The organism is uncultured Chitinophaga sp. (assembly GCF_937898475.1).
Lineage (GTDB): Bacteria > Bacteroidota > Bacteroidia > Chitinophagales > Chitinophagaceae > Chitinophaga.
This window is the reverse complement of the sequence record NZ_CALEJS010000042.1, coordinates 57,672-115,342: the sequence shown is the minus strand read 5'-3', so window position 1 is coordinate 115,342 and position 57,671 is coordinate 57,672. Positions and strand designations below refer to the sequence as shown.

46 protein-coding genes (2 of these 46 cut by a window edge) are annotated in these 57,671 nt (G+C 50.1%); 14 read left to right on the top strand and 32 right to left on the bottom strand.

Annotation, left to right across the window (positions count from 1 at the left end; translation table 11 throughout):
• Positions 1 to 697, top strand: partial view of a TonB-dependent receptor gene (locus Q0577_RS26075; protein WP_298741616.1) — the end only. 1,364 nt of this gene lie to the left of the window's left edge; the window shows 697 of its 2,061 coding nt (coding positions 1,365-2,061); the start codon falls outside the window, past its left edge; it ends in the stop codon at positions 695 to 697.
• 68 nt (positions 698 to 765) lie between these two features.
• Here Q0577_RS26075 and galK read toward each other — a convergent pair whose 3' ends face one another.
• Positions 766 to 1,956, bottom strand: coding sequence for a galactokinase (galK, locus tag Q0577_RS26070; RefSeq protein WP_298741614.1), 1,191 nt, complete (start codon positions 1,954 to 1,956; stop codon positions 766 to 768).
• Positions 1,957 to 2,096: 140 nt separating this feature from the next.
• A complete protein-coding gene (locus Q0577_RS26065; RefSeq protein WP_298741612.1) occupies positions 2,097 to 3,149 on the bottom strand; it encodes a LacI family DNA-binding transcriptional regulator in 1,053 nt (350 codons plus the stop codon).
• Between the two features lie 62 nt (positions 3,150 to 3,211).
• On the opposite strand from Q0577_RS26065, the gene Q0577_RS26060 reads away from it, so the two are divergent.
• From Q0577_RS26060 to Q0577_RS26050, 3 genes are all read left to right on the top strand, one after another.
• Positions 3,212 to 4,339 carry a DUF5009 domain-containing protein gene (locus Q0577_RS26060; RefSeq protein WP_298741610.1) on the top strand — a complete coding sequence of 376 codons (1,128 nt, stop codon included), beginning with the start codon at positions 3,212 to 3,214 and terminating at the stop codon, positions 4,337 to 4,339.
• Positions 4,340 to 4,592: 253 nt separating this feature from the next.
• Positions 4,593 to 5,378 carry an SDR family oxidoreductase gene (locus Q0577_RS26055; protein ID WP_298741608.1) on the top strand — a complete coding sequence of 262 codons (786 nt, stop codon included), beginning with the start codon at positions 4,593 to 4,595 and terminating at the stop codon, positions 5,376 to 5,378.
• 45 nt (positions 5,379 to 5,423) lie between these two features.
• A complete protein-coding gene (locus tag Q0577_RS26050) occupies positions 5,424 to 5,936 on the top strand; it encodes a hypothetical protein (RefSeq protein ID WP_298741606.1) in 513 nt (170 codons plus the stop codon).
• Between the two features lie 60 nt (positions 5,937 to 5,996).
• Here Q0577_RS26050 and Q0577_RS26045 read toward each other — a convergent pair whose 3' ends face one another.
• From Q0577_RS26045 to Q0577_RS26025, 5 genes are all read right to left on the bottom strand, one after another.
• A complete protein-coding gene (locus tag Q0577_RS26045; RefSeq protein ID WP_298741604.1) occupies positions 5,997 to 7,442 on the bottom strand; it encodes a SusD/RagB family nutrient-binding outer membrane lipoprotein in 1,446 nt (481 codons plus the stop codon).
• 24 nt (positions 7,443 to 7,466) lie between these two features.
• Positions 7,467 to 10,664, bottom strand: coding sequence for a SusC/RagA family TonB-linked outer membrane protein (locus Q0577_RS26040; RefSeq protein ID WP_298741602.1), 3,198 nt, complete (start codon positions 10,662 to 10,664; stop codon positions 7,467 to 7,469).
• Positions 10,665 to 11,433: 769 nt separating this feature from the next.
• On the bottom strand, positions 11,434 to 12,264 hold the full coding sequence (locus Q0577_RS26035; RefSeq protein ID WP_298741600.1) for an N-acetylmuramoyl-L-alanine amidase: 831 nt from the start codon (positions 12,262 to 12,264) through the stop codon (positions 11,434 to 11,436).
• A 52-nt stretch (positions 12,265 to 12,316) separates the two neighbouring features.
• The gene (locus Q0577_RS26030) at positions 12,317 to 14,098 is read right to left on the bottom strand and encodes an ABC transporter ATP-binding protein (RefSeq protein ID WP_298741599.1); all 1,782 of its coding nucleotides are present in this window, start codon (positions 14,096 to 14,098) and stop codon (positions 12,317 to 12,319) included.
• A 150-nt stretch (positions 14,099 to 14,248) separates the two neighbouring features.
• Complete coding sequence (locus Q0577_RS26025) at positions 14,249 to 16,540, bottom strand: GH92 family glycosyl hydrolase (protein WP_298741596.1); 2,292 nt, start codon at positions 16,538 to 16,540, stop codon at positions 14,249 to 14,251.
• Positions 16,541 to 16,696: 156 nt separating this feature from the next.
• Between Q0577_RS26025 and Q0577_RS26020 the strand changes: the two genes are divergently transcribed.
• From Q0577_RS26020 to Q0577_RS26005, 4 genes are all read left to right on the top strand, one after another.
• Positions 16,697 to 17,074, top strand: a complete 378-nt coding sequence (locus tag Q0577_RS26020; protein WP_298741594.1) for a hypothetical protein — start codon at positions 16,697 to 16,699, stop codon at positions 17,072 to 17,074.
• A gap of 9 nt (positions 17,075 to 17,083) precedes the next feature.
• The gene (locus tag Q0577_RS26015; RefSeq protein WP_298741592.1) at positions 17,084 to 17,656 is read left to right on the top strand and encodes a hypothetical protein; all 573 of its coding nucleotides are present in this window, start codon (positions 17,084 to 17,086) and stop codon (positions 17,654 to 17,656) included.
• A gap of 233 nt (positions 17,657 to 17,889) precedes the next feature.
• Positions 17,890 to 19,443: a S41 family peptidase gene (locus Q0577_RS26010; RefSeq protein WP_298741590.1), complete on the top strand. Its 1,554-nt coding sequence runs from the start codon at positions 17,890 to 17,892 to the stop codon at positions 19,441 to 19,443.
• A gap of 177 nt (positions 19,444 to 19,620) precedes the next feature.
• Positions 19,621 to 20,577 (top strand): 3',5'-cyclic-nucleotide phosphodiesterase, encoded by a 957-nt coding sequence (locus tag Q0577_RS26005; protein WP_298741588.1) that lies wholly within the window; start codon positions 19,621 to 19,623, stop codon positions 20,575 to 20,577.
• Here Q0577_RS26005 and Q0577_RS26000 read toward each other — a convergent pair.
• On the bottom strand, positions 20,574 to 21,470 hold the full coding sequence (locus Q0577_RS26000; RefSeq protein WP_298741586.1) for an aldo/keto reductase: 897 nt from the start codon (positions 21,468 to 21,470) through the stop codon (positions 20,574 to 20,576). The genes Q0577_RS26005 and Q0577_RS26000 overlap by 4 nt on opposite strands.
• Before the next feature lie 147 nt (positions 21,471 to 21,617).
• Between Q0577_RS26000 and Q0577_RS25995 the strand changes: the two genes are divergently transcribed.
• Positions 21,618 to 22,079: a VOC family protein gene (locus tag Q0577_RS25995; RefSeq protein WP_298741584.1), complete on the top strand. Its 462-nt coding sequence runs from the start codon at positions 21,618 to 21,620 to the stop codon at positions 22,077 to 22,079.
• A gap of 2 nt (positions 22,080 to 22,081) precedes the next feature.
• Here Q0577_RS25995 and Q0577_RS25990 read toward each other — a convergent pair whose 3' ends face one another.
• Both Q0577_RS25990 and Q0577_RS25985 read right to left on the bottom strand, forming a co-directional pair.
• Positions 22,082 to 23,413 carry an alpha-L-fucosidase gene (locus tag Q0577_RS25990; protein ID WP_298741582.1) on the bottom strand — a complete coding sequence of 444 codons (1,332 nt, stop codon included), beginning with the start codon at positions 23,411 to 23,413 and terminating at the stop codon, positions 22,082 to 22,084.
• Between the two features lie 70 nt (positions 23,414 to 23,483).
• Complete coding sequence (locus Q0577_RS25985; protein ID WP_298741580.1) at positions 23,484 to 24,785, bottom strand: endonuclease Q family protein; 1,302 nt, start codon at positions 24,783 to 24,785, stop codon at positions 23,484 to 23,486.
• A gap of 485 nt (positions 24,786 to 25,270) precedes the next feature.
• Between Q0577_RS25985 and Q0577_RS25980 the strand changes: the two genes are divergently transcribed.
• Positions 25,271 to 26,479, top strand: a complete 1,209-nt coding sequence (locus tag Q0577_RS25980; protein WP_298741579.1) for a serine hydrolase — start codon at positions 25,271 to 25,273, stop codon at positions 26,477 to 26,479.
• A gap of 6 nt (positions 26,480 to 26,485) precedes the next feature.
• On the opposite strand, the gene Q0577_RS25975 is transcribed toward Q0577_RS25980, so the two are convergent.
• The 13 genes from Q0577_RS25975 to allB form a co-directional block, all read right to left on the bottom strand.
• Positions 26,486 to 27,775, bottom strand: a complete 1,290-nt coding sequence (locus Q0577_RS25975; RefSeq protein WP_298741577.1) for a hypothetical protein — start codon at positions 27,773 to 27,775, stop codon at positions 26,486 to 26,488.
• 157 nt (positions 27,776 to 27,932) lie between these two features.
• On the bottom strand, positions 27,933 to 28,907 hold the full coding sequence (locus Q0577_RS25970) for a DUF1735 domain-containing protein (RefSeq protein WP_298741575.1): 975 nt from the start codon (positions 28,905 to 28,907) through the stop codon (positions 27,933 to 27,935).
• Positions 28,908 to 28,930: 23 nt separating this feature from the next.
• On the bottom strand, positions 28,931 to 30,529 hold the full coding sequence (locus tag Q0577_RS25965) for a SusD/RagB family nutrient-binding outer membrane lipoprotein (protein ID WP_298741573.1): 1,599 nt from the start codon (positions 30,527 to 30,529) through the stop codon (positions 28,931 to 28,933).
• 23 nt (positions 30,530 to 30,552) lie between these two features.
• Positions 30,553 to 34,005, bottom strand: a complete 3,453-nt coding sequence (locus Q0577_RS25960; protein ID WP_298741572.1) for a SusC/RagA family TonB-linked outer membrane protein — start codon at positions 34,003 to 34,005, stop codon at positions 30,553 to 30,555.
• Between the two features lie 222 nt (positions 34,006 to 34,227).
• Positions 34,228 to 35,415 carry a FecR family protein gene (locus Q0577_RS25955; protein ID WP_298741571.1) on the bottom strand — a complete coding sequence of 396 codons (1,188 nt, stop codon included), beginning with the start codon at positions 35,413 to 35,415 and terminating at the stop codon, positions 34,228 to 34,230.
• 84 nt (positions 35,416 to 35,499) lie between these two features.
• Positions 35,500 to 36,183, bottom strand: coding sequence for an RNA polymerase sigma factor (locus Q0577_RS25950; protein WP_298741569.1), 684 nt, complete (start codon positions 36,181 to 36,183; stop codon positions 35,500 to 35,502).
• Positions 36,184 to 36,480: 297 nt separating this feature from the next.
• Positions 36,481 to 39,504 (bottom strand): DUF2723 domain-containing protein, encoded by a 3,024-nt coding sequence (locus Q0577_RS25945; RefSeq protein WP_298741567.1) that lies wholly within the window; start codon positions 39,502 to 39,504, stop codon positions 36,481 to 36,483.
• A gap of 240 nt (positions 39,505 to 39,744) precedes the next feature.
• Positions 39,745 to 41,178, bottom strand: coding sequence for an aldolase/citrate lyase family protein (locus Q0577_RS25940; RefSeq protein WP_298741565.1), 1,434 nt, complete (start codon positions 41,176 to 41,178; stop codon positions 39,745 to 39,747).
• A 12-nt stretch (positions 41,179 to 41,190) separates the two neighbouring features.
• Positions 41,191 to 41,529 (bottom strand): hydroxyisourate hydrolase, encoded by a 339-nt coding sequence (gene uraH / locus Q0577_RS25935; protein WP_298741563.1) that lies wholly within the window; start codon positions 41,527 to 41,529, stop codon positions 41,191 to 41,193.
• Positions 41,526 to 42,032 carry a 2-oxo-4-hydroxy-4-carboxy-5-ureidoimidazoline decarboxylase gene (gene uraD / locus Q0577_RS25930; RefSeq protein WP_298741561.1) on the bottom strand — a complete coding sequence of 169 codons (507 nt, stop codon included), beginning with the start codon at positions 42,030 to 42,032 and terminating at the stop codon, positions 41,526 to 41,528. Before uraD ends, uraH begins: the two co-directional genes overlap by 4 nt.
• On the bottom strand, positions 42,032 to 42,778 hold the full coding sequence (gene allE / locus Q0577_RS25925) for a (S)-ureidoglycine aminohydrolase (RefSeq protein ID WP_298741559.1): 747 nt from the start codon (positions 42,776 to 42,778) through the stop codon (positions 42,032 to 42,034). Before allE ends, uraD begins: the two co-directional genes overlap by 1 nt.
• A 1-nt stretch (position 42,779) precedes the next feature.
• Positions 42,780 to 44,030: an allantoate amidohydrolase gene (locus Q0577_RS25920; protein ID WP_298741557.1), complete on the bottom strand. Its 1,251-nt coding sequence runs from the start codon at positions 44,028 to 44,030 to the stop codon at positions 42,780 to 42,782.
• Positions 44,027 to 45,373 (bottom strand): allantoinase AllB, encoded by a 1,347-nt coding sequence (gene allB, locus Q0577_RS25915; protein ID WP_298741555.1) that lies wholly within the window; start codon positions 45,371 to 45,373, stop codon positions 44,027 to 44,029. Before allB ends, Q0577_RS25920 begins: the two co-directional genes overlap by 4 nt.
• A 77-nt stretch (positions 45,374 to 45,450) precedes the next feature.
• Between allB and pucL the strand changes: the two genes are divergently transcribed.
• Positions 45,451 to 46,296, top strand: a complete 846-nt coding sequence (gene pucL, locus Q0577_RS25910) for a factor-independent urate hydroxylase (protein WP_298741553.1) — start codon at positions 45,451 to 45,453, stop codon at positions 46,294 to 46,296.
• Between the two features lie 22 nt (positions 46,297 to 46,318).
• Here the strand turns inward: pucL and Q0577_RS25905 are convergent, their stop codons facing one another.
• Genes Q0577_RS25905 through Q0577_RS25895 form a run of 3 tightly spaced genes read right to left on the bottom strand, consistent with a single transcriptional unit; the run spans position 46,319 to position 50,980 of the window.
• Positions 46,319 to 47,287, bottom strand: a complete 969-nt coding sequence (locus Q0577_RS25905) for an XdhC/CoxI family protein (protein ID WP_298741551.1) — start codon at positions 47,285 to 47,287, stop codon at positions 46,319 to 46,321.
• On the bottom strand, positions 47,250 to 49,559 hold the full coding sequence (locus Q0577_RS25900; protein ID WP_298741549.1) for a molybdopterin cofactor-binding domain-containing protein: 2,310 nt from the start codon (positions 49,557 to 49,559) through the stop codon (positions 47,250 to 47,252). Before Q0577_RS25900 ends, Q0577_RS25905 begins: the two co-directional genes overlap by 38 nt.
• Positions 49,556 to 50,980: an FAD binding domain-containing protein gene (locus Q0577_RS25895; protein WP_298741547.1), complete on the bottom strand. Its 1,425-nt coding sequence runs from the start codon at positions 50,978 to 50,980 to the stop codon at positions 49,556 to 49,558. The genes Q0577_RS25900 and Q0577_RS25895 overlap by 4 nt, the downstream gene beginning before the upstream one ends.
• A gap of 165 nt (positions 50,981 to 51,145) precedes the next feature.
• Between Q0577_RS25895 and Q0577_RS25890 the strand changes: the two genes are divergently transcribed.
• Both Q0577_RS25890 and Q0577_RS25885 read left to right on the top strand, forming a co-directional pair.
• A complete protein-coding gene (locus Q0577_RS25890) occupies positions 51,146 to 52,018 on the top strand; it encodes a lysophospholipid acyltransferase family protein (protein WP_298741544.1) in 873 nt (290 codons plus the stop codon).
• Between the two features lie 19 nt (positions 52,019 to 52,037).
• Complete coding sequence (locus Q0577_RS25885; RefSeq protein WP_298741542.1) at positions 52,038 to 53,006, top strand: fatty acid desaturase; 969 nt, start codon at positions 52,038 to 52,040, stop codon at positions 53,004 to 53,006.
• 20 nt (positions 53,007 to 53,026) lie between these two features.
• On the opposite strand, the gene Q0577_RS25880 is transcribed toward Q0577_RS25885, so the two are convergent.
• From Q0577_RS25880 to Q0577_RS25855, 6 genes are all read right to left on the bottom strand, one after another.
• Positions 53,027 to 53,653 carry a response regulator transcription factor gene (locus Q0577_RS25880; RefSeq protein ID WP_298741540.1) on the bottom strand — a complete coding sequence of 209 codons (627 nt, stop codon included), beginning with the start codon at positions 53,651 to 53,653 and terminating at the stop codon, positions 53,027 to 53,029.
• Positions 53,654 to 53,755: 102 nt separating this feature from the next.
• Complete coding sequence (locus Q0577_RS25875) at positions 53,756 to 54,970, bottom strand: lanthionine synthetase C family protein (protein ID WP_298741539.1); 1,215 nt, start codon at positions 54,968 to 54,970, stop codon at positions 53,756 to 53,758.
• Positions 54,971 to 55,103: 133 nt separating this feature from the next.
• Positions 55,104 to 55,301, bottom strand: coding sequence for a class I lanthipeptide (locus Q0577_RS25870; RefSeq protein ID WP_298741537.1), 198 nt, complete (start codon positions 55,299 to 55,301; stop codon positions 55,104 to 55,106).
• Between the two features lie 83 nt (positions 55,302 to 55,384).
• The gene (locus Q0577_RS25865; protein ID WP_298741535.1) at positions 55,385 to 55,549 is read right to left on the bottom strand and encodes a hypothetical protein; all 165 of its coding nucleotides are present in this window, start codon (positions 55,547 to 55,549) and stop codon (positions 55,385 to 55,387) included.
• Between the two features lie 33 nt (positions 55,550 to 55,582).
• Entirely contained in the window at positions 55,583 to 55,759 is a 177-nt protein-coding gene (locus tag Q0577_RS25860; protein WP_298741533.1) for a hypothetical protein, read from the bottom strand.
• 19 nt (positions 55,760 to 55,778) lie between these two features.
• Positions 55,779 to 55,922, bottom strand: a complete 144-nt coding sequence (locus tag Q0577_RS25855; RefSeq protein WP_298741531.1) for a hypothetical protein — start codon at positions 55,920 to 55,922, stop codon at positions 55,779 to 55,781.
• A gap of 306 nt (positions 55,923 to 56,228) precedes the next feature.
• On the opposite strand from Q0577_RS25855, the gene Q0577_RS25850 reads away from it, so the two are divergent.
• A protein-coding gene (locus Q0577_RS25850; protein ID WP_298741529.1) for a lantibiotic dehydratase crosses the window boundary here: on the top strand, positions 56,229 to 57,671 show its beginning. It continues 1,722 nt past the right edge of the window; the window shows 1,443 of its 3,165 coding nt (coding positions 1-1,443); its start codon is at positions 56,229 to 56,231; its stop codon lies beyond the right edge, outside the window.

Below are 57,671 nucleotides of genomic sequence, written 5' to 3'. Positions count from 1 at the left end.
TGCCATTGCAGAAGTACGCGCCTCTGATAATATTATCAACACCAGCCTGCAGGCAGAGAACGGGTGGAACCATGAGGCGGGGCTGCGCTTCAACGGGCGCCGCAACCGCTACTGGATAGATGCAGCGGTTTACTACTATCGCCTGCAAAACGCTATTGTAAGGAACCTGCATGATGATGGCACTGAATTTTTCAGGAACGCCGGCGGCACCAACCAGACAGGCGTAGAGGTGCAGGGTATGTTGTGGATCTTATCTCCGCGCAGGAAGGGTATTATACAGGGAATACAATGGCAGGCAGGATATACGTACAGCCATTTCCGTTTCAGTGATTATGTGAGCGCAGGCCAGGATTACTCTAACAATAAACTGACAGGCGTGCCCAAACAGGTGATCATTAACAGCCTGCTGCTACAGCTGCCCGCGGGTATATACGTGTTTGGCCAGCATAATTTTACAGACCGCCTCCCTTTGAACGATGCCAATACCGCTTTCGCCCGTTCCTATCACCTGGTACAATGTAAAGCCGGCTGGCAGCTCCCGCTGAACAGCAAATACCGCATGGCTGTTTTTGCCGGGGCAGATAACCTGCTGAACCAGTCCTACAGCCTCGGCAACGATCTCAATGCGGTGGGCAACCGCTACTACAACCCGGCTCCAGGTAGAAATTATTTCGGAGGAGTAACGTTAATGCTGTAGCGGCTGGCTGCTGGCTGTTAGCTATTAACAATCAACAATAGCAATCGTTAAAAGCCAGCAGCCAACAGCTATATCAATCTGCATCCATCTTCAATACTGGTAACATAGGCCTTTAGTGGCACATTGAACTGCTGCTGGTAACCGTAAGCGGCTTTCTCAATAAAATTATTCACGGCATCCTTTTGTACTACGTTAATGGTGCAGCCGCCAAAACCGCCGCCCATCATACGTGCGCCCAACACGCCGGATGCGCCGGATGCCATTTCTGCCAACCAGTTCAGTTCCTTACAGCTCACATCATACAGTTTGTCCAGTCCCTCATGGGTGGCAAACATGCGCTGTCCGAAAGCTGCCAGGTCATCGCGCAACAGATCCTTACAGGCATCCTGCAAACGTGCAATCTCTTCCACAACGTAGCGGCAACGGTTATACGTAACATCATGCTCCGGTTTAACATAAGCGTCCAGCATATCCATACTTACCTGGCGCAGGCTGCTTACTTCCGGGTGATGCTGGCGAACCAGCGCCACGCCGCGTTCGCACTCCGCCCGCCGTGTATTGTATTCAGATGACGCCAGGGAATGTTTTACCTGTGTATCCAGCAGCACCAGGCTGATATCGTCAAAACGGAAGGGAATATATTCATGCTCCAGTGAACTGCAATCCAGTTTTATCAGGTGCTGCCGCTTTCCGAAGATGCTCGCAAACTGGTCCATAATACCGCAGCGAACACCTACAAAATTGTTCTCAGCGGCCTGCGCAATACGCGCCATATCCATCATGGCGATGTTCAGCTCAAACAGGTTATTCAGGGCAAATAACACCGCACACTCCAGTGCCGCGGAAGATGAAAGGCCGGCTCCCTGCGGGATATTACCGCCAAATGCGCATTCAAAGCCGCCTATCTGGTAGCCTCTTTGTATCAGTTGCTGCACTACCCCCAACAGGTAATCAGGCCAGTGCCTGGGAGAGGGCTGCAGGTTATCCAGGCTGCCGCTGTAATGATCGTCCAGGTCCAGTGCATGGAACTGCAGCTGGCGGTCTGCCCGTTTGGTAATGCCCAGGTAAATGGCCTTGTCTATAGCCGCCGGCAGTACAAATCCGTTGTTGTAATCCGTATGCTCCCCTATCAGGTTAATGCGGCCGGCGGCACGCACTAGTAAAGGTTCCGTGCTGAAATTTTCCTTGCAGAAGGCCTGTAGGGCGGCTGCCGGGTCGGCTTGCTGCCGGAAGCTGGTATGCGTTTGTTGCAGTTCCATGTGGAATTTCTTTGTAATTTCTTCGTAATCGATTACGTCAATGTATTAAAGGGTTTGCGTTATTTATCCTGAACATTAAAAGTAATCGTTTACTTTCTAATATCCAAATGGTATTGGCATCCGGCATACTTGCTCTGCTCTCAACCTTCAGCGTTCTGTCTTCTCTGGCTGGACTGTCTGAAAACGGGCACCGGTTCGAGTATGATCCGGGACTTGGTATGGCTTTTTACCTCCCCTCCTCCTTCTTCTATCATTTCCAGGAGCAGTTTAAAGGCTTCCTTGCCCATTTGAACGGTTTGCTGGTCAATACTGCTCAGGCTGGGGCTAATGTGTTCCCCAAAGCCTTCATTGGCAAAACCAACTACACCAAAGCTGGCGGGTATGGCAATGTGGCGGTCTTTCAGTTCTTTGAGCGCCCCCAGCGCCGAGAAATCTTCCACCGCAAAGGCGGCGTCCGGAGGCTGCGGCAGTTGCAGGAAATGCCGGATGGCCTGGCGGCCCGCCTCTATGGATACATCCCCGTAGTAGATCAGGGATTCATCCAGGGGGATATGATTGGCTGCCAGGGCGGCTTTATAGCCCTCCAGGCGGTCGCGGAATATCTTTAAATGCTGCTGCCCGGCTATGTGGGCAATACGCCGGTAGCCCTGCCGTAGTAAATGATCGGTGGCATACATGGCGCCCTTGTAGTCATCTACCACTACCGAGGGAATATTCAGGCTGTCAGTAGCACGATCAAAGAACACCAAAGGCAAACCTCTTTCCCGGATCTCCAGGTAGTGACTGAAATCAGTGGTCTCCTTGGCAATAGAGGCCAAAATGCCGTCTACCCGGGTGCCGAGGAAAGTGGCAATCCCTTTCCGCTCAAATTCCGTCTGTTCGTTAGACTGGTAGATCAGCACATTGTACCCGTGCTTATTGGCCATGTTCTCTATGCCATGCACAACAGAGCCGAAGAAATTGATCTCCGCACTGGGTATGATTACCCCAATGATATTGGTACGGCCCGACCGCAACGAATAAGCGATCCGGTCGCGGTGATAGTTCATACGCTCCGCCGTATCCTGCACCAGCTTCCGGGTACTGTCGCTGGTACCTTTGCGGTTGTTCAATGCCCTGGACACTGTGGCACCCGTAAGATTCAGCTCCCTGGCTATATCGGCTATCGTTACTTTCCGGCTCACTTTATTCATTTGCTGCTAATGTAGGAAAAACAGCGTTTTTTACGTATTATTCGAAATTAATTCCTTCACGTATGTCGACAGCACCACAACGCTTTTTACCCCTGGATGTGTTCAGGGGCATGACCGTATGCTTCATGATCATCGTAAATACACCGGGCACAGGCGTGGCTTTCGGGCCGCTGAACCATGCTCACTGGCACGGCTGTACGCCCACAGACCTGGTGTTCCCCTCATTTCTTTTTGCTGTTGGCAATGCCATGAGTTTCAGCATGCGCAAATATGACCAGTTGGGCAGCGGAGCGGTGCTTTCCAAGATCTTCCGCCGTACTTTCCTGATCTTCCTGCTGGGATTCCTCATGTACTGGCTGCCCTTTGTCCGGCACACTGCTGCCGGCGGCTATGAGTTCATCCCACTGGGAGATACCCGTATACTGGGCGTGCTGCAACGCATTGCGCTCTGCTATGGACTGGCTTCGCTGATGATCTACTTCCTGCCTAAAAAAGGCGTATGGGCGGTATCCGCTATCCTGTTACTGGCTTACTGGGCCATACTCGGGGCCTTCGGCGATGCCGGGGATCCGTATAGCCTTCACGGTAATGCCGTACTGAAATTTGACCGTATCATACTGGGCGATAGCCACCTGTACAAGGGAGAAGGCTTTCCCTTTGACCCGGAAGGGCTGTTAAGCACCCTGCCCGCTATTGTGAATGTTGTTGCAGGCTATTACACCGGCCTTTTTGTTCAACAGCAGGGCAAAACACAGCAGGGCCTTAACCGCCTGATCCTCGCAGGCGCGGTACTGATCATCGCCGCACAGCTGTGGAACCTGGCCCTGCCTATCAACAAAAAAATATGGACCAGCTCTTATGTGCTCTACACTGTAGGCATCGATCTGCTGCTGCTCTCCCTCCTGATCTTTATCATCGACTTCAAACACCTTACCGGCTGGACCGGCTTCTTTACCGTATTTGGTAAGAATCCGCTGTTCCTCTATCTGCTGTCTGAAGTACTCGTTATCTTCCTGTACTTCTTCCAGACCAGCTCCGGTAAATCCGTATACGTATGGATCAACGACACCCTCTTCCAACCCACCGCCCCCGGCAAAGTAGGCTCCCTGCTCTTCGCCGTTGTCTATATGCTTCTCTGCTGGAGCGTTGGCTGGGTGCTTGACAGAAGGCGCATTTACGTGCGCGTCTGAGTGACAATTAAGAATTAAGAATTAACAATTACACGGGTAGTGTTTAAATGGGAAAGATAGGTTTTGATGAGGTGAAACGATCGGTTAGTTCACAATTATGAATTAGTAGTGAATAAGCCGGGTAGATCTCACCAGGCTAAAGACTAATCATCCCCACCTGGACGCTGCCCCGGTAATTTTTAATTATTAATTATTAATTATTAATTGATAAGTCATTAATATTGTGGGCATTATTAATTAAATTGCGGAAACCATGGAACTTTCATTAAAAGGGAAGACTGCCCTTATTTGCGGTAGTTCCCAGGGAATAGGGTTGGCTATTGCCAAAGAACTGGCGGAGGCGGGTGCTGAATGCATCCTGATGGCCAAAACAGAGGCCCGCCTGCAGAAGGCAAAGGAAGCGCTGGCTACCGGCCCTCAGCAACAGCATCATTATGTAGTGGCAGACTTTCGCGATCCTTCCTGGGTAGAGCAGGTGATCAATTCTCTTACTGAAAGCCGGACTATTCACATACTGGTGAACAATACCGGCGGACCCGCACCCGGCCCCATCCTCGATGCAAAAGCACATTCTTTTTCTGAAGCTTTCAACCAGCACCTGGTGTGCAACCACCTGTTGTCGCAGGCTGTTATCCCGGGGATGACCGCCGCGGGTTATGGACGTATCATCAATGTCATTTCCACCTCTGTAAAGGCCCCTATTAAAAACCTGGGCGTTTCCAATACCACCCGGTGGGCCGTGGCAGCCTGGGCAAAAACACTGGCCGGAGAACTCGCACCTTACGGTATCACGGTGAACAATATACTGCCCGGCTCCGTTGCTACCTCACGCCTCAAATCTGTTATCAGCGCCACTGCGGAAGCCCGCAATATCCCCGCATCAGCAGTAGAACAGGAAATGCTGGCCGAAATACCCATGAAACGTTTCGGACAGCCACAGGAAGTGGCCGCACTGGCAGCATTCCTGGCCTCACCCGCCGCCAGCTATATTACCGGCGCCAATATCACCGTAGACGGTGGTAAAACACCCGTAGGCTGATCTTCATTAAGGCATCAATATTGCATACAACAATAAAAACGAACTATGACCGTCCCGAATATCAAATGGGGCCTTAGCCTGTGCAGCCTGTTGTTAGTGGCTGCCTGCAGACAATCACCATCGCCCGCTGAAACATCCGGCCAGGCAGACAGGGATTCCGTTGCAGGCGCCAGGGCCATTACCGCAGCACCAGACCTGGGCCCTCCACCGGCCGTACCGGATACCCAGTTCGTGATCGTGGATTCCATGGTGAACATCAGGATGAATAACGAAACCGTACCCCGTCGCCCGGGTGCTTTAGACAGCACACTCGCCAGCTCCTGGATGCAGTTCTATCATAACGGGAAGAAACTGCCCTCCTTCCTGCGATTTAAATACCAGGGCACGGTGATGATGGGCGCCCGTGGCAATATCATGGACCAGGTAGTACACGTGCAGGACTCCATGAGGAATCACATTGCACGGGATAAGTACCAGCAAAACTTTAAACAGCTGGACGCCGGCAAACAAAAGGAACTGGCAAAGGACTTTCCCATCCTCTTCCAGACAAAACTTTAATAAATAAAAAAAGCCGCGGATGATCATCTGCGGCTTTTTTATTTATTACTATCTTCCTGCTTACTCCTGGTCAAACCACAAGCGGGTGGTCAGCAGATCAGGCCCCTGGTTGTCCACTGCCTTGCGGTAGTTAACCCTGTTCACCGCCTGCTCTGTAGAAGGGTAGGTGAAACGCAGCGGCATCAAACCATTCAAAGCGCCCGTATAAGCGGGCGTTAAACGGGGATAATCCAGCCGGCGCCATTCTGCAAAGGCTTCCAGGCTGTTGCCAAAGAGGGCCAGCCATTTCTGATCGCCGATAGACTGTTTGTAGTTAGCCGCGTTATAGGCCACACTTCCCTGCGCCAGGTAAGTGCTGATATCTGCGTCGCTCACACCATATTGCTTTAAGGAAGCGCTGATCGCCTGCGTGTAGTAGTCGGCCGCTACACCGTTGAGTAATCCTCTCTGCGCAGCTTCTGCCTTGATGAACAGCAGCTCTGCATAGGTAAACAATACAGCCGGTGCAGTAGTAGCGGTAAACACGGTACCTGCGTCGGAAGTTTTGTCAAAACCGAGCCTGGCGGCAGAATCTACAGACAATCCATTGGTCACCCCAACAATCTGGTGTACACTGGTATCTTTAGGATTAGCGGCATAGATGGTGAGCCGCGGATCGTTCAGGGCCTTCAGCTTATCAACGATGGCTTTACTGATACGGTAATCATTACGGGTTTCGCGGTTACGCCCTACCGGGTTCTGGTTGGGAGATGCCAGGTAGTTCAGCTGCACATTCTCTGCGTTAGATGCTATCAGCTGTGCATCATCTGCACCTATTTCGTCAAATACTGCCTTAGCATCAGCTGGCAGCTTGTCTGCAATACGAAGGGCAATACGCAGGCGCAGTGAGTTGGCAAATTTCTTCCAGCGCTGCATGTTACCATTAAACAGCAGGTCGCCCTGGATGGGGTTACCCGCTACATCTATCTGTGCTACGGCAGCTTTCAGCTCAGCCAGTATACCGGTGTAGATGTCTTTCTGTTCATCATACTCCGGCGTAAGGTATTGCTGTATATTGGCTGCCTGCCTGTAAGGCGCGTTACCAAAAAGATCTGTCACCACCTGGAACAGCCAGGAGCGCATGATCACAGACACTGCTTTATAGTTAGGATTATGCAGGGTATCGCCCAGCTGACCCAGGGTAGTAAAATCCTGTATGCCCTGTGCATAGAAGTTACTCCACACCGTCTGGATATTGGCGGCAGAAGGAATGTACCTGTCCGGATCTGTGTACTGTATCTTGGCCCAGTACTGAATGTACAGCAGGGTGCCTTCCATGGTAGCTTCCGGCCCCCAGTAGGTGTCCACGCTGGATTTAATGCCGTTGCTGAGCAGGTAATCCGGCTGCGGATCCGTTACCTCGTTCGGGTTGGTATTGATCTCCTCCAGCTGCTTCTTGCAGGATGCCAGTAAAACAAGTACCGGCAGCGCCCACAGTAAGGTATATACGATCTTAAACTTTTTCATGTTTTTTCAGTTTCGCGTTCACAATTAGAATGATGCCCTGAGGTTGATACCAAAGCTGCGGGCAGTAGGTATCTGGAGAGTTTCCAGCCCCTGGCCGTTGCCTGTATTGAAAGCCGTTTCCGGATCAATATTGGGCACCTTTTTATCAATGTACCACAGGTTGCGGCCCGTAAGCGTTATGTTCAGGTTCTGGAAGCCCCAGTGGCGGATCAGTTCATTGGGGAAGGTGTATCCTATCCTTACTTCGCGCAGCTTGATGAAAGAGGCATCATACACGCTGCTTTCATTCAGGCTGCTGTTGTATACTGCTTTGTAGTAGTTCTGCGCAGGAAGTATACGTGTATTCTTTTTACCGTCTGCCGTTACACCGTCAAAGATGATCCCGTCATGGTAGACGGTCTCGCCTCCCGGGGTACCTGCATTGTGCGCTGGCAGTTGTACCGGCGCCTGTTTCCTGTCGTTACCGGGATAGTAATACGCCAGGCCTCCGTGCTCTTCATCGCGGCCGGGCAGGCTGGCGGCCAGTACGCCGGTATAGATACCGGTGTAGTTGGTGCCTGACCACAGCTGGCCACCCTGCTTGGTATCAATCAGGAAGCTTACGCTGAAACCTTTAAAGGAAAGAGTATTGTTAATGCTGCCGATCCATTTGGGGGTATAATAACCCAGGATCTTTTTATCAGGATCAATGGCCGGTGTACCATCGGCATTCACCACTATCTCTCCGGCCTCATTCCGCTGGAAAGCCTTGCCATACAGGGCGCCGTAACGTTGCCCCTTACTCGCCAACACCTGCATGTTGCCGCTGCTGCCCAGCACATAATCATTCAGGAAACCGTCTTTATCCAGCTCAACTACCTTACTGATGTTGCGGGAGTAGTTGATGTTCACGTCCCAGCGGAAACCGGAGGCGGTGCTCACCGGGCTTCCGCCCAGGGTCACTTCCACGCCGTGGTTGTTGATCTTACCTGCGTTCAGCAGTTTTTTCGTATAGCCGGTAGTGGGACTCACATCGGCCAGTAATATCTGGTTTTTACTGCTGGAGCTGTAGTAGGTTACATCCAGCCGTGCGCGGTCTTTGAACAGGCCTACTTCCGTTCCTACCTCTGTAGCGGTAGTGATCTCCGGTTTCAGGTCTTTGTTCAGGAATTTGTCTGATACCGTCAGCAAAGGTTTGTCCCCAAAAGGCTGGTTGAAGGGATAGGTGTTGATGATCTGGTAGGGATCTGCATCTTTACCTACCTGCGCCCATCCGCCGCGTATCTTCCACAGGCTCAGCACATCGCTCTGCAGGTGCAGCGCTTCGCTGAGTACCAGGCTGGCGTTCACGGAAGGATAGAAATAAGAGTTGTTATTTGCAGGCAGTGTAGACGACCAGTCGTTACGCGCCGTGAAGTTCAGGAAGGCGTAATCGCGGAAACCCAGCTGCGCGGAAGAGAACAGGCTGTATACCCTGAGCCGGGAGAAATAGCTGGTAGAGATCAGCGGATCACGGGAGTTGTTGAGGGTATATACCCCCTTTACCGCCAGTTTGGGCGCCTGCTGATAGTTGTTCTCATACTGGTTGGTACGCACGTTGCCGCCTACCAGTACATCCAGGCTGAAATCCTGGTTCAGGCGTTTGTTGGCATTCAGGGTAAACTCCGCATTGGTTTCTGTTACACCGTAGTTGTCTTCGGTATAAGAGCCAAAGGGCGTACCATTGGTGCCGTAAGCTACTTTATATTTACGGCGGTCGTTATAGTAGTCGGTACCTACACGAAGGTTAGCCGTGAGCCAGTCCAGCACCTGGTAAGACAGGCGGGCGTTTCCAAAGAAACGGTTACGCTGCTGGGCTACGGTGTTCTCATACTGTATCCAGTAGGGGTTGCTGTAGTAGCTGTGGTTCCAGTTATAATCATTGCCCTCTGCGTCTTTATAGTTGCGCAGCAGGCGGGTATCTACCTGGCGGCCAAACCAGATGAACTGCAGGGTAACACTGTTGCCGCGGCGGCCATCCACACCGGGCAGGTTATCGGCCCCGCCTCTTACATAAGTACCATAGGTGCTCAATGTAAGTTTGGGCGTAATACGATAGGTGCTGTTAATGGTGAAGGTGTTGCGGGTAATGCCGGTGTTGGGCAGCAGGCCGGTTTGCCTGGTATTATTGTAAGAGAAACGGTAATCCAGCTTTTCATTGCTACCGGAAAGAGACAGGCCATTGTTGAGCGTATAGCCGGTTTCGTAGAAGTCGCGCACATTATCCGGGTGGGCTACCCAGGGCGCCGGCTGACCATTGGAGAAGAACTGGCGGATAGGGCGGCCATCCATTTTCGGGCCCCAGCTTTCATCCACACCATCGTTCAGGCCACCGCCTTTACCGTCCACATAGTCAAACTGTCCGCCGGAACCTTGTCCGTATACATCCTGGTACTCCGGCAGTACCAGCAGCTTTTGCAAACTGGCGCTGGAATTAACCGTGATGCCCAGTCCTTTCGTACCGCGGCCTGTTTTGGTTTTCAGCACCAGCACCCCGTTGGCAGCGCGGGAACCATAGAGAGCGGCCGCATTGGGGCCTTTCAGCACGCTGAGCGATTCAATATCATCCGGGTTCAGGTCTGAAATGGCGTTTGGAAAGTCGCGTGCATTGGCTACGCCTATACCCAGCTGGCTGTTATCCACCGGTATACCATCCAGCACGAACAGCGGCTGGTTGTTACCCGCTATGGAGGTTTCGCCCCTGATCACGATACGGGAAGAGCCCATATCACCCTGGCTGTTGGTGATGTTCACACCGGCAATTTTACCGGAGAGCGCGTTCACCAGGTTGGTTTCCCGGGCTTCGGTAATGTCCCTTGACTTTAATTCCTGTACGGAATAACCGAGGGATCTTTTTTCCCTGGAAATGCCCAGCGCCGTTACCACTACTTCCTTCAGGCTGCTTTCGGTGCTTTCCAGCGCAATGTTGATGGAGCGGGTGGCGCCAACGGCAATGTCTACTCCTTTATATCCGATGTAGGAAAAATGCAGTGTATCTCCCTCTGCTGCGCTGATGGCGTATTTACCATCGGCATCTGTCTGGGTGCCCCTGTTGGTGCCTTTCACCGTAACAACGGCGCCGGGCACGCGCTGGGCGTCTGCCTTAAAAGTAACCACCCCCGTGATCTTCGTATCCTGGGCATAGCCTGGTTGCAGCCAAAGCTGCAGCGCCAGCAGGAATACGGTTGCGTGTAAAAATCTCATGATCTTACCTGGTTTTAGATTTTTTTGACAAAAGAAGGTCAGCTGCGGTATGGATCACCGCAAAATGAGGCGCTTGCCGCCAATAAATTGATAGCTTAAAAAAAAGTACGGATGCTGTTAACATATGCCCTGACGGGGCATACACATTACGTCTTTACGTGAAAGAAAATACCTGTTATTATGGCCGGTGCTACAGTAACGCGATGCATTATGCAAGGTGTTGACATAGCCTGTATCTGTTTTCATCTTTACAGCATGGATTAAGATTCCGCGGCAAAAGTATAAATTTTAACATTATTCTACAAATTATATGGACTAAATAGGTTAGCGATCTCTTCATGATAAGTTCAACTTCATCCCGCTTTCATGCCTGCCGGGGGTATAGCTAATTGACTATCAACGCATTCTTTAGTAACTCCTACCCTCTTTCCACCTGCCATCCGTACCACATCTTCGTGGATTCCTCGTGAACTTCTCAACCCAACCGGGCTGAAACACTGTACAGTCTTATGTTTGACAGTAGATATCTCCTTATTGAGTCCTTATTGAGTCCTTACTCATCCCTTATTCATTCCTTGTTTATTCCTTTCTTATTAGAAAGGAAATATCCAGGAGAGTGATAGGTATATGAAAGATCTGTCCATGGTATTGCCGGAAATTACCTTTTCAGATCAAACGCAGTACCGGTAAGGCATAACGCAGATCGCCCCCGGTGATGACCAAGTCATTACCCGGGGGCGGTATTCCTGCCAATAATAAATTATGGGGACTACAGGCTTTGTTCCATCACGCTGTAGAGGATCTTTTTGGCGCCTTCATTCAGTTCGGTACCGGTGGCAGAGTCTGCCGGGATGAAATGCCGCTTGAAGGCGGCAATGGCGGCGCTGCTGTCTTTCACGTTGTAGCCGATGATGCGCAGGGCCTGAAGATAATTGAAATTTTCGGGAACGGTTACCAGGGAGGTATCCCCATACCAGAGGCCAAAGCCTTTTTCGGCCAGCTGCTGCCAGGGAAACCAGGCGCTGGGGTCTACCTTACGGCCGGGGGCAATATCCCCGTGGCCTATAAAGTTAGGGGTGGGAATGTTATAGCGGTGCTTCAGGGTATCCAGTAGGATGAGCAGGCTGCGTACCTGCAGGGAATCAAATGGTTCTGTGCCGTTATTATCCAGCTCTATACCGATGGAAGAGGAATTGATATCGGTAAGATTACCCCAGCGGGCCACCCCGCCATGCCAGGCGCGCAGGTAGTCGTTCAGCATCTGGTGCACCACCCCGTCGCGGCAGATCACGTAGTGGGCGCTTACCTGGGTGCGGGTAACGGTGAAGGTTTGCAGGGTCTGATCACAGCTGTTCTGCGCCGTGTGATGGATCACCACCAGGTTGGGTTTGCGCATGTTGAAATTAGTGGTGCCGGCCCACCACGTAATATCCTTCACGGAGTCTATATGTACCGGGGTTAGCGGCATACGCAGCGTAGACGCATAGCCTTTGGCCTGCTGCTTATACACCTTATTGGTGCTTTTATATGGCGAATAGGAGCAGCAATACAGCGTGATGATCATCGCCACCGCCACCATCGGCGCAAGAACTTTATTCATTTTCAAATGATTAGGTCGATTAATGGGAACCAACTTTATGCCAAAAACTATCTTACCGGTAATGCCTGCCCAAAGTGTCCTTCTGGTGTTTCCACAGCTCCTGGAATACCGGGCTGTTATTACGCAGGTGCTCAAAAGTGCCTTCGTCTACAATATGGCCCTGCCGCAGTATATATACGTAGTCAAACTGTCCGAGGAGGTGCAGGCGGTGCATAGACGAGATCAGGGCCTTGTCTGCAAAGGCTTTGAACAGCTTATCGTAGATCATGGCTTCTGTTTTGGGGTCTACGCTGCTGGTGGGCTCATCCAGCAGTACCAGGTCGCTTTCGCGGGCGGCGAGGATACCCCGGGCCAGGGCCAGGCGCTGTTTTTGTCCGCCGGAAAGGTTCACCCCTTTCTCCCGGATGTCTGATGCCAGTCCCTGGGGCAGCTGTTGGATCACTTCTGTAAAATGGGCGCTTTCGCATACGCTCATAATGTCTTCCTCGCTGAAGGGCAGTCCCAGGGTAACGTTATAGGCAATGGTATTTTCGAATATCTCCGGTTCCTGGGGGAACAGCGTAACCGTTTCGTTGATGGTAGACAGTTGGTACTTCTTGCCGTCTACGTACAGTTCCATACCCGGCTCGGGGTTATAGAGGCCTCTCAGCAGGGAAAGCAGGGTACTTTTTCCGCTGCCGCTTTCTCCGATGAGCGCAATCCTTTTACCGCGGCCTATTTCGATATTCAGGCGGTGCAGGCTCTGAGGGGCGTGATCGGCATCATAGGCGTCGCGGTGGGAGAAGCTGAGGCCTTTAATGCTGATGGTACGCCAGTCTGCCGGCAGATCGGTAGGCGCATCCGCGCGGTGCTGCTGCTTAAAGGCTTCGGCGATGCCTGCGGCTGTTTGTACGGAAGTATTATGCTGGATGATCTCTGTATACTGCCAGGCGAAATTATAAAATACGCTGGTGAACTGGTTCACATATCCCACCAGGGTAACCAGTCCGGCTACCTGGAATACCTGTCCGGGCGTCCAGTTCTGCAGCACATAGCCTACCGCCAGTACGCAGTAGATAAGGGTGACCAGCATATCTGCCACAAACCATTTCCATTCGTTAATGCGCACATTCCTGCGGAAGGGCGGCAGTATCTGCATCACCTTGCCCATCAGGCCTGTTTCCATGCTCTTTTCCAGGCGCAGGGTGATTACCGTCATGATATTGGAAAGACTGTCAAACAGGGTGGAGGATACTACGTGTTCGCGTTCATTCACCTCGTCCAGGGTTTTGATGAAGGGTTTGTCAAATTTGAAGATCACCCAGATGGTGAGGGCGCCCAGCGCCACGCCAATCATGCCGAAAAGCGGCGAAAAATAGACCATGGCGATGATGGAGAAGATCAGCTTATTGACAGACTGCAGGTACATAAAGCCCTGGTCAAAAAAGAGTTTCAGCGCTTCGTAGGCCTTGCGGATACGGTTGATGGTTGCCCCGCTGTGGTGGTCCTGCTGCCATTTCACGGGCAGGTGTAATGCCTGGTGGTAACGTTCCTGCAGAAAGTTGCGGCTCAGGTTAAAGGCCAGCTCTCTTTCCATTACGCGGGCAGGGCCGTGGAGCGCCCACTCCAGTATTTTCAGGCAGAAATAACAGGCGCCGTATATCAGGGCATAGCGGAGTACTTCACCTGTATCCTGCTGCACCTTCCCTACAAACCACCCGAACAATACGGGATACACGGCGGCAAGTATGGCAGCGCAAAAGAACAGGGAGTACACCAGCACATATTTTTTCCTTTCATGCCGGGCATAATGCCAGGCCGTGCGCAGGAGAGAAATGTAAGGGTTGGCCGACATGGGGAGTGTTTAAAAGTTTGAGGTTTGAAGTCTGAAGTTTGAAGTTGGTTAAAAGTCAGATGTTTAAGATAGTGTAGCACACCCATGTAAACTTCTAACCTGCAACGAACTTCAAACTTCAGACTTCAAACCTCAAACTACAAATTTTATCTATTTCTTCTCGTCACGTGAGAAGGAGTAGGGTGCAGCATCAGCAGCAGTTCCCCTTGTTTTGGAAGGTGTAGCGCTCATGTCAAAACTGATGGTGCCGCCCTGCTGCAGCTGTTTGTGATCAAACCAGTTTTTGGTATATACCTGGCCGTTTACTTTGATGGCCTGTACGTAACGGTTGTCAGCATTATTGGCAGGTGCTGCGATCACCAGCTTTTTGCCGTCTTCCATGGTAACGGTGGCTTTTTTGAACAGCGGCGCACCGATCACGTATTGCTGGGTACCGGGACAAACCGGGTAAAAGCCCAGCGCGGTGAATACGTACCAGGCAGAGGTCTGGCCGTTATCTTCATCACCACAGTAGCCATCGGGAGCGGGGGTGTACAGCCTGTTCATCACTTCGCGCAGCCAGTACTGGGCTTTCCAGGGCTGACCCGCATAGTTGTACAGGTAGATCATGTGCTGGATGGGCTGGTTGCCGTGCGCATACTGCCCCATGTTCATGATCTGCATTTCGCGGATCTCGTGGATGGTCTGGCCATAGTAGCTGTCGTCATACACGGGCGCCATATGGAATACGGAGTCCAGCATTTTGGCGAAGATGTCTTTACCACCCATGAGGTCTGCCAGGCCCTGTACGTCGTGGAATACAGACCAGCTGTAATGCCAGCTGTTACCTTCGGTGAACGCATCTCCCCATTTAAAGGGATTGAAGGGCGCCTGGAAACGGCCGTCTTTGTTCTTTCCGCGCATCAGCTTAGTTTCCGGATCAAACACATTGCGGTAATTCTGGCTGCGTTTGGCAAAACGGGCAATTTCATCTGCCGGGCGTTTCAGCGCTTTGGCCAGCTGGTAAATGGTGAAATCATCATATGCATATTCCAGGGTACGGGCGGTGTTTTCGTTGATGTCTACATCATAGGGCACATATCCCAGCTCGTTGTAGTATTTAGCGCCTTTACGGCCAACGGAGGTCAGCGGGCCTTCGTTCTCTGAGTTCTTGAGCAGCGCTTCGTAAGCGGTGTTCACATCGAAATTGCGGATACCTTTCAGGTAAGCGTCGGCGATGATGGAAGCAGAGTTGGAGCCGATCATACAGTCGCGGTGCCCCGGACTAGCCCACTCGGGCAGCCAGCCGCTTTCTTTATAGGCGTTCACCAGTCCTTCCATGATATGCCCGTCCATAGTGGGATAGAGCAGGGTAAAGAAGGGGAAGGCAGAACGGAAAGTATCCCAGAAGCCATTGTCGGTGAACATGTAGCCCGGCAATACCTGCCCGTTATAGGGGCTGTAGTGCATTACCTGGCCTTTGGCGTCAATCTCGTAGAACTTGCGGGGGAAGAGCATGGCCCTGTACAAACAGGAATAGAAAGTACGGGTCTGATCTACCGTACCGCCTTCTACGTTTATACGGCCCAGTTCTTTGTTCCAGGCGGCTTTGGCCTTTTGCTGAACCTCGGCAAAGGAGCTGTTGCCGATTTCCTGCTGCAGGTTCAGCTCTGCCTGTTCGGGGCTGATGAAGGAGGAGGCTACCTTTACGTTCACCTGCTCGCCCCTTTTGGTGGCAAAGCCGATCACGGCGCCTACATGGTCATCTTTTGCCTCCAGGCGGCCGGGGGCCAGTGCTTTGTTGGCGAAGGTGGCCTGGTAAGTAAACGGCTTATCAAATACCAGTACGAAATAGTTTTTAAAGTTGGCTGGTACACCGCCGCTGTTCTTGGTGGTATAGCCGATGATTTTGCCTTCCTGCGGCAGTACTTTCACATAGGAGCCTTTGTTGAGGGCATCTACCACCACAAAAGCGCTGTCTGTAGCGGGGAAGGTAAAACGCAGGCGGGCCGCTCTTTCTGTGGGCGTGATCTCTGTAGTAACATCATGATCTGCCAGGTAAACGCTGTAATAGTAAGGCTTTGCCACTTCAGATTTGTGAGAGAACCAGCTGGCCCGCTCATCTTCATCAAAACGCACCTTACCGGTTACCGGCATTACGGCAAACTGGCCGTAATCATTGATCCAGGGGCTGGGTTGGTGGGTTTGTTTAAAGCCCCTCAGCTTTTCTGAATGATAGGTGTACGCCCAGCCATCTCCCATTTTGCCGGTTTGCGGCATCCAGAAGTTCATGCCCCAGGGGCAGGCGATGGCGGGATAGGTGTTACCATTGGACAGGCTGAATTTTGAGTCTGTTCCCATCAGGGGATTCACCCAATCTGCCGGATCTGTGACCTTGTCCACTGTTTGCGCCTGTGCCAGGCCTGATGCCAGCACCAGTGCAGTTGCAATTATTTTCCTCATAGTACGATAACGTGATTTTAATCCCGATAAGGGTGTAAAAATAATCGTTCAAGGGAATGTTGCCCCATATTTTTATAAGCGGCAGGTCGGTTTAACTGTTTTACATTTAAATATTTTTTGCTATATTTGGTTTATAACCCCGTAATCACTATTACCATGAACACGAATACCCCGAAGGTCCTCCTCCTCATCATCATCGGTGTGCTGGTTGTTAACCTGGCTTTCAACCTTTTTGGCTCCGGTAAAACCTTGCGGGAGGCGGTTAAGAACCTCGAAAATGCGCGTAAGGGTATTGACACCGCCCTGCTGCAACTGGGCAATGCCCAAACACGGCTGGACTCTATCCAGGCCAATCTTGACCGTCAGCGGGAAGTGATAAAAGGCATTTATGTGCGCACGGAGCTGATGGACCTGGAGAAAAAGGTAAAAGACGCCAGGAACAAGGCGCAGGCAGACAGTATCAAAGAAAGGATCGCCAACCTGAAGGATTTTCAGCCCGCTGACTCTACCATCATTCCAATTGTCAATCTTTAAACGCTTCCTATGCTACAACATCTTAAATTATACGGCCTGCTGCTGTTGGCCATCATCCCTGCACTCCGTGCGCAGTCGCAGGGCAGGTTAAAAACATTTGAGCAATGCGCCGTAAAAAGTGGTTTCCGGTTAACGATGGGAGACACCATCCTGGTGAACTGTGACAGCGCCATGCTGATGAACAGCCTCACCTTCCAGATGTATGAAACCGCCTACCAGGCCTATCGTAAACAGAACCCGCGCACGGCGGAGATCATCAAATTATATGAAGCGCTGGTGATCCGCCAGGACAGCACCATCCTGGAAAACCAGCGGGATTATAATGCCCTGAAACTGAAATTTGATACGCTGTTCAATGCCTCACTCTCGCAGATCAACCAGACCAGCAAAGATGTGGGCGCGGTAAAGCAGGACCTCAGCAACGTAAATACCACCCTGAATAATACACAGGTGCTTATTACCGACGCGATTGACAAAGTGAACACCGCCAGGAGAAAAAGTTTCCTGGACAAGTTGTACTGGGGTGTTGGGGGCTTAGGCATAGGAGTGGCGGTTACGGCCATATTGATGGGCATCAATTAATGTTTGAACGTTTCAGGCAACTGACCAGGATCAGCTTCCGTATTGAAAAGAAAGTCGTAAATTATGGCGGGGTGGATGATGCTTTCAGCGGGCGTTTTACACTTTCCGTCGACTTGTTCGCAGAAATGCACCTTTTTTCCGTTTATATATAGAGCCGCAACATTACTATTGCAGGATCATCATCTTTCAGAAAGCCAACGAACATCCTGAATAACAGCAAAATGGCATGTGCAATGAAAAAATATCGACTATCGCCCGGAGTACCTATGCTAATGGTGAGCCTGCTATGCAGTATTATTTTCTTCTCCTGCAGGAAGGACAGCACCGCACCAAAAAATGACGACAATAATAATACCGGGGGCGGCACTGCCTCCTCCACCACAGACGAAGACTCGCTCAAATACCTGATGTACCGCATTATGCAGGTAACCTATGCAGATGGCGGACGCAACGCCAGCAACGGGCTGCCTACTTATTACTGGTACAACCAGGTGCCCGGCCTGGATCCTTTCAGCACCAATTACAGCACGGCAGAGCAGCTGCTCTCTACCATGATCAGCTACCCGCAGGTGAACGGCCAGAAAATAGACCGATACAGCTTCCTGGACCGCACCGGCTCCCTGGCCAACAAGCTGCAGAACGGCGTGATCGAAAAAACGCAGGCCGAAAGCGGCAGTTTCGGGATGGAAGTGACCTTTGCGCTGGATAACAATAATAAAAGCCACCTGCTGGTGCTGTATGCCGATAAGAACTCGCCCGCAGGCTTACAGGGCGTACAGCGGGGCTGGGAGATCACTGCCATCAACGGGGACAATAACCTGTCTTACGACGGCAGTAACGGCGCCAATACCACCAAAGTGAGCAACGCCGTGTACAACTCGTCTTCCTCCACCTTTACCTTTAAAACACCTGCCAACACTACGCCTACCATCACGCTCAATACCGCGTCCTACAATGTGAACCCGGTATTGTATGATACCATTTACACGGTAAACGGTAAGCAGGTGGGATACTTTGTATTCTACACCTTCTCCAGCGTAACCAGCAGCACCGGCGGCGCCACCGCCACCAAACAGGTGCTGGACCAGGTGTTCAGCAAATTCAGGGCTGCGGGCATCCGCGAGCTGATCGTAGACCTGCGCTATAATACCGGCGGCGCTGTATCCACCTCGCAATACCTGGCGAATGCCATTGCGCCCGCCAGCGCGCAGAGCAAGGTAATGTACTATTACACCTACAACGATAAACTGACCCAGCACCTGGCTGCTACGGGGCTGCCTGCTGCCATCAATTTTGGCAGTACCGGGGGGCTTAACCTGGATCATGTATTCTTTATCACCGGTGCGCAGACAGCTTCAGCCAGCGAGCTGACGCTCAATAACCTGAAGCCCTATATGAATGTGAAGCTGGTGGGCGACACTACCTACGGCAAACCGGTTGGTTTCTTCAGCTATACCATCTCTGATCACGATGCTGCAGGAAATGAAAAATACCTGGCAGATCTCTTTGCCATCAACTTCGAAACAAAGAACGCGCAACAGTCAGGCGGCTATTACAGCGGCATCAAACCCGATCAGGCCGCAACCGACTATGTGAATGTTCCCTGGGGCAACAGTGAAGACGACAACCTGAGCAAAATATTCAGCTATATCAGAACGGGCAATTTCCGCCAGGCCAGTACGGAACGTATAGTAGCAGATCCGAATGCCCGTATCAACATCAAGCGGTCTGTCATCTCCGGACAGTTCAACGGCATGGTGGATTTTGACATCAAAAACAACAGATGACCGGTAAATAGTAAAATTCCAAATTCCAAATCCAAAATTCCAGGTTCCAACATTTGAATTCCAGTTCAGACTTTAGGTTTTCAGACACCAAAAGACTTTGCCAGGAAGGAGCTGTTTGAATCCGGGTTTTGGAATTTGGAATTTGGTATTTGAAATTTTGTCCCCGATTTTTACTGCATGAATCTTTATCAGAGAAGCATTTGCCTGGTGATGCTCCTGAGCTGCATGCTCACCTGCGTACAGGCGCAAACCGGTTTCCGGGTAGTGCCCCTGGGCGTAAAGGGCGGGATGGATGAGCGCAATCTGTCTGCCTACATGGTGGCCCCCCAAGGCAGTAGTGACTACATCTGCCTGGATGCGGGCACGCTGTACGCCGGTATCCGGCAGGCCATTCATACAGGCAGTTTTAATGTTCCGGAAGCCACGGTGCTGCGGCAATATATTAAAGGCTATTTTATATCGCACCCCCACCTGGACCACCTGGCGGGGATGATCATCAACTCGCCGGAAGACAGTGCCAAGGATATTTACGGGCTGCCGCACTGCCTGGATATCATCAAAGAAAAATACTTCAGCTGGAAAAGCTGGGCCAATTTTGCCGATGAGGGAGAAGCGCCTTTGCTGAAAAAATATCATTACCATCCACTTACGCCGGGCGCGCCTGCTGCCATTGCCCAAACAGATATGAGCGTGCAAGCTTTCCCGTTAAGCCATTCAGCGCCTTACCAGAGCACTGCGTTTTTAGTGCGGTACCAGGACGCTTACCTGTTGTACCTGGGAGATACGGGAGCCGATACCATAGAACACTCCGACAAACTGCGGCAGTTATGGCAGACGGTAGCGCCATTGGTAAGATCGCGTCAGCTGAAAGCTATTTTTATAGAAGTGTCCTTCCCGGATGAACAGCCACAGCAGCAGCTGTTCGGTCACCTCACCCCTGCCCTGCTGATGCAGGAAATGCAAACCCTGGGATCTTTCAGTGGTACGGCGGCATTAAAGGGATTGCCGGTGGTGATCACACATATCAAACCCGCCGGCGATAATGAAGCCGCTATACGCCGTCAGCTGACGCAGCAGAACAATCTGCAGCTGAAACTGATCATACCCGAACAGGGAAAGGCGCTCCGCTTTTAACGATGTTCCTGGTAACGGTTAGGCGCCAGGGCCTGGCGTAATTGTTCCATTTCATTCATTGAAAGCGAAGGTGACTTTACGGCATCCACCGCATCTGCCAACTGCTTTGACGTACGGATACCCACTACTGCAGAAGTGGTGGCGGGATGCTGCAATACAAAGCGCAATGCTGTTTGGGCGGGGCCGCGTTGGGCATTGCTCAGGGCCTTCACTGCAGCGGCGGCCTGCTGCACCTGTTCAGCGCTGTAGTTCAGGAAAGGCGCTGCGGGCTTATCCACCAGCAGGCCTTTGGCTACGCTGCCGCGGGCCAGCACGCAGATATGATGCTGTTGCAGGAGTTCCAGGCATTCTTCTTCGGGGCGGCGATCCAGCAGGCTGTACTGCATCATCACACTCACTATACGGGAGCGTTTCACATACTCGCGGATCACATTTGGGCGGATAGACGAGATGCCGTAGCAGCGGATCTTGCCCTGCTGTTGCAGCAGCTCAAACGCTTCAATGGTTTCGTCTATCGGGTCTTGCAGCGTACCGCCGTGCAGCTGGTACAGATCGATATAATCCGTCTGCAGGCGCTGCAGGCTGCCTTCTACCGCCGAGAGGATGTATTCCTTGCGGGGATTCCAATCCCAGCCGCTGCCATCGGCACGCCACTGGTTGCCTACCTTGGTGGCGATGATCACGTCTTTACGTTTGCCCTTCAGCGCTTTGCCTACCGACTGTTCGTTGCGGCCCTGGTCGTAAAGATCTGCCGTATCAAAATAATTGATACCTGCATCTATGGCCTTTTCGATCAGTGCTGCATTTTCTGCATCACTGCCCTGTAATGACATGGTACCAAAACTTACCTCGCTGATATTTAAACCGGAAGTACCTAAAGCATTATAGTTCATAACAAAAAAGTTTGAGCGTTTGAAAGTTTGAGCGTTTGAAAGTTTGAGTGTGACGCAATCAGGCCGGACCCATTCAAACTCTAAAACTTTCAAACCGTTACTACAAATTTACTTGCGGCAAGAATAATTCCGGTGTATTTTGGGATAATGAAAAAGCTGATCATCGCCGGACTGCTTACTGCCGCCGGTTTAACGGTACAAACCATGCGTGCGGAAGCGCAGCATAAGAGCGTTATCCTGAACCACGTTGCCATTTCAGTATACGACCTGCAGAAGGCCACGGCCTTTTACCGCGACATTGTAGGATTAGATACGATGCCCGAACCCTTTCATGACGGCAAGCACACCTGGTTTAAAGTAGGTGAGCATGCCCAGCTGCACCTGATAGCCGGCGCCAAAGAAATCACCCAACATGACATGGCCTCACACCTGTGCTTCAGTGTAGCTTCTGTAGACGAGTTTGTGAAGCTGCTGAACAAACATAAGATCCCCTTCATTAACTGGACAGGAGAAAAGCAGAAATTCAATGTACGCGTAGATGGCGTAAAACAGCTGTATATCCAGGACCCTGACAATTACTGGGTAGAGATCAATGACGACAAATACTAAGCCTATTTGGCGCCTTCCAGCTCTGCCCGTGTAGAGCGGTCCTGGTAGGGACGATATTGCGCGTTCTCTATTTTCAGCACTACGGGGTTGGGCCATTGGTTATTGGTGTAAAAGCGCTGTCCGTTTACGGCGCTGATCACCAGTCCCATGGGTGTGCTTTTCACATATACATGTGCGTCAAAATCCTTTTTGTATTCCACCAGCTCGCTGCCGAAGCCCAGTACTGATACTTTGGTCTGCTCGCTGCCCTGCAGGTTTCTGATCACGAGCTCCCTGCGTTCGCCGTATTTCCATTCAGCGCCGGCGGGAACAAAGGCATATATTGCCTTTCCATCTTTTGACCGGGTGAACCAGATCTTTCCTTCGCGGATGATCTTCCACGGGCGAATGCCCGCAACCGCTTCTTCATTGGCCAGGTTCCAGAGGGCCAGCTCACGCAACAGGGCATCCTGTTCTACCTGGATCTCCCCATCAGGCTTGGGGCCTACATTCAGCAGCAAATTGCCGCCTTTGGCCCTGGTTTCAATCAGCATATCGATGATGGCGGTGCCTGATTTCTGGGGATCGTTGGTGGGTTTATACTGCCAGTCTGTACCCATTGTAAAGCAGGCTTCCCAGGGGCCGGGCACCGGTTGATCCGGCAGTTCCTGTTCGGGCGTTCTCATTTGTCCGCGGGTAACCACAATATCCGGCTGTAGCTGCCAGGCATATTCTTTCAGGCCTTCAGCAGGGCCGTCAAAAAAGATCAGATCTATTTTACCGTATTGGGTGAGCAGCTCTTTTACCTGGGCTTTATCGTAAGCCATCAGTCCCGGGTTATTAGCAGGAAAATGCTGCGGTACCTGCATTCTGCCAATAGGGATCTTATGCTGGTAGAAATAATAAAAATCTTCCGGTGAAAAATACAATCCTATAGCAATGCCCTGTTTGCGGAAGGCCGCGATAATCTCTTTCAGCGCATCCCGTTTAAACGGCGTACGCATAATATTGAAGTCCGTGGTTTTGGTATCCCACATACAAAAGCCTGCGTGATGCTTGGTGGTGAACACCACATACTTCATACCCGCCAGTTTGGCCAGTACGGCCCATTCTTCCGGATCAAACTTCTTAGGGTTGAATGTTTGCGGCAGGGTTTGGGTAAACTTTTGCAGGTAGGCATCTGAAGCGCCGGCCATAGAATGGCTGATCACAGCGCCAACCTGTACATCCACGCTCCAGTGAATGAACATACCGAGCCCCATATCCATAAACCATTGCTCCCTTTCGGGTTTGTTGGCTGATTGCTGGGAGAAGAGGGAAGCGCTGCAGAGTAAGAGCGCACCTAGGCAAAACATATACCTGCGCATAAGCACCAAACTTGTTTATCCTTACAAGATACGGATCCTTGCCTATTGGGAGGTACTATTAAAAAAGTGAGGAGTGGTTCAGCTCTTCGTCGCTGAATATTTTTATAACGCCGTATAGTCCGTCGTAGCCTGGTACCGGTTTTACTTCGTGCTCACGCATGCGGCGAACAGCTTCGGCCAATACGGGGCTGATCTGCCGGTGTATATCGGTTACCGGAGCCAGTTTCAGCAAATTAAACTCGTTGCCGAAAGTGGAGATAGCCTGGAGAAAATCTTTCATTACCGCTTTTGTAGCGGGGCCGCATTTCCTTATTTCTGCCAGTATTTCGGGCAGGGGAATGATGTAATCATAGTCCGGCGCCTGTTGCGGGGGCTGCGGTGCTTTACGGTCTGCCAGTTTCTGTATGCGGTGCAGTACGCCTACCGTTATGGGGCCACCACATTCAGGACAGCGGCCATTGTGCGACAGTGTTGCTTCAGGAAGCAAACATACGTCACAGTTACGATGACCATCGTGGTGGTACTTACCTTCTTCGGGGAAGAACTCATAGGTACCAACAAATCCCCGTTTTGTTTTCATGGCGTTGAAAAGTGCGTCGTAACTGCGTTCCGTATTAAACAGCGTAGCCTCCCGGCCCAGCTTGGGGGCAGAATGCGCATCTGAATTGGAGATAAGGGTAAAGCGGTCTAAGGCGCTCCACTGCCAGTTCATAGCCGGGTCGGAGGAAAGGCCGGTCTCAATAGCGAAGATGTGCCCGGAGAGATCGCGGAAGCATTCGTCTACACTGTCGTAGCCGCCTTTGGAGCCGAGGGTGGAGAACCAGGGCGTCCATACGTGAGCGGGTACAAGGTGGGACCGGTCTGAAGATTCCAGGACTATCTCCAGCAGATCGCGGGAAGGCAGGCCGAGAATGGGGCGGCCGTCAGACGCCAGGTTGCCGATGGCAGCAAGGCGGGTATTGATGCGGGCTGCGGTATCAAAATCCGGCGCATATACCAGGTTATGGTTTTTCCGCACTTTGTCGCCGTGTTTATAGATGGAGCTGATCTCTGTAGAGAGCAGAAAGCGAACGTCAATGTCCTGAACTTTCATGCCCGGCAGCGCTGGATCAGCAGGCGGATTTTTGAGGCGGAAGAGGCCGCTGCCGTCGGGTTCCAGTTTTTCCTGCAGTTCCTTGAACCATAAGGGGTGGGTAAAATCGCCGGTGCCGACTACGTGGATGCCTTTGGCACGCGCCCACTGGTATAAAGACTCCAGGTTGAGGTCTTTACTGGTAGCGCGGGAGTAGTGGGAATGGACGTGCAGGTCGGCGATGTAGAACATGGGGGCGAAGGTAGGCACATATTGTATAAAACACAAAGCCGGCGATTTTCGCGTGGCGCTGTGTTTTAATTACATTATCAGTCAAGAAGATTGCCCAAGCGGGGAACTGAACTCTCCTCCAATAAAAACATAAACTCTCTTTTTTCCCTGCGTCTCTGAACTTCAGATAATTGCTGGTACCCTGTTTCATCATCAAAGATTTGCCCCATAAATCTCCGGCAATTTCAAGCGCAAAAATCTCCAAGCTGACAATATCCAAAATTGAAAATGAATACCTGCACGGGTAGGAGTGAGCATAAAATAGCCGAAAAATATAAGGGGCAGACCAGCCGCACTACAATCCGGATGATCAAGCGGATACTTGAAAATCGACTGTATTGAAAATTCCAAATTCCCAAATCCCAAATCCCAAATTCCAAGTCTAAAACTTGAGTGGTAGTCTGCTTATAGTTCGATTTCGGATTTTGGTATTTGGTATTTGGAATCTGGTATTTGGTATTTGGATTTTGTAACTTAACCTGATGAAAAGACCCTTTTCCCTGCTCCTTCTCTTATGCAGTGTGATCACTGCTTCCGCTCAATCCAAATCATCCGGCAGGAATACCTATTTTCCACCGCGTGGTGATTGGGAGCACCGTGCGCCAGCTTTATTAGGACTGAAAGCGGATAAATTGCAGGCTGCTATCCGGTTTGCGCAGGATCATGAAGCCAGGTATCCCCGCGACCTGGAACTTACGCAGGCTATCCAGTTTGGTAAAGAGCCCTTCAGCGCGGGCATCGGCCCCTTCTCAGAACGAGGCGAGCCCACCGGCGTGATCGTCTATCACGGATACATTGTAGCAGAATGGGGAACGCCACTGCGGGTGGACATCACCAACAGCGTTACCAAAAGCTTTCTTTCTTCCGTAGTAGGCCTGGCGGTAGACCGGGGCCTGATCCGCAGTGTATATGATACCGTTGCTCCATATATTCCTCCCATTGAAGTGTATGATCCCATCTCGCCCAAGGGCCATCCCCTGTTATACCCATTTGCCAGCGCACATAACCGTACCATCACCTGGGATGATATGCTGCGCCAGACCAGCGACTGGGAAGGCACGTTATGGGATAAACCGGATTGGGCGGACCGTCCGGAAGGCACTGATCCGGAAGTATGGCAGCACCGCAAAAGGAATACGCCCGGCACGGTGTATAAATACAATGATGTACGGGTAAATGCGCTGGCGCTGGCGGCCACCTGTGTATGGAGACAGCCTTTACCACAGGTGCTGAAAACAAATATTATGGATCCCATTGGCGCATCCAACACCTGGCGCTGGTATGGCTACCGCAATGCATGGATCGTACTGGACGGCGCACCGGTGCAATCGGTCAGCGGCGGCGGTCACTGGGGCGGCGGCATGTTCATTCATGCCTATGATATGGCGCGGTTTGGCCTGCTTACCCTGCACAGGGGCCAATGGGATGGCAAACAACTGCTTTCAGATCAGTGGGTAAAGCAAGCCCTGACACCGACCAAGGCGCAGCCCACCTATGGTTATATGAACTGGTTCCTGAATACCGACCATAAACTGCTGCCCAGTGCGCCGGCAACCAGTTTTGTGCATATTGGAAACGGCACCAATCTTATATATGTAGATCCGGAGCATGACCTGGTGGCGGTAGTAAGATGGATCGAAAACAAGCAGATGGACGAGATGATCAAAAAGATACTCGAAGCCGTACAATGATCATTCTTACCTGTGTATGTCCAGGTTGCTACGTGTATAACCGCCCTGCCGGTTCTTTTTTATCAGCTGATATTTTCCTTTATATAGCAACAGCGGCGGCGCGTTGTTTTCAGACTTTGAATAAACAATATCAACGGCAATAGCATCCGCGCCGGATTTGCTGTATTCATCCGCGTAATAGGCGCTGAACAGACAGGGACAATCTTTGAGCTGTGTTGCAGGAATATTGTAGACCTGCCTGGGCTCCGGATCCTGGAACAGAAAACCGGGCCTGCCGAGAGCGTCTTTTATGGCAGCGTTAATTACCGTATAGTCACCCCCGCCTGATAAGCCGGTGTTAAAAAATCTTTGCTTGTCTTTCATCCACAAAAGCCAGGCGAAATCCATCCGGATGGTATCATGCGTAAGGGTATCAATGATGGGTACTTTGATATTGGTGCTTTGCTGGTCAATTGTCAGGATGTCTTCCTGGTTTAGCAATGCGCGCAGCTGAGCCCCCATCCAGGATCCGCTTTCGTATAAATGGCCGTGGCCAACGTGGATGATGGCCTTTGCACCGGGATTGCTGTTCAACACCTTGTTGATATTGTCTGCCTGGCTCTTTTCCCTGACACTGGTCAGGTAGGTCATGGTCACCTCGCCCTTTTCATTCAGCATTATTGTCAAAGAGTCACGGGGCACGTAGCTGATAAATTTCATGGAGCCATTCCTGTCAAGCTTTACGCTATCATCCCAATAACTCTTTTTAGTAACCTGCAGAAAGTCATAAGCCGCCACTTTGTACCCGGTTTTCAGGGCATAGCGTATCAGCGATGCATAGGCTGGCTCGTTGACTAAAACACCATCCGTACTAACCGGGTATTGCCTGGTCATAATTGTATTGTTTTCACCAATGTCTTCGGCCATAAATATCCTGTAGCCTTGTTTATAAAGGGCCGATAAAAGCGATTTGGTGAACAACCGGTGTTCGGGATGAGCGTGGCCTTCATTGATCAGCAGGATACGATAATCGGATGCTTTTTCCAGGATCAGCTTCCTGGCATCCACCACTTCCTTCCCGGCCATTGAAAGACGTACAACAGGAGGCGGACCGGATAGGCTGTCTTCATACTGCCAGCTTTCGCGATAGTGTCCTGATATAGACAAGCCATTCAGGTTGGCATTAAGGTAGCCCCGCTCCTTTCCATTTTTAGCAACGATCGAATCAGGAAAATCATACCTGGGGTTACCCATTTGTTGCCGGGCAGCAACCTGCAGGACACAAAGCAGGAGTAAGATGGGGCCGGTGAGCTTCATAGATAGCGGTTTGTAGTAAAACGGTGACCGCCATTTTTTATTACATAAAAAGATATAGCCCTGCCTGAGCAGGGCTATATTCTCGCTTATGAAGGGAAGCCTTCGCACAGACTTCCGGACGTTATGCCTGAGCATCAGCTGGACAGCTGTTATCTCATTATCTTGGTCTTGGTTCTACGTAGGTAAATTTCTCATTGAAGTAAGTCCTGGGCGCTCCGGCCTGTAACATGATATAACTTACCTCGATTGAAACCACTTTACCATCTGCACCAAAGGTTACTTTATTTACACCGGTAGGGTCCAGCTGCCCTGCACGGGCGTTGGAGCTGGGCTGACCATAATAGTTGGTCACCTTTGTGATTGTTCCGTCATCGTCAATTAAGAAAACAGGGCTGAAGCTGCCATAATAGCTGCCGCTGCCACCACTTTTTATCGGGTGTCCATAGTTCCTGGCAACATAAGGATCGTACAGTCCTACCGCTTTACCGGAGTAGGTGATCAGCTGCATGGCGTCTTTCGGGTAGTCTCCTGTAATAGCAGAGGTGGTCACATCATTCAACGTACCTTCCATCTTATATACACCGTCGTACACGTTACGGGCAGTAAATGAGTAGATAGCCGTTCCGAAATTGCCGCTGATGATGCCGGAAGACACGGAGGCAATCTTTATCGGTAATGCATAACTCGTATCGAAATTGTATTCAGGACTCCTGACGATGGTAACTGTGATCTGTTTTACTTTCTCACCTTTTTTAATAACTACAGATGTTGGGAAGTGGTAAGCACTTGCAGGAGGCAGGGCATATTCTGTTTCATCATCTGCATTGTAGGCGTCCAGTGCTGCGGGATCTACAGAGAGGTTGATCGTGATGTCGTTAGGAGCCGCCTTTTCCGCTCCTGAGTAGCTCAGGTTCACCACAAATGTGGAGGAATCGCCTACCGGCAGGTTGCCAAGATCAGAGGCAAACCTGGGATGAACAGCGCCCGCGGAGGAAACGATGTTACCTGTATTGGCAAATTCTATCACGTTATTCGATTGGGCAGGGTCCACGGCGAGGTGGTCCTTCACACAGGAAGTAAGAGCCACAGCAGCCGCGACCACCATTGACGCTTTCTTTATGATATGTTTCATCAGCATTCTTTTTATCTGTTTAGTTATTGTATAGCCCAGAAGATCAATGAAGAGAACGGGCTGATACCTTTAGGCATATTGGTAGAGTTGTTGGAAGCTTCCGTACTGGGATACAGCACCCTTGTAGGCAGCCTGTCAGGCCTTGTACTCTGTGACTGGGCAGAAGCAAAGGTCAGAATAGCATTAGACGAGCTGTTAACAATCCTCGGGTAATGTGTTCTGCGGTATTCATTCCAGGCTTCATGACCGTGTATGAAATTAAGTGCAATGTATTTCTGTGTGATGATCGCTTCGATCTGCTGCTCTACGCCTGCGGCCTGTTCAAAATGCACCAGATAGCTGGTGCTGTTGCTTGCCAGGTAACTGGTATAATCTGCTGCCGGATCATAATCATCGTCATAAGTGCCATCTGGTTTCAGGTACAGATAATTGAATGATGCCTTTACTCCATCATCGAAGAGGGCTTTTGCATTACCGCCGCTGAGGATACCGCGTACCACTGCTTCCGCCTGCAGGAAATAGCTTTCAGCCGCCAGCAGGATCGGCTCGCCCCAGGTAGGCGCTTTAAATATGCCGATGCTTCCGCCTGCAGATCCAGAGCTTCTGCTGGAGCCGCTGTTGGCGCCGGAAAGCCAGGGGCTGCCTGCGGGAGAGCTGGGAACATTCGAGCTTTCAAAGCCCAGCTGGTTAACGGCAGTTTGAGGGAAGTCATAATAAATTACCTCGCCCCTGGGATCTGTTAATTTCTGCCCGTCATAAAATGCATGGACAAATTTGGTAGGTATCCAGGCCTTGTTACCAGCCTCCCCGGTATAAGTGAACACCCAGGAATTCCAGGCAGGATTCTGTTTACCGTTATCCCTTACATAACCGGGGTTCACGAGCGCGTCTTCTTCCAGGAAACCGGCGTCGTTAAAGGTGGTGTTGCTGAAAGTAACTTTACCACGGCCACGCACCATCAGTCTCAGCTTAACGGTATTGGCCAGTTGTTTCCACAGATGCATATCACCGTGGAACATGGGGTCGGTACTACCATCCAGGTCTTTTACGTTACTGGTGGTGCTTTCATGCTGACGGTCTTCTGTAGCCTCGATAATAGCAATGGCAGAATCCAGCTGTACTGCCAGGTCTGCATATACTTCTTCGGCTTTGTCGTACACTGGTGTAAGTTCCTCTACTCCTTTTAATGCTTCCTTATACGGAATATCATTATAAGTGTCTACCAGCATCTGAAAGATAAAAGCTTTCATGACCCTGGCAGCGCCATTGAAATAACCATAGTCCGGATTGGCGTCTGTGTTCAGCTTTACCCACTGGTAGTCGTTCAACACGTCGTAAGAAACGGTCCAGAGGTTGCTGAAGGTAGAGTTACTGAAACCGTAGGTCACAGAGGTACCAAAACCACCGAAACCGCCTGCGTTGGCAGAATAGCCTACCAGCTGTGATCCATAGTTATTATAAGTGCTGATTGCGCTGGCGGTATAAACGATGGCCTGCGGCAATACAACTTCAGGTGTGGCTGTAGTAGCCTGGTTCGGGTTCTGGTTGATATCGAGATACTTTTTACAGGAACTACCCAGAACAACCATTCCAGCGGCTATATAAAATATTAGTTTCTTCATTTGTACTGATTTTTAAGATGCGGTTAAAACGTCAAAGACACGGTAGCGCCATAAAAACGGGAAGGCGGTGTCTGTCCAAGGCCTGTAAGACCTATACCATTGTTATCATTACCTGCATCGCTGTATTCAGGATCTGTGTAGTAATTGGATTTAGACAGCCATACAAACAGGTTGCGGGCCTGCAGGCTGATAGTAGCGGCTTTGATGATGCGGGACCTGCTCAGCAGGGAAGCCGGCAGATCATAGGAAAGCGATATTTCCCTCAATTTCCAGAAGTCGCCGGAAGTGATGTAGTTGGATGCTACGCCCCTGTTCTCTTCATTGGTCCAGAAGCCGGAGTTACCGTTACCGTCTACAACGGTGATGTTGGTATTTTTGATATAAGAGCCCGGTTTGTTCGGATCTTCATATACTGAGTTCGGGAATACAAAGCGCTCGCGGTTAAATGAAGCGGTTCTGTAACCGGTACCAGACCAATCCAGCTCACCACCCATGTTGTTATATACCATATAACCACCGCGATATTCTACCAGCATGGTAAAGCGGAACTGCTTGTAGCGGATGTTCAGATCCAGGCTAAGGCGGTTCCTTGGTGTGGCGTTACCCAGTATTTTGATGGTATCATCAATAAAAGGTGTACCGGTTACGCGGTCTACTACCACATGTCCTTCGGGATCGCGGCGGTAATCCTTACCCATGATAACCGGGAATACCTGTCCGGCTACTGCGTATGAACCGGTGGCATTGCTGTAAGTAGCCAGGGATAAACGGGGCAGATCAGCGCTGATATTATTTACTTTATTATCGAGGTAAGTATAGTTACCGCCAACTGTTACATCCAGGTCAGCTGTTTTAACGGGCGTAAAGTGGGCAGTTACTTCCAGGCCTTTACTGGTGGTTTGACCGCTGTTCACACGATATACAGAGTAGCCGGTAGCGTTAGAAACGGTAGTATTCACCGTTTGGTTATCGGTTTTAGTGTTATACCAGGTCAATGCGGTAGTAATGCGATCGTCAAACAGGTTCAGGTCGAAGCCGAATTCATATCCTTTGGTGATCTCCGGTTTCAGGCTGGCAGATACGAGGGTGTTATTGATAGTGTAACCCGCTACGCCTGCATAGGGATAACCATTAGCCTGGCTGAAAGTTGACTGAAGATAGTAAGCGCCAAAGTCGTTGATGTTACCCAGGTTTACCTGGCCTACTTTAGCCCAGCCGCCTCTTAATTTCAGGTAAGAGATCGTTTTGCTTTCTTTTAAGGGGTTGATGGCATCGCTGGCGATGAAGGACAGGTCTACTGAAGGATAGAAGAAAGACCTGTTTTCAGGGGCCAGTATGGAAACCCAGTCGTTACGGCCGGTACCATGCAGGTAGAGGAAATTTTTATAGCCGATACGCACATCGCCATAGAAGCCCATCTGGCGGGCCTTATAATTAGCCTCTGTGGCAGTAGGATTGGAGGTACTGTTGCTAACGTTGTAGAGGTCTGGTATGGTAAGGCCGCTGGCGCCGATACCGATGAACTTGGATTCGTCCTGGCGCCATTGTCCGCCTGCTATAACGTTTAGGCTATAATCACCGAATTCTTTACGCACCTGCGCAAATGCATCGCTTAACAGCTCGGTGGTATAGGCCGTTGCATCTGAAACAGAAGCCTTGATGTCTGTTTTAGAATTGGAGACCTCCTCCGCATAAGTAGTATAGTCAAATGCGGCTACCCATGCCTTTGCAGACTGGTTGCGGGTAGAGATACCCTGACGTACGGTAAGGTCCAGCCAGGAGGTGGGTGAATATTTCAGTTCGGCGTTCCCGGTAAGGTAGTCTCTTCTTTCTTTAGACCTGTAGTTGTCCAGTGTAAAGTACGGGTTCTGATACCATGGGTTGTAAAAACCGTTCGGGTTGGCGAACTTATCGGTCTTCCAGTTCTTGTACTTGGTGATATCCACGTTCTGCGGCATGTTCAGCAGGTTGGCGTACATACTGGAGGTTTGCGTGGTAACATCATTCCTTTTCTGCGTATAACCGATGCTGTAAGTAGCCATCACTTTCTCACCGATCTTACGGGTACCGTTTGCGCGCAGCGTGGTACGGTTATATTTGTCTTTAGGAGTAGTACCTGTGATAGTAGCATACTGACCGGAAAGGTAGAAGGTAGATTTATCATCACCAGAGGTAACAGAAAAATCTGTCTGGTTGGTGATGCCTTTTTCCCAGAAGTTGTTATGCTCTTTATTACCACTATACCTGGCAGAGTCCTGGCTGCCATCTTCCAGTGGTTCGCCCAGGGGAACATAGGAACCGTCAAAAGCGGGGCCGTAAGACTGGTTCTCCAGGTTGGAGAACGCCGGTCTTCCGTTGGCGTCATAACCGTATGAGCTACCACCAGCGCCGAAGCCGTACTGCAGCTTGGGGAAGAAGGCCACGGATTCTACCGTAGTGGTGTTGGAAACCTTTACAGCAGTAGCGCCTTTCTTTCCTTTTTTGGTAGTAACGATAATAGCGCCGTTGGAGGCCTGGGAACCATAAAGCGCGGCTGCACCTGCGCCGTTCAGTACGGTGAGGTCTTCCACATCGTCCGGGTTCAGTGATCCCAGTACTTCATTGGGTACGATCACGTTATCCAGTACAACCAGGGCCTGGTTGTTACCGGTGAGTGAACGCTGGCCTCTTAAGATAAGGCGGTAATTGGGATCAACACCTCCGCTGGTGGCGTTGATCTGCAGACCGGCTACTTTACCCTGCAGGCCGCCGGCAATATTTACTGCCTTACCTGTAACCAGGGCGTCTGCTTTAATTACGGATGTGGCAGTACCTACTTCGCGGCGTTTTGCCTTGATACCACCTGCTGTTACGATCACTTCTTCCAGTATGGAAGTATTCACTTTCAGGGTGATCTTCAGCGGGCCGGTTGATTCTACTTTTACTTCCTGGGAATCAAATCCTACAGACCTGATCACAAGTGTGGCGCCAATAGGCACATCCAGTGAAAAGCGGCCGTCGGCGTCTGTAACGGTACCTTTATTTGTTCCTTTGATCTGCACTACCGTGCCAGGTATAGGAGAGCCGTCGGCGCTCAGCACCACACCTGTAACCGGGGGCGCAGCCGGTGTCATACGTTCTTCCGGTGTGCCATCATTTACACCACCGGATTTTCTTTTAATGATCACTACTTTGTCTACAATGCTGTAAGTGAGTGGTTGCTGCTGGAAGCAGAGGTTCAGCACTGATTCGATGTTCTGGCTTCTGACGTCAATGTTGACAGATTGTGTTTTTTCCAGATCCTCTTTGGAATACAGGAATGAGTATCCTGTTTGTTTCTGGATCTCCTTGAAGGCTTTTGCAAGCGGGATGTTCTTCAAAGAGAGGGTGACTGATTGCGTGTTGCCTGCGCTGGCGGGCAGGGATGCAGCGATAAGCGAGGCGAATAACAAGCATAGCGTAACAAGCCTGTTCTTACACCGTACGGTGAAAGTCATAGATTAGATTTTGGTTGATGAATAAAATTCTAAATACTTTGGTTCAGACCATCCGGGACAGATACGGAATGCGACCGGTATCTTGTACCGGGGTTAATTTTTGTTGTCCTCTCTACATTAATAGCTGGCTGTTTTAAGTTGAACAATAGTAACGATCTCTCTTTCCGTGTTTACGCACTGGATAACGGTTCATTTACGGTTTTTGAATAACAAGTTATTTTCTTACGGTTCTGTTACAGTTATTTTTCTACCATCGATCTTAAAGCGCAACCTGCCCGTGAGCTCAAGCATGGTCAGTAATCTGGAGACCTGCACGTTCCTGGGTATGGTGCCTATAAAATGATGGGGAATGCGGGCTTCATAGACTATCTGTGCGTCGTACCAACGGTTTACCTGCCGCATAATAGATGCTATGTCCTCATCATTGAAGGAGAACATACCATCTTTCCAGGCTATTACAGATGCGGTATCTACCTCATTCTTCACACTAAAACCACCGTCCCGCGATACCTGCAGTTGTTCTCCCGGTTTAAGCAGGCAGCTGTTATCGCCCTTGATGATCTTCACGGCTCCTTCGAGCAGTGTTGTATTGATGACTGGTTCATTGGTATAGGCATTGATATTAAACTTCGTGCCTAACACCACTATCTCCATTCCGTTCACCAGTACTTTAAAAGGACTGGCGGCATTTTTAGCTACTTCCAGGTATGCCTCACCTGTGATGGCCACCTTACGTTCTCCAGGCCCGAAAGCCAGCGGGTACGTAATGGATGACGCGGCGTTGAGCCATATCCGGCTGCCATCCGGCAGTATTAATTTAAATTGTCCGCCGCGGGGAGTGGTTAGTTTATTATAACCGGGTGTCCGCACGGCGGGTACATTATTATAAACCAGCTCGCCGCTGTCCAGGCGGAAGAAATTTCCGCTGGCCAGCTGCTGCCGGCTGTTATCGTCCATATCGTGTAATGCAAAGGAAAGGCCGTTAGCCAGGGTCAGTATGGCTTTATTGCTTCCGGGTGGTATATCGTTCCTGAACCTTTCGGCTATTGTCAGCTGCTGTGCCTGCGGCTTCCTGGTAAGCAAGGCCCAGATGCCAGCTGAAGCCACCAGGGTAACCACCGCTGCCGCTACCACCGGCCGGGTGAACAATCGTTTTACGATACCTTTTTTCCCTGCTGCAACGGGCTTTTCCTGCTGCATGATCCTGTTATACATATCATCCCAGTTAACCTCCGGGAGCTCATTACCGGGTGATAGATGTTCCAGATGACCTGTTGCCAACCCACGCAATGCCTGTCTCATTTCGGGCATGCGCACATATTCAAAAAACTCCTGTAACTCCTCTGCGGTACATGCTCCGTCAATATATTGCTGATATAAGTAGGCTAGGCGTTCGACAGTACCGCTCATCTTGGTGGTGATTTGGTCTTCATATATATAGACTGTCTGAAAAGATGATAGTACCGGAAAAAATTAAAAAAAATATTCCCCGGGTTAAAAAAACGGAACATCCAGGAGCAACTGGCAACAAGATTCCAGCAGAAAAGTAACAGTAAGCAGCTCGGAATGACCGGAAAGATACATTCTTACATATTTTAATATATCAGTCAGGTTATTTTTCACTGTCTGAACAGACATGTTCATTCGCTGTGCGATCTCCTGGTGGGTGAGTCCGTCGCGGCGGCTTAACCAGAAAATTGTCTGCTTCTTTTCGGGCAGCCGGGCCAGCGCCTTATAGATCAGTTGCTGGCTTTCCTGGGCCTGCAGCAATTCTTCGGTAGTGTTATTGATATTTGAAATACTGTCATAGACAGCCTGCATGGCCTTTTTATTCCTGGCAATGCTGGTAAGATGATCCAGGGCGCGGTTACGGGCCATGGTATAAATATACTTACGGGGATAGCTAACCTGCGAAAGGTGCGCCCTGTTCTCCCATAATTTTAAGAAGATGTCTTGTACAATTTCCTCTGCATCTGCTGTTGAGTGAGCAATCTGGTTGGCGAAAATAAAAAGCCGCTCTCTGTATAATTCGAACAGGCGGCGAAAAGCAGGCTCCTCCCCTTCCGATATACGGATAAATAACTCCATCTCGCTGTAGGTGTTTTCCTGCATTTCATCCGTGTACAAATGTCCCTCGCTGACCGGATGGACCCCCTCTTTTACTTTGTCCACTAGCATGTTGTCTTTTCAATGGCATATGTAATCCTGCCGGCGGCAGCTCATTCCCTTGTTGTATGATTCCCCTATGCCAGTTGCAATGAACCGGTCTGCTTCCCTGATAAGTTGTCGAAATAAAATTAAAAGAAAAATTATTTCTATTTATGAAAATCTGGGAAATACTACTTTTTTCTATAAGTAGCTGAGTGAAAGAACCTTATTATAAAACAAAAGTTGTATTGCCACCGGTAATAAAAAGAAAAAGTCCATGGGAATACGCCATGGACTTTTTCTTATATGGATAATGACCCGCCTGTACTAGTTCAGCATTCGTTGGTGTTTATCTCCCGTAAAAGCTTCTTTCATCTTTTGCAATTGCGGTATAATATATTCGGCGGCGCGCTGATAATCCTGCTGAAGATCGCCGGAAAGCCTGGACGGCGGCAATGACTGGTAGTAAGCGATCTGCTGTTGACAGTCCTTCATGATTTTCTCTGAAATGGCGCCGGCCTTTTCGGGGTTACCAGCAAGGTAATAGGCATATGCTACCTGCATAGCGTTGATGTTATGGAAATTGCCTGCAGAAGTCATGCCGTAGGGAAGGTTATCTTCCTTTATGTTCCTGTCCATCGTATCCAGTACATGCAGCGCGCGTGTCTTATCTCCTTTCGCAGCCAGATCGATAGCCAGGCGGGCGTAGTTATTGCGCAATTGCTGCAGCATATTACGATTGGTTTCATCGAAATAAACGCCCTTTACATCAGCACTGCAGAATGCAAATTTGTGCATGAGGTTATCGAACATCTTTTCGGTATTAACCGGTACGTCGTTGGTTACGGGCACATTATCCGGTGTATCCGTTGCCAGGGGCACCAGGCGATAGGTAAGGCCTTCGCTGCGCAGGTAATTGTCCAGGCCTATACCGCGTGCAATACTGGGGTTGGCGAAGTACACCGGGCGTTCCCAGTTATTGGCAGCCAGGATATCCAGCATGGCCAGGTCATTTTTAAACAAGGCATTCTTGCTTAACCGGAAAGCCAGCTGGGGCAGCACACGGGTGCTGTCTGCAGCGTTCACGGTACCGTTGGCCATTACCTGCGACTTATCTACCGGCAGGAATAATCGCTGTGAAGGCAGGAAGTTAATGTACTCTCCTGTATTGGTCATTAGCTTTGCCCGCTGATCTTCACTACCGACAAACTGCATTACTTCTTTGAGGTTGTAGAATTTATCCTGCGGGAAGATGCCAGCGTCATGGTACATTACATAGTCGTGCTTATCGCCTTTGTATTGTTCAGCCGTCCAGCTCATGGGAATGGGGGCGCTTTTATTCAACTGCCGCCTTAGCTGATTGATGTACCAGTCTGCAGTGAGCAGGCTCATATGAATAATACGTACATCAGTACGGATACCTTCCACTTCCTGGGCATACCACAACGGATAGGTCTCATTATCGCCTATCGTGAAAAGTATGGCATTGGGTGCACAGGATTCCAGGTAATCACGGGCAATATCCCTGGCCAGTACTTTATCAGAACGGTCATGGTCATCCCATTCCTGGAAAGCCATCAGCGCCGGTACGGCCAGCAGGCATACCAGGATGGCGGCGGGAGCGGAAAATGCCCAGCGTGTCCGCCGTTGCAGGTATTGATGCATGGCCAGCACACCCAAACCTATCCAGATGGCAAATCCGTAGAAAGATCCCACATAGGCATAATCCCGTTCCCGTGGCTGTGCGCCCGGCTGGTTAATATATAATACAATAGCCAGGCCTGTAAAGAAGAATAACAGGCCCACTACCAGGGCATCCCTCCGTCTTTGTTTAAAATGAAAAAGCAGGCCTGCAACACCGAGTATCAGGGGCAGGAAGAACAAGGTGTTATGCGCTTTGCTCTCTTTGAGGCTATCTGGTAATTTGCTTTGATCGCCATAGAGCAGGTTATCTACCAGCGATACGCCTGAGATCCAGTTACTGTCGCGCACATTACCGAAGCCCTGTATATCATTCTGTTTACCTACAAAATTCCACATGAAATAGCGCAGGTACATAAAGTTTACCTGGTAGCTCAGGAAGAAATTGATGTTGTCTTTAAATGTAGGTTGCTCTCCTTCTGCCAGCCCCAGCCACTGACGGTAAGCGTCTACATGGCCCGTTTCATTGTTGTTATCCCAGATGCGGGGAAACAACATCATATCTTTCGCGTCGTATACCGCCTTGTAACGTTTACCGGCTTCCTCATACTGTGCAACGCCTTTGGTATATACCTTACCAGTTTCTTTATACTCCACTGGTTTTGCTGTGAACACCTGGCCGTATACCAACGGAAAATCCCCGTATTGTTCACGGCTCAGATAACGTTGCAGTGTAGCCGCATTGTCTACATTATACATGTCAATACCCGGGTTGGCGTTTGAACGGATGATAGTGGTGATATAAGTAGCGTACCCGATAAAGAGGAAGGTGGTACACAGCAAAGCCAGCTTGGCAAAGTAACGGCGCTTACGGCAGGCCCAGCGAATGCCGGAAGCCAGCAAACCAGCTACTAATATTACAAAGAACAGGGAGCCCGAGTTGAACGGCAGTCCCAGGCTGTTCACAAACCATATGTCCATTTTCCCGGCAATCATAGCAGGATACTGGATGAATGCTACCTGGACGATACCTGTAAGGATGCAGGCCAGCGTTAGAGCTGTTAATGCACCTTTGAGCGTTGGTTTATAACGGCGGTAATAATACACCATTACTATGGCTGGTATAGTAAGGAGGTTCAGCAGGTGAATACCGATAGACAGGCCAATGATATAGGCAATGAATATCAGCCAGCGGTCTGCATAGGGCTGGTCTGCCTCTCCCTCCCATTTCAGGATGGCCCAGAATGCTATTGCGGTAAAGAGGGATGACATGGCATACACTTCACCTTCTACAGCGGAGAACCAGAAGGAGTCGGAAAAAGTGTAAGCTAATGCACCTACTACACCCGCTCCCATGATGAGCATCCGCTGTTCACGGGACATGACGGTGCCTGCTTTTACCAGCAGCTTGCGCGCAAAGTAGGTAATAGTCCAGAAAAGAAAGAGGATGGTAAAGCCACTGGCCAGCGCACTCATCACATTAATGCCCAGGGCTGCTTTATCCGGCGGCAGGCACATCGTGAACAGGCGGCCCAGGAGTATGAACAGGGGCGCCCCTGGCGGATGAGGTATCTGTAATCTATACGAGGCGGCCGTAAATTCGCCGCAATCCCATAAACTACCAGTAGCTTCCATGGTAGAAAGGTAAACGGTACACGCTATCAAACACACGATCCAACCGGTAATGTTGTTGATCCTGTTGAAGTTCATGTTAAATGGTTTTCAATTGAGTAAAGGGCTGGTGAGCTTTCTTAATATAGGAAATGTATCCTTAAAAGTATGTTAAAGTCATTGGGGGTATTGCCACAGCTGGATTTCCGCGGACCAGGTATTTAGAAATGATTTACAAACATCAGCATCGCAGCCATGAAAGCCGATCATGAGGTTGGGTTTAATATTATACATGCAAACCTTACTTATTGACTCCAAGTTACGCTATATGCCATGCCATCATCGCTTTCTCCTTCCTTCCAATATCCGGTAAAAAGAGCGGCTCCTGATCTCTTCCAGCGTAAGCCCGGTGGCCAGCGCGGCTTCCTCCGAAATAGCGCCGCAGTTCATCGCTTTCAGGAAAAAGTTCAACAGTCCCTGACCGGTGGCTGCATCGTCAAATATATCCCTGGTAAGCGTAGAGATGGCGGCACGTTCTACAAATGTTTTGAGGCGGAATACTGCATCTTCATAGCTGCTCAGAAAGAAGTTATAAGTAGCGGCATAACGCATGGGCAACTGGGCGGGGTTAAGGTCCCATCCCTGGTAGAAACCATTAATAAGTGAATGCATGGTATGCTGATAACCGGTACGCCAGGCTTTATGTACGGCGGCGCGGTTCTCTGCCTGTTGCTCAAACGTAAGATGATCGCCCCGGTGCGGACCTATGGGCATTACATTGGTAGCGCCATCTGAGAGAAAAATACCGGTTCCCGCCAGCGCCACCTTGGTCATGTGATGTGCGAAATCACAAACCGGGTGGGCCATGGTCTGGTATCTGGCAGTGATACCACAGGACGCCGTATAGTCATACGTACCAAAATGCGCGGCGATACAGCGTCCTTCTCCCGCCTTAATGATCCGCATCAAGGGGTTACGGCCTTCATCGTCCATAATGATCTGCGTAGCTTCTACCATGGTTTCCAATTGCAGTGCGCCCCGGGACAAGCCATGCGCCTGCTCTATCAGCTCAAACAATCTTACCAGGGTAGTAACCTGTTCGGGGATCGTTACTTTTGGCAGCATCACTACGAAGTTAGCCGGCAGCACACCGTTGGTAGCCTGTAGTAATGTGGTCAGGAAAAGGTCAAGCGTGCGTACACCGCGGTGTTTCAGATCTTCCGTAAAAGGCTTGATGCGGATACCTATAAAAGGCGATACTGTTTGCTGCTGCATGCCTTTTGCCAGCTCTTGTGCGGCGGCAATGGCGGTCGCGTCCTCCTCATCGTCCGGCCGGTTGCCAAAACCATCTTCAAAATCGATCCTGAAATCTTCAACAGGCTCCGTCTGCAGTTTCCGGATCATTTTATTGTACACAGTATAGGCCAGCCAGCCAGGCTCCCGCCTGCGCTCCGCTTCCGGCAGGCTGTCCAGCTTATGGGTGAGGGCGGCGATGTCATTTTGCAGGACCGGCAACTGCTGATGGCCGGGCAATTCAAGCACCCTGGCCAGTACCGTAAAATCCGGGGAGTACGTTTGCAGGCTTTTCAGTGCGATCTCTCCCATCTTTATACAGGTGTCCGCCTTAAACAGGTTGGCCCCACCATACACCGTATGTACGGGTTGCCGGTCTGTTCTGTCGCCCGGATATGTTTGCTGAAACTTACGGTTGGCGAGGCCCAGCGAATTGAGCAGCCGTGCCTGTTCATTTTCCTTGATTGATAGTTGCATCATGTTCAGGGTTTATCAGGAACCGCGGTAAGTGGAGTACCCGAAAGGACTTAACAGCAAAGGCACATGGTAATGCTCACCTTTGTCTATATAAAACACCACTTCAACAAATGGATAAAAGGTATCGGTTTCCATTTGCTCATAATATTCCTCTGTGGCGAACTTCAATTTGTAGACACCGGCAGACAATACAACATCGTCACCGATCATATCTCTCAGGCGACCGTTATTGTCTGTGGCTCCGCCGCCAATGGCTTCCCATTCGCTATTCTGTTGCCGGTATAAAAAAACGGTCAGGTCTGCCGCCGGCTTCCCCTGACTGACGTCTAAAACATGGGTGGTTATTTGTCTCATGATATTAATAGTTTTTCCAGTCTGATTTTGGTGATCTTTTCCTGCTCCGCCATTGCCACACGAATCTCGTCTGCGGGTGTATGGGGCAAGCGTTCTTTAAGCAGGTGTAACATTTCGGCGGCTGATTTGCCACTGGCACAAACAATGAATATATAACCGAATTTTTCGAGGTACTGACGGTTACCTGCTGCCAGCTCCTCCAGTATATTTTCTGATGCCTGCTGCACCGCAGCCTGCTCACCCGCGGCCCATTGCGCAGTGGAAGCGAATTTCTTTTTTAACGATGCCAGGTCTCCTATCTGCGGATGATGCGAAAATGCTTCTCTCCAGTCATCTTCCGAACAGGCCTTCCATATGCTGCCGGCAGCTTCCAGCAGGCTGACCGCATCTTTTACAGGGAAACGTTCGCTCATGCGCTCTACCCAGGCGGCAGCGCCGCAACACCGGCGAAGCTCCTCTTTCAGTTGCGGCAACGGAAGGCTATTTAATGCAGCAAGGGTCATTATACTACTGTTGGAAAGCGGTTTACATTCTTGTAATAGATATATACTGCCGGCTCCTTACCCATGGCGGTAAACCATTGCTGACAGTAGGGCGCCATCCAGATAGCATCTCCCTTCCTGACAGGATACCACTCGTGATCCAGCATATACACCCCCTGGCCCTGCAGGTATAAGAGCCCGTGCTCCATAATATGTGTTTCCACAAAGGGCAGGTGACCGCCCGGGTCGTAAGTGAAGATATTTACCGCCATATCAAACGACAGATGCTCTGGCAACAGCACCTGTAAACGCAGGGCAGGATCGCCCAGAAATGCGGCGCCTGCAACCATAGTGGCATCGCCAAAAATTACCGGCGGCACTTCATAGTCTTCCAGTTGCTCATACACTTTGTGGAAAGTAAGCAGTTGGGTACCTGCTGTTGCATAACCCAGCTGGTAGGATCTGTTAACTGGAACATACAGAAAATGCCCGGTGCTCAGCACTTTTTCTTCTCCATCTACCGAAGCAGTACATTCGCCGGATATCACGTAGAAAAATATCTGCGAAGCCTGTGTACGCCCTGTTAAACGGCCATCTTCCTGCAAGGTGATCAGCATCTGGCAAAGGTGCGCGCCCATTTGTTCGTTGATGATCACATTCACTGTACAATTTGTCCAGCCAGGCACTGAGCTGTTCACATATCCGTCCGGACTGATCACTGCATGGCTGCTTTTCACAACAGACCGGGTCAATGCTGATATTTCCATATTAAGATTGGTTATGCTGATAAATCATTTGTTGTAAAAAATTATCCGCTACCTGCAGGGCAGCGGCGATATCTTTCAGTTCCACATTTTCAAGCGGGTTATGGCTGATGCCTTTATAACAGCGCACAAACAGCATACACACCGGTGCTACGGCGGCTATGGCCACCGCATCGTGGCCAGCCCCGCTCACCAACTCCAGCGGCTCATAACCGGCCTCTTTTACAGCGCCGGATAGTAATGCGCTCAGTGAGAGGTCGCACGTAACCGGGCTGGTTTCCTGCACAACCGTCCAGTCAAAGTTTATATTACGGCGGCCGCATATAGCTGCAGTTGTTCTTTGCAGTGTATCATATACTTCAGATAATATACCTCCATCAGCACTACGCAGGTCCAGCGTACAGGTAATGGCGCCGGGTATAACGTTGCTTGCAGCATTGGCTATCTCCAGCTTACCTACCGTGGCAACGATCTGCGATTTGTACTGCAGGGCGATGCTTTCCACTGCCAGGATAAACTCTGCCGCACAACACAGGGCATCATTGCGCATATCCATCGGCACGGTACCTGCGTGGCCGGCTATACCTTCAAATGTGATGGCTGCTTTTTTCTGTCCGGCTATTGCTTTTACAATGCCCACCGGTATATCCCGGTCATATAACACCGGGCCTTGTTCTATATGCATCTCAAAATATCCGAGCCAGGCGGCTGCGTCAATGGCGTCTGTGTGCAGCAGTCCGGTGCTGCTGCCATTAGCGTGTATCACATTGCGCAGCGGGATACCGTCAGCATCCTTTTTTTCCAGCAAAACCGGTTCAAAAGAACCAGCCAGCACTTTACTTCCAAGGTAGGTGGTATGAAAGCGGCAGCCTTCTTCATCACTGAAGGCCACCAGTTGTATATTGAATGGCAGCGGTGTATGATTATGTGCCAGCTGTTCCAGCAGGTCCAGGCCCATCATCACGCCCAGAGGACCATCAAATTTACCGGCATTTATTACTGTATCCATATGCGAGGCAATCACGAGCGTTCTGGCGCCCGGCGATGGACTGCTCAGCAGGCCCCTGACATTCCCGATGTTGTCTATCCAGGCGTGGAGGCCTGCGTCCTGCATCCAGGACTGTATGATCAGTGCCGCTTCCCTCCAGGCGCCGGAGCCAAAAGTACGGGTAAGCCCCTGCTCTGTTTCGCTGACAGAAGCCAGCTCCTCTATGCGGCTCATGATCTTTTCTGCTCTTGCTGAATATCCTTTCATGCATTTTGTCTTAATATACTGTTCCCGGTATGTTCAATCGGGAATGTTCCATTGTCAAATACTTTCCGGCCCGCCAACCAGGTAGTTCTTACTACTCCGGATAAAGTTTCCTGCAGGTAGGGCGAGATCTTGTGCCTGTGGTGCAGCATATCTTCAGTAACAGTAAAAATAGCTTCCGGGTCCCACGCTACGAGATCCGCGTCATATCCCGGAGCGATCTTCCCTTTATGCTGCTGCAAACCAGGCAAGGCCGGAGGCGCCTCGCACAACCAACGAGCTATAGTTTTAAGCGGTATACCTTTTTTCCTGGCCGCTGTCCATAAAACCGGTAAGGCCAGCTGCAGGGAAGCAATACCACCCCAGGCACTGTTCAGGTCTCCGCTTTGCAATTGTTTCAGCGCCGGAGGGGCGGGTGAATGATCGGTGGCTACAAAGTCGATGATGCCCAGCTGCAGGGCATCCCACAACTGGTTGTTGTTGACCTTTTCACGTATGGGAGGCGCACATTTGAACGGTGTTTGTCCATCCGGTATGTTCTCTGCATTAAAGTACAGATAGTGCTGCGCAGTTTCTGCCGTGAGAGGCAGCCCCTTTGCCTTTGCTGCCTGTATCTGCGGGATAGCGGCCGCAGCAGACACATGCACAATATGTACCCGGCAGCCGTACTTTTCACACAGGCGGATCATAAGGTCTATTGCTGCGGTTTCCCATTGCGGCGGGCGGGAATCCAGGTAGCGGCGGTAGGATGGATCAGGGCCTGCTGCAGACAAAGCCTGTTCTCCCGTCAGTTCACAGTGTACCAATAAAGGCAGGTCATGTCGGGCAATGATGGGCATTACCTTTTCCAGCTGGGCTGCACTTACATTGGGAAAATCATCAATACCTGAATGCGTGAGAAATGCTTTAAAACCAAGCACTCCCTTATCAATTAACGGGCTTATTTCATTTTCGTTACCTGGCACCACTCCACCCCAATAGCCGCAGTTCGCATGCAGTTGCTGGGTGGCTGCCTGCAATTTGGCATCCAGGGCAGCTACACTGGTAGTGACCGGCGATGCATTGAGAGGCATATCTACCAGTGTGGTAATACCTCCGGCAACGGCAGCCCGGGTAGCTGTTTCAAAACCTTCCCAGTCTGTTCTGCCAGGTTCGTTGATATGTACATGGGGATCTGTGATACCGGGCATCAGCACCAAATCCTGTATATCTACCGTCATTACTTCCGTACCCGCAGGCAGAACATCCGCTACAGCAGCTATCTGGCCGTCTTTTATCAGAACAACCGCTTTCCTTATCCCATCGGGCGTCACAATATTATTTCCGCTGATAGCCAGGTCAAACATAGCGGGGTACCGGTTTTATTAAAAATAGAATTAATTCTTTAAATTAGGTTAGGCTAAAGTTAAGTAAAACAAAGGCTATGAAGATCAAACTTGGCGAGAACATGTATGGTAAAAATGCGGTGCACCTTTCAAAGATCATACGGCATACAGACCATCATGAATTCCGGCAGATATCTGTTAACATATCGCTTGAGGGCGACTTTGAGACGGCCTACACGCAGGGGGACAATACCAAAATCCTCCCCACCGATACACAGAAAAACACCGTGTATGCACTGGCGAAGGATCATTTTACCGGATCTATCGAAGATTTCGGGATCTACCTGGCTAATTATCTCCTAAACAATAATCCCCAGGTATCGCAGGCGCAGGTGGAAATTACCGAACATTTATGGAGCCGGATGGCTTTTGAGGCCCATCCTCACCCGCATGCCTATGCCAGCAGCGGATCAGAAAAGCGAACCACGCTGGTCAAACAAAACAGGACAGCCACTTCGGTGCGTTCCGGTTTTAAGGACCTGCTGATATTGAAGACCACCGACTCAGGGTTTGAAAACTACATCAAAGACAAATACACCACACTAAAAGAGACCAACGACCGGATACTGGCCACCCAATGCGAAGCCAGCTGGCTATACACTGCTGAAAAGCTGGATTTCAATGCTGTTTATAACGGTATCCGCAATACGCTGCTGCATACTTTTGCGTTTCATAAAAGCCTGTCTGTTCAGCAAACCCTTTTTGATATGGGCAAAGCTGTGCTGGAGAATATTGTGATGGTAAAAGAGATCAGCCTGATCATGCCTAATAAGCATCATATCCCCTTTAACCTGGAACAATTTGGCATGCAGAATAACAATGACATTTTCATCGCTACTGATGCACCTTACGGATATATTACGGGTACCATAAGCAGGGACTGAACGATTACCGGGATCAGGTAAGCTATGGGCGGTTCTTCACCGCGATGATCTCCGCCGCAATGCTAATGGCAATCTCTTCAGGGGTATGGCTGTTAATAGGTAGTCCCACCGGGGCATATATTGTGGACAACTGTTTTCCGGGAATCCCTTCTTCCAGGTAGCCGTCAAACATGCTGGTTATTTTGCTTTTACTACCAAGAATACCAAAATACCTGAGTGTTTTATTCAGCAGGGCCCTGACGGCAATATCGTCGGTTCGATAGCCAACCGTCATCACCACCACATAATGTTGATGGCCTGATGGTATTTTCTCTGCCAGCTCACTGTAGTCACCCAGTGTATACTGTGCATGCGCAAAGGTATTCTGCAGGAGTGTATGGAGACCGGGACGGTCATCATATACATGAACGTAAAAGTCCAGTTTATTCATCAGCGCTGACAGCGCCAATGCGCAATGCCCCGCCCCTACTATATGCAGATGCTGACGGTAACCAATGGCGCCCCGGTAATACCAGTCTGAAGACGAGATCATAGTCAACTCATGAGTAGGCTCGCTTACCGCTTCCGGCTCAAAACGGAAACCGGCAGGAGAAAGGTGCAATACGCCATACTGATGTTGCTGCAGGCAGCGTATAATCTGCTGCACAGGCCCTGTATCGGCATCTCTTACAGGATAGAGGAGGATCGTTTGTTCACCGGAGCAGATCATCCCGCTCTGGTTCTTTGCAGCATGTTTGTTATGGATCTGCCTGCGGACAGAGATAGCCGCGGTATGTTGCTGCAGCTGCTCTTTCACCATTTCCACAAACTTATGTTCCATAATGCCTCCACCTATAGATCCTTCCATCTGACCGGCAGCGTTCAAAGCCATCAGGAAACCTGCCCGGCCGGGGCTGCTGCCCTCACTTTGCAATACATAGAGCAACATGACGGGTATATGCTGTTCGAGACTGCTATTTATCAACTGCCAGGTGGCCAACTGTTTTTGCATGCTGTTCGGAGGCGGTGTTCACCGGTTTTGAGTATAAAGCCATCAATACTTTTTCTGGTGTCATAGGAGCTACAAACGGGATATCAGCAGCAGGATTAAATGCGGAGATCGCATTCCTCAATGCAAACCAGGCTCCTATTCCATACATAAGCGGCGGCTCACCTACTGCTTTTGAACGGAAAATGGCCAGGTTATCCTGTGTTGTTTCCAGCGCATGGATGGCAATTGTTTTCGGCGCTGCATAAATATCAGGTACCTTATAGGTAGAGAGTGCATTGGAACGCAGGCGCCCCCCGGCATCGTAAACAACTTCCTCTATCGTCATCCATCCAATACCCTGAACAATCCCGCCTTCCATCTGTCCTTTGTCAATGGCGGGATTCATGCTGGCGCCAAAGTCGTGCACTACTTTCACGGCGTCTACGGTATAGGTACCCCGCAGACAGTCTACCGTTACCTCCAGTATTGCTGTGCCATATACATGATAAGCAAAGGGATGCCCTTTTTCCTTGGCCGTATCAAAATGTATTTCAGGGGTGGCATAGTGCCCATGCTCTGAAAGGCTCACTCTTTTCGTATAGGCCGTCATCACCAGCTGCTTCCAGTCCCAGCCGCTGGGCTGATTGTTTAAAAGCACCTGCTCATCCTGTAAGGTAATGGCAGTCAGCGGTACCTGCATTTCATCTGCCGCTACCTGTTTAAGCCTGTCTGCAATCGCATTGCAGGCTATCAAGGTGGCTTTGCCATTCAGATCAGCAGTGGCACTGGCCGCAGAAGGGGAGGTATTGGCGATACGGAATGTGCTGGTAGGTTGTATCCTGATCCTCCCGGCTTGAATGGAAAAGGTTTGGGCGGCCACCTGGAGGATCTTGGTGTTCACCCCCTGCCCCATTTCTACGGCGCCGGTGCTGATGCTTACGCTGCCATCGGTATATACATGCACCAGCGACCGCGCCTGGTTCATAAGTGTTTTGGTGAAAGAGATACCAAAGCATACCGGCATAAAAGCCATGCCTTTCTTGTATAATTGATTGGCGGCATTAAAAGCGGCTATGGATTGTTCTATGGCAGCAGCATCGTACAAGGCCGCTGCTTTTTCCCAGCACGCTAATGCCTCACTCTGCGCACGCTGCCCATACGGGAATTCATCACCGGTATGATGCAGGTTCTTTTTCTGGATAACGGAGGCAGGCACGCCCAGTGATGCGGCGGCTTTGGCAATGGCCGCCTCAATGACAAACATACCCTGCGGACCTCCAAATCCGCGGAAAGCCGTATTAGGCGGCAGGTGTGTACGGCAGCTGTAAGCCGTGGCCTTTACATGGGGAATAAAGTAAGAATTGGTGCAATGGAACAAGGTACGTTCCAGCACGGCAGGCGACAGATCTGCCGCTGCGCCTGCATTCTGGTAAAAGGTTACCTCGTAGGCCTGTATCTTCAGTTCACTGTCTAACCCAATCCTGAAATCTGCAGCATAGGGATGGCGTTTACCTGTCATAGCCAGATCTTCCATCCGGTGCAGGGAATACTTCACAGGTTTTTTCAGGTGATGCGCGGCCAGGGCACATAACGCAGCCCAGGTATTGGCCTGATCTTCTTTTCCGCCAAAACCACCGCCCAGGCGGGTTACCTCTACCTCCAGCTGATGCATGTGCAGCCCAAGTGCTTTTGAAACAGCGCGTTGCACGGCAGTAGGCCCCTGCGTGGAAGAATAGATCCTGATCACATTATTTTCCTGGGGAATAGCGTAGGCGCCCTGTGTTTCTATGTACAGGTGCTCCTGTCCGTTTGTATAAGTGCTCCCTTCGAATACATGTGTACATGACGACCAGGCCTGTTCCGTATCGCCCAACTTAAAAGTCCGGGGTGGAATGATCAGTTCTCCCAGCGCCTGGGCTTCTCTTGGATCGGTGATTACCGGCAAGGGGGCAATATCTGCCTTTATCTTCTTCACCGCTGCTTTGGCCGCTTCGGCGCTGGTAGCCACCACAAAGGCCAGCGGCATGCCGCAAAAATGCGTTTCTCCATCGCCCAGCAAGGGCTCATCTGGAATAATACCGCCGATCTGATTCTCGCCCGTTATGTCTTTAGCAGTAAATATTCTCACCACGCCCGGCATCTGCGCCGCAGCGGCAGTATCCAGGAAACGGATAGTGCCGTGCGCTACCGGGGAACCGAATGCGGCCCCGTATAAAGTTCCGTTCAGCACCGGGATATCGTCCAGGTAGATAGACGCCCCCCTTACATGCGTACATGCATCTACGTTAATCATTCTGCAATATTTAGTACCTCTTCCGTCCTTAACTGAGGAAAGAGGGTCAGGAAATGTGCCCTGATCAATTGTCCGAGCAGGAGGCGTTTATAATCCGCGCTGCCCCGGGTATCGCTGATGGGGCTTATTTCTGTTTGCGCCACCCTGACCACTGCATTGACCAGGCTTTCTTCCAGGCGCCGGCCCTGCAGGAAGACAGCTGTCTTTTCCAGGAGCATAGGCACCGGTGCTACTCCGCCGGCGGAAATGTTTACCCGGGCAATGACATCCTGTTCCATCTGCAGGCTGATAGCGGAATTCACGCTTGCTATATCCAGGTTGATACGCTTGCTTACCTTTTCAAAATTGAACATATGGGACGGAGATGGCAACCGGAACCAGATCTTCTCAATATATTCCTCCGCTGATTTATCCAATGTTTTATATCCTTTGTACAAACGGCTTAATGGCAGTTCTCTTGACTGCGCCCCGGTGCTCAATACCAATGTAGCATCCAGGGCCAGGAAGAAGATGGTAAAGTCGCCAATAGGGGATGCATTGATAAAATTACCAGCTATGGTAGCCATGTTGCGTATAGGGGTAGACGATACCAGCTTTACATACTGATCTATGCGCGGAAAATACGCCCTGATCAACGGCGAAACCTGCAAGTCTGTAACGGTTACGGAAGGCCCCAGCACACAGCGGTCTGCATTTCTGGAAATACCGTTGAGCCACTGCTGACCGAAAAGAAAGCGGATCGCTTTCTGCTTCATTTCCTCCGGGTGCTGCACGTATACATCTGTTCCTCCGCCAACAAAATGTGCGGCTACATCATCTGCCGCTTCAAATTCACCATTGAGGGATGCCGTCAGCGTATTCAGCCGCTCACTGATGCCGGCAAACCACGCGGGCAGTAACTGTTGTGATACGGCGAAGGATATGGGAGCGGTATTGTTCCGCTGCTCCACCAAGCGGGCTACGCGTGCTGCAGCGCGCTCTATGGATTTATAACCGGTACAGCGGCAGATGTTGCCGTCAACTGCAGCAATGGCGTTGGCAGCAGTAGGCGGCTGCTTACCCAGGCAGAAGCCTGTTAATGACATTACAAAGCCAGGCGTACAGAAACCGCATTGCGTGGCAGATTCATCACACATTGCCTGCTGAACCGGGTTCAGGGTATCCATATTCACGCCTTCTATAGTAATCACATGTTTACCATGCACATTACCAAGCGGTGTGAGGCAGGACGTGAAAGAGCGGTATTGCACCTCATGCCCGTTATACGACCCTATGAGTACGGTACAGGCCCCGCAGTCGCCCTCATTGCACCCTATTTTGGTACCGGTAAGATGCTGGCGGTAACGGATAAAGTCCAGCAGCAACATGCCCGGCGGCATGTCAGTATGGATGGTGTCATTATTGAGGATAAATGTGATCAAGGCCCTTGGTGCTGTTCTATCTAAATTTACCACAATTAGGGCAATAACGGACACTGCCAGCCCGTTTTTAAGGACATATCTGAAATAGCATTTCAATATTTTGAAAACTAGTAATTAATACATTATATTTACCGAATTACCTTAAATTAAACAACTTAAGAGCGATTGTCCCTGTTCCTGTATTACCTGGCGCTGCCATTTGTTTACCTGGTATCGCTGCTGCCATTTCCTGTACTTTACCTGCTATCAGACGGTATCTATTTTCTGCTTTATTATGTAGTTGGTTACCGCAGAAAGGTGGTAGAAGAAAACCTGCGCAATGCATTCCCCGATAAAAGTGAAAAGGAAATAAGAAAGATATGCCGGGAGTTTTACCGCTACCTGTGCGATCTCTTTCTTGAAACCTTCAAAACGCTTACCATCAGTAAAAAAAAGATGGTACAGCACTGCAGCTTTCATCCTGACACGGTAGCGTTGTTTAATCAGCTGGCGACAGATAAAAAAAGCGCGATACTGGTAATGGGACATAAAGGTAACTGGGAATGGGCCGGCAATACCTTCAGTATACTTTGCAGTCAACAGCTGTATGTGATCTATCATCCGCTGGCCAACCCGCATTTTAACGGCCTGATATATAAAATGCGCACCCGTTTCGGTACCCGGCTGATCGCCATGCAGGATACTTTCCGGGACATGCTGGCGCATCGTAACGAGGTAAATGCAACTGCGTTTATAGCAGATCAGACACCTCATCCGCAAAGCGCCCACTGGATGACCTTTCTTCAACAGGATACTCCTGTATTCAAGGGGACTGAGAAAATTGCACAAAAGATGAACCAACCGGTGGTATATGTGTCCGTACAGCGTATAAAAAGAGGATACTATACCGTGATGGCGGAGTTATTATTCTCCCAGCCTGCCGGTACCCGGGACAGTGAGATCACAGAAGCGCATACGCAAAAACTGGAAAAAGATATTATAGCACAGCCGGCAACATGGCTATGGTCACATCGCCGCTGGAAACATAAACGAATTTAAAATACTGTATTCCTATCCTATGCTAAACGGAAAAGAATTAATCCTGGCTACCAAGCCCTTTGCCCGCGAGATCAGGTATAAAAGCTGGCTCTACACCTGGTCCACGCTTACCTTACTGCTGCTGTCGTTAGCGGGCACACTGCTCATGCCACATTTTACCCTGCAGCTATGTTGCAGCATCCTTGCCGGCCTGCTGATTGTACGTATGTTCGTTATCTATCATGATCATCAGCATCATACCATCCTGCACAGGTCGTGGCTGGCAGACATTATTATGACCGGCTTCGGTATATATGTGCTGGCGCCCACCAGTATATGGAAACGCTCTCACGATCATCATCATAAACATAATTCCAAACTGTTCAGCGCTGATATTGGTTCCTATCCGATCTTCACCAGGAAGAAATTCCTGTCACTGCAGCGGGGCCAGCAACGGGCATACCTGGCAACCAGGCATCCGCTTACAATTGCTTTTGGCTACCTGTCGATGTTCCTGCTGGGCATGTGTCTGAAACCCTTCTTATCCAGTCCGCGCAAACATGTTGACTCCCTGCTGGCCATCATATTGCATATAACCGCTACTGTGCTGGTCATCGTGCTAATGGGCTGGCAAAGCTGGCTGTTCTTCATATTCATCCCGTTCTTTGTAGCCTGTGGTATTGGCGCCTATCTTTTTTATGCGCAACATAACTTCCCGGGTGTTTCTTTCAACACAAACGAAGACTGGTGTTATCATGAAGCCGCATTACTTTCTTCAAGCTATATTGAGATGCACCCCGTGATGGCATGGTTTACAGGCAACATCGGCTATCACCACATACATCATCTGAATGCACGTATTCCCTTCTATCGTCTGCCTGAAACAATGAAAGCCATACCAGGCCTGCAACAACCCAAGACCACTTCACTGCGGTTCCGGGATATATATGCCTGCTTCCGGCTTAAGGTGTGGGATGCGGACAGTAAAGAAATGGTAGGTATTTCATAACACACATCTAGCTTAAGCGTTTATACCAGCAGTTTCCTGTCTATAGCACACTTAACCAGCATAGCCGAATTACGGGCATTGAGCTTTGCCAGCAGGTTTTTACGATGGCTGTCTACCGTAGTGGCGCTGATGAATAGTTTTTCTGCTATTTCAGGATTGGTATAACCTTCTGCAATGAGCAGCAGTATCTCTTTTTCTCTCCTGGTCAGATGCGGGTAACGTTTACCCGCCGGCCTTGGCTCTTCATTCATGGCCTGCGCCGCATCAACGGAAAGATAGGTTTGACCGGCGTGTACAGCGTGAATGGCCTGCAGCAGCTCCTCCTTATCAGCATCCTTCAGCACATAGCCACTGGCGCCGCTGTCCATCATACCAGTTACATATTGTCTTTCTTTAAAGAAGCTGAGGCCCAGCACTACCACTTCTGGATACTTGGCTTTGATGGCAGCGCAGAGGTCAATGCCGCTGATATCGGGCAGGATACTGTCCATCAGGATAACGTCTATAGAATGGTCAATGAGGAATGACAGGCAGGATTGTCCGTGGCGGGTTTGGCCTACCAGTTCAATATCAGTTTCGGAACGGAGAAGGGAGCACAGGCCCTCCAACACTAATGGATGGTTATCTACAAAATACAGGCGGATCATGGTCATTAATTTACAACAAACACTATTTTGGCACAGTTAACCCGGGCTAATCTGGAAATACAGGTTTAGATTACCACAGTAATATAATAAAAAGCGTTGAAATCACGACAACAATAAACACCTGTCCCAGGCGGGAACGGTATCTTTATCCAACGAGGCGATCAGCGAAAGGCCGATACCGGCAATACCTTCCAGTAGATTATAACAGTTCTCATAGGTAGGGCTGTTAAAAAATTTATATCCTGCGGGGCCATCTTTCCACGTATTCATCTGAAGGGTTTGTTGTGTCCAGTGTGCAGCCCCCTCTGCCAGCAAGGGATCGCCGGTAGCCAGTGCGGCACGGCGGAAGATCTGGGCAATACCGGCGCTGCCGTGGCACAGGCAGGCGTCGTTCACGCTGCCGTTCTTTTTGTCGCGGTGTTGAATGGTATGTTCAAAAATATCGTATGCTGCCTGGCGGTACTGCTGGTTTTGAATACGGTGACCGGTATTCCAGAGGGTAACGGCAATACCCAGATCACCGTAACACCATCCCAGCCTGCTTTGTTTACCATGCAGCGCTTCATTGTTCATGTCTACCAGCGATGGATACAGGGAAGTAAGGTCGGTTTCCGGCTTGTTTTTTAAGGACAACAGCCAGTTTACACTGCGATCTATCAGCGTTCGTGCGGTTTCAGTTGCAATGCCTTTTTCACAGATCATTCCCAGGATGGTGATAATAGCCGGCACTCCGTGCGCCAGGCCGAGGTTAAAACAATCCTGGTTACCCAGCTCCTGGCTGGTACGTGAAAAATGATCTTTCCAGCTGATACCGTTGGCGGTTTCCTTTGCCGTTCTTTCGAGCAGCATTACCACTTCTTTCAAATATGCTGCTGCTGTTGGATGAGGCAGGCGTTCCAGGAAGTAGAGGCTTATGCCGAGTCCCTGGTGAAGGAAATCGTAATTATTATCGCGAAGGTCCGTTATCATGAAATCACCCAGGATACTGTCTGCCTCTTCAAAAATATCCTGCATGCCATCCCCTTCGGCAAAGCCGGCCTGCATCAGGTGCTGTATACACCAGCCGATACCTGCAACGCCGCTGCAGTGGGAAAGGATCATTTCCTGTTCGGATAATGCCTGTATGCTTTTCAGCAACACCTCATGCACTTTCTTCAGGTGTTTGCTTTTACCGGTAAGATTGTGATAATAAGCGTAGAACAATGCGGTACCGCTATATCCGTTCAGCAGCCCGGGATGAGGCTCCTGCTCAATAAAGCTGTCAAGTTCCTGGCTGATCTGCTGTAATACTTTGCCTGTCTGTTTTGCTTGATCCATAACGTAGTTAAATTTAAATAGCAGCAACACAAATTCCAGGTGCTGCTGCTAAAATACGGCTTATCCATGTTACCTGCCGCTAACCAATCAGTGTGCACATAACGGTAGTAGCAGGGCGAACGCCCAAATAATCTCAGAAACGGCAGGAATCTTCGCTGCATATTTCCGCCCCCTGACTGATGTTATCCGTGCAGATCCGGAGGCTGCAAAGCACGCTGCAGGTACCAGCGGTAAGTGCCATGTTTCCTTTCACTATTTCCTGTTTGGATTGGCTCAGGCTGGCAATTTTGATCTTACCCAGGCTGAGCTTGCGGCCTGATTGCTTTTTCATACAAATACAGGTTTAGAGGTGAATAAAATAAGATAAAAAGTCCGCCATATACACGACGGACTTTTCCATTCATAGTTTAACTTTTAGAAAATGCAGGAATCTTCACTGCATATCGGAGCGCCCTGACTAAGACAGGCAAACTTAATAGAGTTGGCCATATCAATGTTAAGGGTTCCCTGTTTTGACTTGGTAAGGCTGGCAATTTTAACTTTGTCCAGCTGCAGTTTCTTAAAATTTTTCTTCTTCATTGGATTACAGGTTTTGGTTAAAGCTTCCCGTTGTTATCTGAACTGATCGGGTGGCGGAGGGGTAGTGCATGGCCTTGTAGGGCAAAGTACGCTACAGGTGATCGGGATAGAGATCACCGCTTCGCCTTGCGGCATTCCAGGCATTGACTGGCTCAGAGGGGCAATTTTTATCTTGCCAAGGCTTAGTCTTTTTAAGGGTTGCTTTTTCATGTGATGAAAGTTTTTTAGGTTATACCAAAGCGGTAGGCGGAGGGCATTTTAATGCCAGGCTGCAACCAGTGTAAGTGGGTTTTTGAGCCTCCGGCGCAGCATTACTCAGTTTAGCGATCTTGATCTTGCCAAGGGACAGTTTTTTTTCCATTCCTTTTTTCATAATGAAGACAGTTTAGATTTGAGAATAAGAGTAATATAAAAAGTATAAGGGACGCCCAATATGTTGTACCTGCTCAGCAGATACTTCATATAAGATGTCCCCCATAAATGTTGCTACATTCCGGCTATACGCCTGACAATTCTTAAAAGTAAATAAAAATACAGGTAAAGCGCCTCATGTAAAAAGGGGATTTTTTACATTTACAGGACTATATTATCACCGCTTGCTGACAAAAATATCCCTGTTTAAGGGGATGTATGCCATTATCCAAATACGCTAATTTTCATTTTTAATAACCTGTGAGACATGATAGCAGCCAAAGATTTTTACTTAATAAGAACGCCCCTTTTACCACTGAACTTCCTGGATCAATTCAACAATATATCTGCACCGCAAGTACATGACAAGGTTAAAACCATCTTTACCCAACCTTACCTGCTGGAAGCGATCTACGTTGCCTCGCCCGAACTGTACCAGGAGCTGTTGAAATGGCAGGACGGCCGCCTAAGCGGTGAGAAAGAAGTAAATAAACTGGTATCTGCGCTATTCAGGTACCTGCTGCGTATGTGCACGCGCTGTACGCCATACGGGCTTTTTGCAGGATGCGCTACCGGCCGCTTTGATGCAACGACCCATGTCGTATTATCGCCTATGGAATCGCATAAGAAGCACTGCCGGCTCGATATGAACTATGTGGCAGAACTGGCCGCGATGCTCACCCGCATACCCGCTATACAACAACAGCTGATCTATTTCCCCAATAATTCATTGTACCAGGTTGCCGACACTTACCGGTATGCCGCATTTACCATCAAAAACAAATTCAGGCATTATGACCTGACATCCGTGAACTGTACGGATTATCTTGAGAAGATCATCCATACAGCCGGTAATGGCGCCACTATTGACACGCTGTGTCAATGCATTACAGATGATGAGATCACTATAGCAGAAGCGAAAGAATTTATACAGGAACTGATTGACAGCCAGATACTGGTAAGTGAGCTGGAACCGACCGTTACCGGCGAAGAGTTCTTCAACAGCCTCATTCGGAAGCTGGACGCCCTGGAGCATTCCGGAGAACTGACCGCCACCCTGAAAAATATCCGCAGCCTGCTGTTAGATCCGGCAGCAAACACAGATAAATACCTGCAAACTCATGCACTGGTAAAAGAACTGCTGCCAGATACCAACAGTAAAGACCTGGTACAGACAGACCTGTTCCTGGCCACCCGGCATAATACCATCAGCCATACCCTGATCAATGCCATACAACAGGAGCTCATACCGCTCTGGAAACTGACACGGTCCAATAACAACGGCGACCTCCAGCAGTTTTCCCGCGCTTTCCGCGAACGGTATGAAGACCAGGAGATCCCGCTGGCCGTTGCCCTGGATGCGGAAACCGGCGTAGGATATGCCGGTAACAATGGCGGCCACGCAGACAATACGCCGTTGATAGATGATATTTTCATCCAGAAAGGCCAGGAGAACAACAGCATCTCCTGGAACAAGCTGCATGAGTTCCAGCTGAAACGCCTGCATGAATGCCTGCGGCTGCAACAGCGGGAAATTGTGCTTACAGGTAAGGACCTGGACGAACTGAAAACAAATGACGCCCCTGCACTGCCCGATAGCCTGTACCTGATGGGCAGCATATTAAGCAGCAGCGCCGCAGCTGCCGATGAAGGCAACTTCCTGTTTGAACTGAGCACCTGCGGCGGCCCATCTGCCGCCAACCTCCTGGGA

Coding starts and splice junctions, on each gene's coding strand:
- galK (WP_298741614.1), bottom strand. CDS start 1,956: ATGGAACTGCAACAAACGCATACCAGCTTCCGGCAGCAAGCCGACCCG.
- Q0577_RS25965 (WP_298741573.1), bottom strand. CDS start 30,529: ATGAAGAAACTAATATTTTATATAGCCGCTGGAATGGTTGTTCTGGGT.
- Q0577_RS25920 (WP_298741557.1), bottom strand. CDS start 44,030: ATGAAAGGATATTCAGCAAGAGCAGAAAAGATCATGAGCCGCATAGAG.
- Q0577_RS26025 (WP_298741596.1), bottom strand. CDS start 16,540: ATGAGGAAAATAATTGCAACTGCACTGGTGCTGGCATCAGGCCTGGCA.
- Q0577_RS25970 (WP_298741575.1), bottom strand. CDS start 28,907: ATGAAACATATCATAAAGAAAGCGTCAATGGTGGTCGCGGCTGCTGTG.
- Q0577_RS25900 (WP_298741549.1), bottom strand. CDS start 49,559: ATGATTAACGTAGATGCATGTACGCATGTAAGGGGGGCGTCTATCTAC.
- Q0577_RS25880 (WP_298741540.1), bottom strand. CDS start 53,653: ATGATCCGCCTGTATTTTGTAGATAACCATCCATTAGTGTTGGAGGGC.
- Q0577_RS26030 (WP_298741599.1), bottom strand. CDS start 14,098: ATGTCGGCCAACCCTTACATTTCTCTCCTGCGCACGGCCTGGCATTAT.
- Q0577_RS26000 (WP_298741586.1), bottom strand. CDS start 21,470: ATGAACTATAATGCTTTAGGTACTTCCGGTTTAAATATCAGCGAGGTA.
- Q0577_RS25855 (WP_298741531.1), bottom strand. CDS start 55,922: ATGAAAAAAGGAATGGAAAAAAAACTGTCCCTTGGCAAGATCAAGATC.
- Q0577_RS26050 (WP_298741606.1), top strand. CDS start 5,424: ATGACCGTCCCGAATATCAAATGGGGCCTTAGCCTGTGCAGCCTGTTG.
- uraD (WP_298741561.1), bottom strand. CDS start 42,032: ATGACCCTTGCTGCATTAAATAGCCTTCCGTTGCCGCAACTGAAAGAG.
- Q0577_RS26040 (WP_298741602.1), bottom strand. CDS start 10,664: ATGAGATTTTTACACGCAACCGTATTCCTGCTGGCGCTGCAGCTTTGG.
- Q0577_RS26010 (WP_298741590.1), top strand. CDS start 17,890: ATGAAAAAATATCGACTATCGCCCGGAGTACCTATGCTAATGGTGAGC.
- Q0577_RS26060 (WP_298741610.1), top strand. CDS start 3,212: ATGTCGACAGCACCACAACGCTTTTTACCCCTGGATGTGTTCAGGGGC.
- Q0577_RS26005 (WP_298741588.1), top strand. CDS start 19,621: ATGAATCTTTATCAGAGAAGCATTTGCCTGGTGATGCTCCTGAGCTGC.
- Q0577_RS25945 (WP_298741567.1), bottom strand. CDS start 39,504: ATGAACTTCAACAGGATCAACAACATTACCGGTTGGATCGTGTGTTTG.
- Q0577_RS25905 (WP_298741551.1), bottom strand. CDS start 47,287: ATGCAAAAACAGTTGGCCACCTGGCAGTTGATAAATAGCAGTCTCGAA.
- Q0577_RS26020 (WP_298741594.1), top strand. CDS start 16,697: ATGAACACGAATACCCCGAAGGTCCTCCTCCTCATCATCATCGGTGTG.
- Q0577_RS25865 (WP_298741535.1), bottom strand. CDS start 55,549: ATGAAGAAGAAAAATTTTAAGAAACTGCAGCTGGACAAAGTTAAAATT.
- Q0577_RS25990 (WP_298741582.1), bottom strand. CDS start 23,413: ATGTTTTGCCTAGGTGCGCTCTTACTCTGCAGCGCTTCCCTCTTCTCC.
- Q0577_RS25875 (WP_298741539.1), bottom strand. CDS start 54,970: ATGGATCAAGCAAAACAGACAGGCAAAGTATTACAGCAGATCAGCCAG.
- Q0577_RS25860 (WP_298741533.1), bottom strand. CDS start 55,759: ATGAAAAAGCAACCCTTAAAAAGACTAAGCCTTGGCAAGATAAAAATT.
- allE (WP_298741559.1), bottom strand. CDS start 42,778: ATGGAAATATCAGCATTGACCCGGTCTGTTGTGAAAAGCAGCCATGCA.
- uraH (WP_298741563.1), bottom strand. CDS start 41,529: ATGAGACAAATAACCACCCATGTTTTAGACGTCAGTCAGGGGAAGCCG.
- Q0577_RS25995 (WP_298741584.1), top strand. CDS start 21,618: ATGAAAAAGCTGATCATCGCCGGACTGCTTACTGCCGCCGGTTTAACG.
- Q0577_RS25975 (WP_298741577.1), bottom strand. CDS start 27,775: ATGAAGCTCACCGGCCCCATCTTACTCCTGCTTTGTGTCCTGCAGGTT.
- Q0577_RS26045 (WP_298741604.1), bottom strand. CDS start 7,442: ATGAAAAAGTTTAAGATCGTATATACCTTACTGTGGGCGCTGCCGGTA.
- pucL (WP_298741553.1), top strand. CDS start 45,451: ATGAAGATCAAACTTGGCGAGAACATGTATGGTAAAAATGCGGTGCAC.
- Q0577_RS25950 (WP_298741569.1), bottom strand. CDS start 36,183: ATGCTAGTGGACAAAGTAAAAGAGGGGGTCCATCCGGTCAGCGAGGGA.
- Q0577_RS26055 (WP_298741608.1), top strand. CDS start 4,593: ATGGAACTTTCATTAAAAGGGAAGACTGCCCTTATTTGCGGTAGTTCC.
- Q0577_RS25870 (WP_298741537.1), bottom strand. CDS start 55,301: ATGAAAAAGCAATCAGGCCGCAAGCTCAGCCTGGGTAAGATCAAAATT.
- Q0577_RS25955 (WP_298741571.1), bottom strand. CDS start 35,415: ATGAGCGGTACTGTCGAACGCCTAGCCTACTTATATCAGCAATATATT.
- Q0577_RS26015 (WP_298741592.1), top strand. CDS start 17,084: ATGCTACAACATCTTAAATTATACGGCCTGCTGCTGTTGGCCATCATC.
- Q0577_RS26035 (WP_298741600.1), bottom strand. CDS start 12,264: ATGAATAAAGTTCTTGCGCCGATGGTGGCGGTGGCGATGATCATCACG.
- allB (WP_298741555.1), bottom strand. CDS start 45,373: ATGTTTGACCTGGCTATCAGCGGAAATAATATTGTGACGCCCGATGGG.
- Q0577_RS25940 (WP_298741565.1), bottom strand. CDS start 41,178: ATGATGCAACTATCAATCAAGGAAAATGAACAGGCACGGCTGCTCAAT.
- Q0577_RS25960 (WP_298741572.1), bottom strand. CDS start 34,005: ATGACTTTCACCGTACGGTGTAAGAACAGGCTTGTTACGCTATGCTTG.
- Q0577_RS25980 (WP_298741579.1), top strand. CDS start 25,271: ATGAAAAGACCCTTTTCCCTGCTCCTTCTCTTATGCAGTGTGATCACT.
- Q0577_RS25885 (WP_298741542.1), top strand. CDS start 52,038: ATGCTAAACGGAAAAGAATTAATCCTGGCTACCAAGCCCTTTGCCCGC.
- Q0577_RS26065 (WP_298741612.1), bottom strand. CDS start 3,149: ATGAATAAAGTGAGCCGGAAAGTAACGATAGCCGATATAGCCAGGGAG.